This window comes from Kluyvera genomosp. 2, from assembly GCF_036759865.1.
Taxonomy (GTDB): Bacteria; Pseudomonadota; Gammaproteobacteria; order Enterobacterales; family Enterobacteriaceae; genus Kluyvera; species Kluyvera ascorbata_B.
The window spans coordinates 55,670-113,340 of sequence record NZ_JAPKIA010000011.1; the positions used below are offsets into that span (position 1 = coordinate 55,670).

General features: G+C 55.0%; 52 protein-coding genes, 5 tRNA genes and 1 other annotated feature (2 of these 58 running past the window's edge). Of the genes, 25 read left to right on the top strand and 32 right to left on the bottom strand.

The window, feature by feature from the left end:
* The 3 genes in view from V6942_RS13465 to drpB are tightly spaced (at most 55 nt apart) and all read right to left on the bottom strand, a layout consistent with a single transcriptional unit that may run on beyond the window.
* On the bottom strand, positions 1–1,329 hold the 5' portion of the coding sequence (locus V6942_RS13465; protein WP_333501342.1) for a DNA cytosine methyltransferase. Its footprint begins 93 nt before the window's first position; 1,329 of the gene's 1,422 nt are visible here — the first part of the coding sequence; its start codon is at positions 1,327–1,329; its stop codon lies beyond the left edge, outside the window.
* A 55-nt stretch (positions 1,330–1,384) separates the two neighbouring features.
* Positions 1,385–2,092: a phosphohydrolase gene (locus tag V6942_RS13470; protein ID WP_182930383.1), complete on the bottom strand. Its 708-nt coding sequence runs from the start codon at positions 2,090–2,092 to the stop codon at positions 1,385–1,387.
* A 44-nt stretch (positions 2,093–2,136) separates the two neighbouring features.
* A complete protein-coding gene (gene drpB, locus V6942_RS13475) occupies positions 2,137–2,418 on the bottom strand; it encodes a cell division protein DrpB (protein WP_333501343.1) in 282 nt (93 codons plus the stop codon).
* Between the two features lie 714 nt (positions 2,419–3,132).
* On the opposite strand from drpB, the gene ompC reads away from it, so the two are divergent.
* Entirely contained in the window at positions 3,133–4,320 is a 1,188-nt protein-coding gene (ompC, locus tag V6942_RS13480) for a porin OmpC (RefSeq protein WP_182930382.1), read from the top strand.
* Positions 4,321–4,370: 50 nt separating this feature from the next.
* Here the strand turns inward: ompC and V6942_RS13485 are convergent, their stop codons facing one another.
* Positions 4,371–5,267: an N-acetylmuramic acid 6-phosphate etherase gene (locus V6942_RS13485; protein ID WP_106929983.1), complete on the bottom strand. Its 897-nt coding sequence runs from the start codon at positions 5,265–5,267 to the stop codon at positions 4,371–4,373.
* A 168-nt stretch (positions 5,268–5,435) separates the two neighbouring features.
* Between V6942_RS13485 and V6942_RS13490 the strand changes: the two genes are divergently transcribed.
* Together V6942_RS13490 and dcuR are read left to right on the top strand one after the other, a co-directional pair.
* Positions 5,436–7,055: a sensor histidine kinase gene (locus V6942_RS13490; protein WP_106929985.1), complete on the top strand. Its 1,620-nt coding sequence runs from the start codon at positions 5,436–5,438 to the stop codon at positions 7,053–7,055.
* Positions 7,052–7,771, top strand: coding sequence for a two-component system response regulator DcuR (gene dcuR, locus V6942_RS13495; RefSeq protein WP_106929987.1), 720 nt, complete (start codon positions 7,052–7,054; stop codon positions 7,769–7,771). The genes V6942_RS13490 and dcuR overlap by 4 nt, the downstream gene beginning before the upstream one ends.
* Here the strand turns inward: dcuR and V6942_RS13500 are convergent.
* On the bottom strand, positions 7,752–8,717 hold the full coding sequence (locus V6942_RS13500; protein ID WP_106929989.1) for an FAD:protein FMN transferase: 966 nt from the start codon (positions 8,715–8,717) through the stop codon (positions 7,752–7,754). The genes dcuR and V6942_RS13500 overlap by 20 nt on opposite strands.
* A gap of 79 nt (positions 8,718–8,796) precedes the next feature.
* Complete coding sequence (locus V6942_RS13505; protein ID WP_333501344.1) at positions 8,797–11,601, bottom strand: flavocytochrome c; 2,805 nt, start codon at positions 11,599–11,601, stop codon at positions 8,797–8,799.
* Between the two features lie 628 nt (positions 11,602–12,229).
* On the opposite strand from V6942_RS13505, the gene V6942_RS13510 reads away from it, so the two are divergent.
* The 4 genes from V6942_RS13510 to V6942_RS13525 all read left to right on the top strand — a co-directional run bounded on the left by V6942_RS13510 (position 12,230) and on the right by V6942_RS13525 (position 17,628).
* On the top strand, positions 12,230–13,744 hold the full coding sequence (locus V6942_RS13510; protein WP_187143850.1) for an anion permease: 1,515 nt from the start codon (positions 12,230–12,232) through the stop codon (positions 13,742–13,744).
* A 56-nt stretch (positions 13,745–13,800) separates the two neighbouring features.
* Entirely contained in the window at positions 13,801–15,450 is a 1,650-nt protein-coding gene (gene fumA, locus V6942_RS13515; RefSeq protein WP_333501345.1) for a class I fumarate hydratase FumA, read from the top strand.
* 268 nt (positions 15,451–15,718) lie between these two features.
* Positions 15,719–16,621: an ROK family protein gene (locus V6942_RS13520; protein ID WP_106929995.1), complete on the top strand. Its 903-nt coding sequence runs from the start codon at positions 15,719–15,721 to the stop codon at positions 16,619–16,621.
* A 17-nt stretch (positions 16,622–16,638) separates the two neighbouring features.
* Positions 16,639–17,628, top strand: a complete 990-nt coding sequence (locus tag V6942_RS13525; protein WP_333501346.1) for a LacI family DNA-binding transcriptional regulator — start codon at positions 16,639–16,641, stop codon at positions 17,626–17,628.
* On the opposite strand, the gene lpxO is transcribed toward V6942_RS13525, so the two are convergent.
* Both lpxO and V6942_RS13535 read right to left on the bottom strand, forming a co-directional pair.
* On the bottom strand, positions 17,625–18,527 hold the full coding sequence (lpxO, locus tag V6942_RS13530) for a lipid A hydroxylase LpxO (protein ID WP_106929999.1): 903 nt from the start codon (positions 18,525–18,527) through the stop codon (positions 17,625–17,627). The two genes, V6942_RS13525 and lpxO, sit on opposite strands and share 4 nt — an antisense overlap.
* Before the next feature lie 282 nt (positions 18,528–18,809).
* Positions 18,810–18,899 (bottom strand) — tRNA-Ser (locus tag V6942_RS13535).
* Between the two features lie 92 nt (positions 18,900–18,991).
* Here V6942_RS13535 and mtfA point away from each other — a divergent pair.
* The 3 genes from mtfA to V6942_RS13550 all read left to right on the top strand — a co-directional run bounded on the left by mtfA (position 18,992) and on the right by V6942_RS13550 (position 21,214).
* Positions 18,992–19,786, top strand: coding sequence for a DgsA anti-repressor MtfA (mtfA, locus tag V6942_RS13540; RefSeq protein WP_333501347.1), 795 nt, complete (start codon positions 18,992–18,994; stop codon positions 19,784–19,786).
* A 100-nt stretch (positions 19,787–19,886) separates the two neighbouring features.
* Positions 19,887–19,962: transfer RNA gene (locus tag V6942_RS13545), tRNA-Asn, on the top strand.
* A gap of 139 nt (positions 19,963–20,101) precedes the next feature.
* On the top strand, positions 20,102–21,214 hold the full coding sequence (locus V6942_RS13550) for a PD-(D/E)XK nuclease family protein (protein WP_106930003.1): 1,113 nt from the start codon (positions 20,102–20,104) through the stop codon (positions 21,212–21,214).
* Between the two features lie 15 nt (positions 21,215–21,229).
* Here the strand turns inward: V6942_RS13550 and cbl are convergent, their stop codons facing one another.
* Complete coding sequence (cbl, locus tag V6942_RS13555; protein ID WP_333501348.1) at positions 21,230–22,180, bottom strand: HTH-type transcriptional regulator Cbl; 951 nt, start codon at positions 22,178–22,180, stop codon at positions 21,230–21,232.
* A 102-nt stretch (positions 22,181–22,282) separates the two neighbouring features.
* Positions 22,283–23,200 carry a nitrogen assimilation transcriptional regulator NAC gene (nac, locus tag V6942_RS13560; RefSeq protein ID WP_106930007.1) on the bottom strand — a complete coding sequence of 306 codons (918 nt, stop codon included), beginning with the start codon at positions 23,198–23,200 and terminating at the stop codon, positions 22,283–22,285.
* A gap of 307 nt (positions 23,201–23,507) precedes the next feature.
* On the opposite strand from nac, the gene V6942_RS13565 reads away from it, so the two are divergent.
* Positions 23,508–23,583: transfer RNA gene (locus V6942_RS13565), tRNA-Asn, on the top strand.
* Between the two features lie 50 nt (positions 23,584–23,633).
* Here V6942_RS13565 and V6942_RS13570 read toward each other — a convergent pair.
* Positions 23,634–24,968 carry a PLP-dependent aminotransferase family protein gene (locus V6942_RS13570; protein WP_333501349.1) on the bottom strand — a complete coding sequence of 445 codons (1,335 nt, stop codon included), beginning with the start codon at positions 24,966–24,968 and terminating at the stop codon, positions 23,634–23,636.
* A gap of 87 nt (positions 24,969–25,055) precedes the next feature.
* Between V6942_RS13570 and V6942_RS13575 the strand changes: the two genes are divergently transcribed.
* Complete coding sequence (locus V6942_RS13575; protein WP_333501350.1) at positions 25,056–25,937, top strand: DMT family transporter; 882 nt, start codon at positions 25,056–25,058, stop codon at positions 25,935–25,937.
* A 22-nt stretch (positions 25,938–25,959) separates the two neighbouring features.
* On the opposite strand, the gene V6942_RS13580 is transcribed toward V6942_RS13575, so the two are convergent.
* The 3 genes from V6942_RS13580 to ldtA all read right to left on the bottom strand — a co-directional run bounded on the left by V6942_RS13580 (position 25,960) and on the right by ldtA (position 28,909).
* On the bottom strand, positions 25,960–26,901 hold the full coding sequence (locus tag V6942_RS13580) for a Gfo/Idh/MocA family protein (protein ID WP_106930014.1): 942 nt from the start codon (positions 26,899–26,901) through the stop codon (positions 25,960–25,962).
* On the bottom strand, positions 26,898–27,878 hold the full coding sequence (locus tag V6942_RS13585; protein WP_333501351.1) for a Gfo/Idh/MocA family oxidoreductase: 981 nt from the start codon (positions 27,876–27,878) through the stop codon (positions 26,898–26,900). The genes V6942_RS13580 and V6942_RS13585 overlap by 4 nt, the downstream gene beginning before the upstream one ends.
* Before the next feature lie 98 nt (positions 27,879–27,976).
* Positions 27,977–28,909 carry a L,D-transpeptidase gene (gene ldtA / locus V6942_RS13590; RefSeq protein WP_106930010.1) on the bottom strand — a complete coding sequence of 311 codons (933 nt, stop codon included), beginning with the start codon at positions 28,907–28,909 and terminating at the stop codon, positions 27,977–27,979.
* 194 nt (positions 28,910–29,103) lie between these two features.
* Here ldtA and V6942_RS13595 point away from each other — a divergent pair, with 194 nt between their 5' ends.
* On the top strand, positions 29,104–30,552 hold the full coding sequence (locus tag V6942_RS13595; RefSeq protein ID WP_106930009.1) for an AMP nucleosidase: 1,449 nt from the start codon (positions 29,104–29,106) through the stop codon (positions 30,550–30,552).
* An 84-nt stretch (positions 30,553–30,636) separates the two neighbouring features.
* Here V6942_RS13595 and V6942_RS13600 read toward each other — a convergent pair.
* The 3 genes from V6942_RS13600 to V6942_RS23455 form a co-directional block, all read right to left on the bottom strand.
* Positions 30,637–30,712, bottom strand: a tRNA-Asn gene (locus V6942_RS13600).
* Positions 30,713–30,853: 141 nt separating this feature from the next.
* Positions 30,854–32,320 carry an EmmdR/YeeO family multidrug/toxin efflux MATE transporter gene (locus tag V6942_RS13605; protein ID WP_333501352.1) on the bottom strand — a complete coding sequence of 489 codons (1,467 nt, stop codon included), beginning with the start codon at positions 32,318–32,320 and terminating at the stop codon, positions 30,854–30,856.
* A complete protein-coding gene (locus V6942_RS23455) occupies positions 32,296–32,475 on the bottom strand; it encodes a DUF5951 family protein (RefSeq protein ID WP_219906275.1) in 180 nt (59 codons plus the stop codon). Before V6942_RS23455 ends, V6942_RS13605 begins: the two co-directional genes overlap by 25 nt.
* A gap of 6 nt (positions 32,476–32,481) precedes the next feature.
* Here V6942_RS23455 and V6942_RS13610 point away from each other — a divergent pair.
* Positions 32,482–32,557, top strand: a tRNA-Asn gene (locus V6942_RS13610).
* 118 nt (positions 32,558–32,675) lie between these two features.
* On the opposite strand, the gene cobT is transcribed toward V6942_RS13610, so the two are convergent.
* The 6 genes from cobT to dacD all read right to left on the bottom strand — a co-directional run bounded on the left by cobT (position 32,676) and on the right by dacD (position 38,079).
* Positions 32,676–33,728, bottom strand: a complete 1,053-nt coding sequence (gene cobT / locus V6942_RS13615) for a nicotinate-nucleotide--dimethylbenzimidazole phosphoribosyltransferase (RefSeq protein ID WP_333501353.1) — start codon at positions 33,726–33,728, stop codon at positions 32,676–32,678.
* Between the two features lie 25 nt (positions 33,729–33,753).
* On the bottom strand, positions 33,754–34,494 hold the full coding sequence (gene cobS, locus V6942_RS13620) for an adenosylcobinamide-GDP ribazoletransferase (RefSeq protein ID WP_333501354.1): 741 nt from the start codon (positions 34,492–34,494) through the stop codon (positions 33,754–33,756).
* Entirely contained in the window at positions 34,491–35,036 is a 546-nt protein-coding gene (gene cobU, locus V6942_RS13625; protein ID WP_106930067.1) for a bifunctional adenosylcobinamide kinase/adenosylcobinamide-phosphate guanylyltransferase, read from the bottom strand. The genes cobS and cobU overlap by 4 nt, the downstream gene beginning before the upstream one ends.
* 198 nt (positions 35,037–35,234) lie before the next feature.
* Positions 35,235–35,555 carry a DUF496 family protein gene (locus tag V6942_RS13630; RefSeq protein WP_106930025.1) on the bottom strand — a complete coding sequence of 107 codons (321 nt, stop codon included), beginning with the start codon at positions 35,553–35,555 and terminating at the stop codon, positions 35,235–35,237.
* 200 nt (positions 35,556–35,755) lie between these two features.
* The gene (locus V6942_RS13635) at positions 35,756–36,814 is read right to left on the bottom strand and encodes an FUSC family protein (RefSeq protein WP_106930069.1); all 1,059 of its coding nucleotides are present in this window, start codon (positions 36,812–36,814) and stop codon (positions 35,756–35,758) included.
* 98 nt (positions 36,815–36,912) lie between these two features.
* Positions 36,913–38,079, bottom strand: a complete 1,167-nt coding sequence (dacD, locus tag V6942_RS13640; protein ID WP_333501355.1) for a serine-type D-Ala-D-Ala carboxypeptidase DacD — start codon at positions 38,077–38,079, stop codon at positions 36,913–36,915.
* A 214-nt stretch (positions 38,080–38,293) separates the two neighbouring features.
* Here dacD and sbcB point away from each other — a divergent pair, with 214 nt between their 5' ends.
* A complete protein-coding gene (sbcB, locus tag V6942_RS13645) occupies positions 38,294–39,718 on the top strand; it encodes an exodeoxyribonuclease I (RefSeq protein WP_333501356.1) in 1,425 nt (474 codons plus the stop codon).
* Positions 39,719–39,819: 101 nt separating this feature from the next.
* On the opposite strand, the gene tsuB is transcribed toward sbcB, so the two are convergent.
* The 4 genes from tsuB to V6942_RS13665 all read right to left on the bottom strand — a co-directional run bounded on the left by tsuB (position 39,820) and on the right by V6942_RS13665 (position 43,827).
* The gene (gene tsuB, locus V6942_RS13650) at positions 39,820–40,044 is read right to left on the bottom strand and encodes a thiosulfate utilization sulfurtransferase TsuB/YeeD (RefSeq protein ID WP_106930031.1); all 225 of its coding nucleotides are present in this window, start codon (positions 40,042–40,044) and stop codon (positions 39,820–39,822) included.
* Positions 40,045–40,054: 10 nt separating this feature from the next.
* Positions 40,055–41,110 (bottom strand): thiosulfate utilization transporter TsuA/YeeE, encoded by a 1,056-nt coding sequence (gene tsuA / locus V6942_RS13655; RefSeq protein ID WP_333501357.1) that lies wholly within the window; start codon positions 41,108–41,110, stop codon positions 40,055–40,057.
* A gap of 189 nt (positions 41,111–41,299) precedes the next feature.
* Positions 41,300–42,658 (bottom strand): putrescine/proton symporter PlaP, encoded by a 1,359-nt coding sequence (gene plaP / locus V6942_RS13660; RefSeq protein WP_106930033.1) that lies wholly within the window; start codon positions 42,656–42,658, stop codon positions 41,300–41,302.
* Positions 42,659–43,005: 347 nt separating this feature from the next.
* Entirely contained in the window at positions 43,006–43,827 is an 822-nt protein-coding gene (locus tag V6942_RS13665) for an SDR family oxidoreductase (RefSeq protein ID WP_182930368.1), read from the bottom strand.
* A gap of 178 nt (positions 43,828–44,005) precedes the next feature.
* On the opposite strand from V6942_RS13665, the gene hisL reads away from it, so the two are divergent.
* From hisL to V6942_RS13715, 10 genes are all read left to right on the top strand, one after another.
* Positions 44,006–44,056: a his operon leader peptide gene (gene hisL / locus V6942_RS13670; protein WP_071594744.1), complete on the top strand. Its 51-nt coding sequence runs from the start codon at positions 44,006–44,008 to the stop codon at positions 44,054–44,056.
* Positions 44,032–44,153: a sequence feature (His leader region), on the top strand. It overlaps the preceding gene by 25 nt.
* A gap of 34 nt (positions 44,154–44,187) precedes the next feature.
* The gene (hisG, locus tag V6942_RS13675; RefSeq protein WP_106930037.1) at positions 44,188–45,087 is read left to right on the top strand and encodes an ATP phosphoribosyltransferase; all 900 of its coding nucleotides are present in this window, start codon (positions 44,188–44,190) and stop codon (positions 45,085–45,087) included.
* 127 nt (positions 45,088–45,214) lie between these two features.
* Positions 45,215–46,519, top strand: a complete 1,305-nt coding sequence (gene hisD, locus V6942_RS13680) for a histidinol dehydrogenase (protein ID WP_333501358.1) — start codon at positions 45,215–45,217, stop codon at positions 46,517–46,519.
* The gene (gene hisC, locus V6942_RS13685; RefSeq protein WP_333501359.1) at positions 46,516–47,577 is read left to right on the top strand and encodes a histidinol-phosphate transaminase; all 1,062 of its coding nucleotides are present in this window, start codon (positions 46,516–46,518) and stop codon (positions 47,575–47,577) included. Before hisD ends, hisC begins: the two co-directional genes overlap by 4 nt.
* On the top strand, positions 47,574–48,641 hold the full coding sequence (gene hisB / locus V6942_RS13690) for a bifunctional histidinol-phosphatase/imidazoleglycerol-phosphate dehydratase HisB (protein WP_106930043.1): 1,068 nt from the start codon (positions 47,574–47,576) through the stop codon (positions 48,639–48,641). Before hisC ends, hisB begins: the two co-directional genes overlap by 4 nt.
* Positions 48,641–49,231, top strand: coding sequence for an imidazole glycerol phosphate synthase subunit HisH (gene hisH / locus V6942_RS13695; protein ID WP_182930364.1), 591 nt, complete (start codon positions 48,641–48,643; stop codon positions 49,229–49,231). Before hisB ends, hisH begins: the two co-directional genes overlap by 1 nt.
* Entirely contained in the window at positions 49,231–49,968 is a 738-nt protein-coding gene (gene hisA / locus V6942_RS13700) for a 1-(5-phosphoribosyl)-5-[(5-phosphoribosylamino)methylideneamino]imidazole-4-carboxamide isomerase (protein WP_182967542.1), read from the top strand. Before hisH ends, hisA begins: the two co-directional genes overlap by 1 nt.
* Positions 49,950–50,726 carry an imidazole glycerol phosphate synthase subunit HisF gene (gene hisF / locus V6942_RS13705; RefSeq protein ID WP_106930049.1) on the top strand — a complete coding sequence of 259 codons (777 nt, stop codon included), beginning with the start codon at positions 49,950–49,952 and terminating at the stop codon, positions 50,724–50,726. Before hisA ends, hisF begins: the two co-directional genes overlap by 19 nt.
* Positions 50,720–51,319 (top strand): bifunctional phosphoribosyl-AMP cyclohydrolase/phosphoribosyl-ATP diphosphatase HisIE, encoded by a 600-nt coding sequence (hisIE, locus tag V6942_RS13710; RefSeq protein WP_106930051.1) that lies wholly within the window; start codon positions 50,720–50,722, stop codon positions 51,317–51,319. The genes hisF and hisIE overlap by 7 nt, the downstream gene beginning before the upstream one ends.
* 154 nt (positions 51,320–51,473) lie before the next feature.
* Entirely contained in the window at positions 51,474–52,478 is a 1,005-nt protein-coding gene (locus V6942_RS13715; RefSeq protein WP_333501360.1) for an NAD-dependent epimerase, read from the top strand.
* 81 nt (positions 52,479–52,559) lie between these two features.
* Here V6942_RS13715 and ugd read toward each other — a convergent pair whose 3' ends face one another.
* The 5 genes from ugd to V6942_RS13740 all read right to left on the bottom strand — a co-directional run.
* The gene (gene ugd / locus V6942_RS13720; RefSeq protein WP_182930361.1) at positions 52,560–53,726 is read right to left on the bottom strand and encodes a UDP-glucose 6-dehydrogenase; all 1,167 of its coding nucleotides are present in this window, start codon (positions 53,724–53,726) and stop codon (positions 52,560–52,562) included.
* Between the two features lie 208 nt (positions 53,727–53,934).
* A complete protein-coding gene (gndA, locus tag V6942_RS13725) occupies positions 53,935–55,341 on the bottom strand; it encodes an NADP-dependent phosphogluconate dehydrogenase (protein ID WP_333501361.1) in 1,407 nt (468 codons plus the stop codon).
* 110 nt (positions 55,342–55,451) lie between these two features.
* Positions 55,452–55,865, bottom strand: coding sequence for a divergent PAP2 family protein (locus tag V6942_RS13730; RefSeq protein ID WP_333501362.1), 414 nt, complete (start codon positions 55,863–55,865; stop codon positions 55,452–55,454).
* Positions 55,866–55,896: 31 nt separating this feature from the next.
* Positions 55,897–56,748, bottom strand: a complete 852-nt coding sequence (locus V6942_RS13735) for a decaprenyl-phosphate phosphoribosyltransferase (RefSeq protein WP_333501363.1) — start codon at positions 56,746–56,748, stop codon at positions 55,897–55,899.
* Positions 56,748–57,671 carry the 3' portion of a glycosyltransferase family 4 protein gene (locus V6942_RS13740; RefSeq protein WP_106929577.1) on the bottom strand. It continues 198 nt past the right edge of the window, so 924 of the gene's 1,122 nt are visible here — the last part of the coding sequence; its start codon lies beyond the right edge, outside the window; it ends in the stop codon at positions 56,748–56,750. Before V6942_RS13740 ends, V6942_RS13735 begins: the two co-directional genes overlap by 1 nt.

Sequence of the window (57,671 nt, forward strand, 5' to 3'; positions counted from 1 at the left end):
AACGGGAACAATGACCGAATTGCCAAACTGACGGTAGGCCTGAGTGTCCGACACCGGAATACGGAAACGGTAACCCTGCGGCGATTCAAAGCCCATCAACCGAGCGCATTCACGCGGCGTCAGGCGTCGCGGGCGATGCTGTTGGTTGTGCGGATCGTCAAAGTGTTTCTCGCCCAGCTCGCGGTCCCAGCCACGATCGATAAGGATCTCGGCACCGTCCTTGTAATAGCGCGCCGACAGCGTTCGCGCAACGCTCGTCGCCCGCGTCGGGTCCACCATCCCGTAGCCAAAACCGTTGCCCTTTTCCTGATGTTTGCGGGCATAGCGATAGAGGTATTTCCACAGTACCGGGGTCAAAATAAACTTGGCGTCGACGTTCGGCTCCAGCAGTTCACCAAAGGTGGGGCGTCGCTGCGGGTAGAGCGCCGGAATATCGCGCAGGGTAAATCCGTGATGCAGCGCGGAATCCCGACGGAAACCCACCAGCACAATGCGTTCGCGGTGCTGCGGCAGAAAATGCTGACCGTCGATAATTTTCGGATCGTCAGCTCCCATGTCCGCCGCATCGGCCACTTCATAGCCCAGTTCATCAAGGGTCTGCATAATAATACGGAAGGTTTTGCCGTTGTCGTGGCTTTTCAGGTTCTTGACGTTTTCCAGCACAAAAATAGGCGGCCGACGGGCGTCAATGATCCGCACCACATCGAAAAACAGCGTTCCCTGCGTATCGCAGGCGAACCCGTGCGCGCGCCCCATGGCGTTCTTTTTCGACACGCCAGCGAGTGAAAACGGCTGGCAGGGAAAGCCCGCCAGCAGTACGTCATGCTGCGGGATACAGTCGCGGATATGCGCCTGCGCTTCGGTGTCGCTCACCTCGGCACGCCCGCTGAGGGTGACGTCACGAATGTCAGCGTTAAAACGGTGTGCCTGCGGATCGCAATACCAGTTGGCTTTATAGGTGCGCACCGCGTGCTTATTCCACTCGCTGGTGAAGACGCACTGACCGCCGATGGCTTCAAAGCCGCTGCGGATCCCGCCAATACCGGCAAACAGGTCGACGAAGCGGAAAGCGTAGTGCGGATGATGCGCCGGCGGCTTCGGTAGCAGAGAAGCCAGGTGCGCACGCTCATTTTCACTCAACCGGGTATTGGCCCGCCCGAGCGTGACGACGCGCTTAACAATAGCCGGGCTCCAGTGCTGCTCGCCAACCGCGGCAAGCTCGGCGACAACGGTCTTAAGATCGTAAATCTCCAGAATATGCTGCAGCAGCGCCTGAGCATCCGGCTCATCGAGCGGCGCGGCTTCGTGTGATAAGACTCGTTGTTGCATAAATTTGACCAGATACAGAAAAAGAAAAAGGAAATCGCCAATAAAATCGAGATTATCACAGTTTGGCAGATTCTTGTGGCGCGAATCGCCGCAGTATCTCTGTATCCAGACGCTGCGGTTCCCCCGCCAGCTCGGCGCTTAATTTCGCCATAAAATGCACCAGAAAATCGGCGTTTTGCTGCGCCATTTCGCGCCCTTTCTCTGTCTGCATCGTGGCCGGCAGACGCAGCAGCTTGGTCTGAAAATGATCCAGCGCGAAGGCTTTATCATCCAGCGCGCGGCGGTCGGCAAACGGGTCTGCGGCATCAAACAGCGCAGTATTCATCGCACCGGCAACCGCAAACACCCGCGCTAGCCCAATGGCCCCCAACGCCTCAAGCCGATCGGCATCCTGCACAATACGTGCTTCAAGGGTTTGTGGCGGCACGTTGGCGCTGAAGCTGTGCGCCGCAATCGCGTGGGCTACGGCGGCGTAGCGTTCAGGAGGGAAATGCGGGAAATCGCGCTGAAGGATAGCGATCGTTTGCTGCGCCGCCAGCTGTGAGGCGCGGGCGCGATCCGGATGGTTTTTGGGCAGGCTGACCAGATCGTGAAAATAACTGGCCAGCAGAATGACGAGCAGATCCGCCGGTTGCCCCCGCGCTATCTGCTGCGCGGTGTGCCAGACGCGGCGAACATGGGCAATATCATGCGCGGCATCGCCGCTAAACTCGTGGGTTTCAAACCAGAACTCAACGTCCTGCTGCCATGCGGTTAAATCCATTTTCAATTTGCCTGAGTGAACACGTGCCCCTCAGCATAGCAAGTTTACAGGCCGTCTTCCTGCCCAACCTGGCGCGGACGCGTGTACCACGCAATCCCTCCCAGCAGGCCGCCGACGACACTCAGAACCAAGAATCCCAGCAGTGCGCCAAGCCATTTACCGCTGGTTGAGCCAATTTCACCGTCAATGGTTGCCCCTGGGATGCTCTGTACATCACTGATCACCCAAATGTAGTGGCCCATGGCCCAGACAAAATAGCCGCAAAACGCGTAAAAGACCCACAGCGCCAGTTTGCCTCCTGGACCGCGGTCAATCCGATCTTCCATAAAAACACTCTCATCACGCCAATCATTCAAACAACCGCCACGCCAATGGTGTGACATAAATCACATTATAGCAATTTAAGTGCCGTGAGATAGTCTCCCGTGCGTCGTCCTGGTGACGAAGTGGCGCTGTTTTGATCTCCGTTAAGTTTACTCATGACCTTTCGCCCTATCGGCGAGCGTATTCTCGCAGGCCGCATTATTCGTGCCCTTCGTGAGAAGGGCTATTTTGTAGAAAATTTCAGCGCACGCATCACCGTCTTTATTTATACAAAATAATATTTAATTAAATTTATTTAATTCATTATAGTAATATTAAAAATATCACCAGGGTTCTTTCTTTTTTATTTTTGGCATGTCATTATCCTTCCCGTTATTAGCCTTTTGTTTATGCATCAAGTTTTATATTTATGACCTTCCCGACTGTATGCCAGTGCAGTCGGGATTTTTTTGCCCTAAAAATAATTATAAACCTCATCAATACACACCCCCACAAAGCATATAAAACACAAATAACCAACTGAATAACATGGATATTTTAAATATCAAATGCGGATTAATATAATCAGGTTAATAAAAGAAATATTTTGAAATATTTAATATAACTTTATTACATTTATATCGTGAGATAAATTGAACTCCGCATATAGTATTCAAACTCGTAACGCCGGATGACGTTACTATATTCACATGCGTTATCATGCAAAGGAAAATATAATGAAAATGAAAGCACTGGCACTGCTGGTTCCTGCTTTATTAATGGCGGGCGCCGTAAATGCAGCAGAAATGTATAATAAAGACGGCAACAAAGTTGACCTGTATGGCAAAGTGGATGCGCGCCATACTTTCTCTGACAATGCTGGCGATGACGGCGATGAAACCTACGCACAGATCGGTTTCAAAGGTGAATCCCAGATCACCAACGATCTGATTGGCTACGGCCAGTGGGAATACAAAACCTACGCCAACGACACCGAAGGTGCCGGCGATAAATCCTTCAACCGCCTGGCGTTTGCCGGCCTGAAGTTTGCTAACTTTGGCTCTTTTGATTACGGCCGTAACTACGGCTCCGTATACGATATTGAAGGCTGGACCGACATGCTGCCGGTATTCGGCGGCGATTCCTACACCTGGACCGATAACTTTATGGTTGGCCGTACCAACGGTGTTGCCACCTATCGCAACAGCGACTTCTTCGGTCTGGTTGACGGCTGGAACTTCGCGCTGCAATACCAGGGTGCGAACGAATCGGGCTCCAATCATCAGGAAGGCACCAAAAATGGCCATAATGACGTTCGTTTCCAGAACGGCGACGGCTACAGCATGTCTACCACCTTTGATTTCAGCAACGCCGTCCCGGCGCTGGAAGGCTTAAGCGTTGGCGCAGCCTACGGCGTCTCTGACCGTAGTAACGATCAGGTTGCCTACCGCGGCGTTTACAATCGCTATGGAAATGGCCAAAACGGCAGCGTAACCGCAGGCGGCGATAAAGCTGATGTGTGGACCATCGGTGCAAAATACGATGCCAACAACGTTTACCTGGCGATGATGTACGCAGAAACCCGCAACATGACGCCGTTTGGTGACGACGGTATTGCCAACAAAACGCAGAACTTCGAAGTGACCGCACAGTACCAGTTCGACTTCGGTCTGCGCCCGTCTCTGGCATGGGTCTATTCCAAAGGCGTTGACGTTGGCGTGCACACTAATAGCAATGGTTCTTACCTGACCGATCAGGATCTGGTGAACTACATCGATCTGGGCGCAACCTACTCCTTCAACAAGAACTTCTCCACCTACGTTGATTACAAAATCAACCTGCTGGATGCGGATGCTCAGTTCTATAGCGCGAACGGCATCTCTACCGACGACATCGTCGGCGTAGGCATGACCTACCAGTTCTAATTGAATACCAAAATAAAGCCCGCATTACGCGGGCTTTTCTGCTTTATGGTTTACGGCGCTTCCTGCAGCGCCACGCGCACAAAACCGTTATTTTGCGCCAGCAGCGCATGCGCCTTCCAGGCATCCATTCCCGTCAGCACCATCAGCACCGCCGTCTTGCAGTTGTGGTCGCAGCTTTCCAGCGCCGCTTTTGCCACCGTGCGCGTACAGCCGCCCGCCGCCATCACAATCGCTATCTGTCGTTCCGCCATTTGGGTTGTGTTATTGCGAATATCCACACGCATATTGCTATACACCCGCCCGGTACGCACGGCCAGTCCGGTGGTCAGCATATTGAGCACCATTTTCTGCGCCAAAATGGCTTTCGGATTGCCGTAACCGGCCACCACCTCGGACCCGGTTTGCGGCGCAATCACGATATCCGCCAGCTCCGTGGCCTCACTCTGCGGATTACGGGTGATTGCCGCCCTTGTCGCCCCCAGCGACCAGGCGTGGCGCATCGCCCCCCACAACCATGGCGTTTTGCCGCCAACGGTCAGCGCAATCAGCATATCCTTTTGCGTAAAGCCGATCGCCTGGAGATCCAGCACGCCACGGTTATAGTCCTGTGCGGCATCGCGCATATCGTGAAGCATCGCCAGCGCGCCGCCGGCAATCAGCCCCACCAGCGGGTGTTGCTCATCCGGCGCATATTCGCCAGCGGCCAGCACCGCATTGCGCCCGGAAGCGCCGGCGCCTATCAGCACCACCCGGCCGCCCTGGCCCAGGGTCACCACCGCCCGGTCGACCAGACGAGTAATATCGTCAAGGCAAGGGGTGACGGCCTCAGTAACCAGCTTATCTTCTTGATTGATAAGATTTAGCATATCGCGGGTAGACAGTCGGTCAATCTCAGCCGTTGTTGAACTGCGTCTTTCGATGAGTGAACCGGCAAGCTTCATGCTCATAAATGGGCTCCTTATTATGGGTTCTTCAGCAATACTAAAGTGTTTCGTATGGAAAACGCTGCGAGAGCGGTCACAAAGAAAGGTTTGGAATTGCCAGGACGCGACGGCTTTATGAAATGGTATACATCGGCGATAATAGGTTTTTGCCGTTGATAATTGAAGGTTTTCATGCACGATATGCCGCAACCGCCGCCTCAGGAAAAGCGCCCCATAAAGCTCAGCACGCTGGTGACGCTAATGGTATGCAGCGTTATTGTTTGCGTCCTGCTGGTGGTATACGCCTTCTATTTCGTGCAAATCACTAAAGCAACGCGCACCGGTGTGGAAGATACCGCCTTTGCAATTGCCCGTACGCTTGCCGACTCGCCGGATATCAAGCGCGGGCTTAACGCGCCGCCGGGACAGAATATTATTCAGCCCATCGCTACCGCCGTGCAGCAGCGCAACGGGCTGCTTTACGCGGTGATCACCAATATGGACGCCGTGCGCTACTCGCATCCTAACCCGCAGCTCATTGGTCAGCACTTTATCGGTGCCGATCTGCAGCCCGCGTTAAAAGGCAAAGAAAACCTGTCGATTAACCACGGTGTTCTGGCGGAAGCCATGCGCGTCTTTACGCCCATTTATAACGATCGCCAGCAGCAAATTGGCGTCGCCATCGTCGGTATCTCGCTTAAAAAAGTGGATGAACAGATCGGCGCGGCACGCTGGAACGCCATCTGGTTTGTGCTCTTCAGCGCCGTGGTCGGCACGCTGGGCATCTGGGGACTGGTGCGGGTGCTCAAAAACATCCTGTTTGGTCTGGAACCTCACGAGATTTCGAGCCTCTTCGAACAGCGCCAGGCGATGCTGCAATCGCTGCGCGAAGGGGTTATCGCCGTGGATGCAAAGGGCCGGGTAACAATGATTAACCAGGCCGCGCGGCACATTCTTTTTTCACCGCAGGCCGTCGCGCTGGGCGCTGCTCAGCATGCCCCGCTGCTGGCTCATCTTAAAGACGTTCTCGCTAGCGGTACGGCCATCGCCGACCGTGAGATTGGCTGCAATGGCCGACTGCTGCTGTGCAATACCGTGCCAGTGCGCAATAACAAGCGGGTGATTGGCGCCATCAGTACCTTCCGCGACAAAACCGAAATCAGCCAGCTGATGCAGCGCATGGACGGGCTGGTCAACTACATTGACGCGCTGCGCACCCATTCTCACGAGTTTATGAATAAACTCCACGTGATCCTTGGGCTGCTGCATATGAAGCGCTACGACAAGCTTGAAGGGTATGTTCTGCAAACCGCGCAGAACTACCAGGCGGATATCGGCACGCTGCAGCATAAGATCAAATCACCAATTATTGCCGGTTTCCTGCTGGGGAAAATGAATCGCGCGGGCGATGCAGGCATCACCCTGACGCTCGCCGATGAAAGCCTGGTACCGGATAACCCGAACGAAGAGCAGGTCGCGGTGCTGGTGACGGTACTCGGCAATCTGATAGAGAACGCTCTTGACGCGATGGCAGGCCTGGGCGAAGGCGAAATCAGCCTGCTGCTACACTACCAGAACGGCTGGCTTAGCGGCGAAGTGAGCGATGATGGCCCGGGCATAGAACCCGCGCAGATCGATGCGATATTCAATAAAGGATTTTCAACCAAGGGCGAGAACCGCGGCGTCGGGCTATTTCTGGCCCGCCAGCAGACGGAAAACCTCGGCGGAACGCTTTCCGTCGAATCGGAGCCTGGCGTGTTTACGCAATTTTTTGTACATATTCCGTGGGACAGCGAGAGGAACAGCGCGTGATTAATGTGTTAATAGTCGATGATGATGCCATGGTGGCCGATCTGAACCGTTGCTATATCGAGAGGGTTGACGGCTTTGCCTGCTGCGGTATCGCCTCTACGCTCCAGCAGGCGCGCGAGAAGATCATGGACGCCACGCTCGCCATCGACCTGATTCTGCTGGACGTCTACATGCAGCAGGACAACGGGCTGGATCTGCTGCCGGAAGTGCGCAACGCCGGGCGAGCGATTGACGTTATCATGATCTCCTCCGCCTCCGACGCCGCCACCGTTCAGACGTCGCTGCGCTATGGCGTCGTCGATTATCTGATTAAACCTTTCCAGTTTCCGCGCTTTGAAGAAGCGCTGCTGAGCTGGCGTGAGAAAAAGCAGTTGATGGGGAGCCACGCGTACTATGAGCAGGCCGATGTCGACCGTCTGCTACACGGCGGATCGCCGGAGTTGGCGGACAGCAAGCGGCTGCCGAAAGGGTTAACGCCGCAAACGCTGCGTACCCTGTGCCAGTGGATTGACGCCCACCCTGAGACCGAGTTTTCCACCGACGATCTGGCGCAAGCGGTGAATATCTCACGCGTATCGTGTCGTAAATATCTGATTTGGCTTGCACAAATCAATATTCTCTTCACCAGCATTCACTATGGCGCCACCGGCCGCCCGGTCTACCGCTATCGGTTGCAGCCGGAACAGTCGGCGCTGCTTAAACAGTACTGCCAGTAAGGCGATACTCGCTGTCCAGCAGCGTAAAACGATAGTGGTGGGCTGACGACAGCACCACCTCTTTCGTCCTGGTAACGAAAATGGCTTCAATATCCGGCCTTGCCCGCAGGGCCGCGCAGCCTTTCTCCACCCCCATACCGTACATCAGCGTGGTCCAGATATCGCCGTCGATAGAATCGCTGCTGATGATGGTCACGCTGTCGAGTTCGTTATCCAGCGGATAGCCGGTGCGCGGGTCGAGGATATGATGATAGAGATGGCCATTATGCTCAAAAAAACGTTCATACACGCCGGATGTCACCACTGATTTATTCGCCACCTCGAGTGCACCAATCATCGCGCCAGCAGTGGAGAACGGTTTTTTTAGGCCGATGGACCAACCGCCTTCCGGTGAACCCAGCGTCTGTACGTTGCCGCCAAGGTTGATTAACCCCTGCGCGATGCCTTCTTTATGCAGATAGTCGCGCACGCGGTCGGCGATGTAGCCTTTAGCGATTGCGCCAAGGTCAATCTCCATGCCCGGCTGCGTCAGATAGACGCTCTCATCCGCATCGTTAAGGACAACTTGCCTGGGGTCGGTTAGCGTCAGCAAACGCGCGATTTCGTCCGCCGGTGGCACGCTATCCCCACGAAACCCGATACGCCAGCGTTTGACCAGCGGCCCAATGGCCAGATTAAACGCGCTCTGCGGCAGCAGACTGGCGGCTTTGGCGCATTTGATCAGGGCGTAGACCGGGCTGCTGACGGCCACCGCATGTTGGCCGGCGGCGTGGTTAATGTCCATCACCTGCGACTGGGCGCGGTTTACGGTAAGTAAATCTTCGTATTGTTTGATCAGGCGAAAAACGCGGGAGGCCAGCGCCTCGTCGTGGGCGAAGAGTTTTAGCAGAATGGGCGAGCCCATCAGAACGGCGGAATAGCTGTAAACCCGGGTACTGTCTGACATCCCAATCCCCCTTCATGTAAGTTGAAATAGCCCGGCGTCGCTGTGCTCGGCCGGGCTACGGGACTCTGCCATCCGTTAATTATGCGGATTCAAGCATCGCCCAAGGCTGCTGCTGCGCACGCATCGCGGCCTGATGGCCGGCGAGTGTGCCAAAAATAATAATATCAGCGACGGCGTTTCCGCCAATGCGGTTACCACCGTGAATACCGCCAACCACTTCACCCGCCGCGAACGCGCCAGGAATCACCTGTTTGTTCACGTTCAATACGCTGGTTTCAGTGTTGATGGTGACGCCGCCCATCGTGTGGTGAACGCCCGGTGCAATCTGAATGGCGTGGAACGGCCCTTCATTGATTGGCGCACGCAGCGCAGTTTTACGGCCAAACTCTTCGTCATCCTGTTTTTCTACCGCTGCGTTATAGCGGGTCAGCGTGTCGAGGAACGTCGCCTCGTCTAATCCCAGCTTCGCGGCAAGCTCGGCAGCGGTACTGGCGCTGGTGACCAGGCCTTTGGCGATGTATTCGTCTGCCGCTTTGTTTTTGGTGCGGACGTGTTCATCAAAGACGATATACGCGTAGTGCTCCGGCAGCGCGATAATGGCCGCCGAGACTTTATCGCGTGTTTCCATCTCATTAAAGAAACGGCTCCCTTTCTGATTGACCAGGATAGCGCCGCCGCCGCGGATGGATTCAGACACCAGGTAAGACGTTTTTTGCTCTACCGTCGGGTGAATCTGGATTTCACCCATATCCACCGTACCCGCGCCGATGCGTTCCAGCAGCGCAATACCTCCGCCGGTCGCGCCTTTGTGGTTGGTGGTCACGAAGCCCGCCAGATCCGGACGGTATTTCACTACCATCTCGCTATTGGCGCTGAAGCCGCCGGTCGCCACGATAATGCTGCGCGTTGCAATGGTGATGTTTTCCTGTTCATCGGTCAGCAGACGCACCGCTGAAACTTCACCGCCGTCCATCACAATATCGACCACCGAAGTGTCGAGCATGACGTCAATCTGGCGTTTTGTGACGTTACGCACAAGACCGCTGATGAGATAGCCGCCAACGGCTGAACCGTCTTTCGGACGGTGAGTACGGTCAATGCTCATACCGCCGGTGGTGGTAATATCGTTCAGCATGATGCCACGGTCGGCCAGCCACTCGATCGCCTGCGGCGCGTTTTCGACAAAGCGGTGCAGCAGCGCTGGGTTGTTTTTGTTTTTGCCGCCTTTCAGCGTTTCTGCGTAGAACAGCGCCTTGCTGTCCTGAATGCCTTTCACGCGCTGGAAGCGGGTTTCCGCCGCGTTCATCCCGGCAGACGCTTTGATGGTATTCCCGCCAATAGTCGGCATTTTTTCGACAATCAACACGCTTGCGCCGTCGTCATGCGCCTGAATTGCCGCCGCGAGGCCCGCGCCGCCGCTGCCAACCACCACAACGTCATAGGCTTTCGGCGTTGCGTTGTCGCCCCCCTCTTCCGCCATCAGCGCTTTGCTGGATTTCACCATCGCTTTCGAGACGGCTTTTTTCACCGCTTCGCTCTGGCTGGTCGCGCCCGAAATAGCGTCGACGTGCGGGGTATTGGCATCAAGAATACGCGAACGGATCTCTTCAAAGCTGGTCACGAATTCAACGTCCTGATCGACACCGCCGGTCAGTTCGATATCGGCAATACGGTCGGTTTCCAGACTAACGTTAATCACCAGTTCGCCGGCTTCATCCTGTACTTTTTCCACGAATACGCCCGGTTTAAATTTGGAAACCGTCATACTCATATCACGGATCATCGCTTCAACCAGCGAGAAGCGCCACAGCGGTTCCGGGATATTCAGCGCTTCGCGCTGGGTGCTATCAATAAACAGATCCAGCGTCTGGTCATCGGCAATACGGTCGGCCCAGTCTGGATAGGCAATGCAGGCGCGGCCGACGGCAACGAGGTCGTAACCGTGGTCCATGGCGCTATCAACGTCACTCGCATTCACCACGCCGCCTACGCCCATCACCGGCACCTGCGCCAGCGTTTCTGAACGCATCGCAACATATTTTTCAATCAGCGGGGTGGGGTCGTTGGTTTCAACAATCGACGGGCGCAGGGTGGCGCCGACGGAGAAGTGCAGGTAGTCCAGACCACGGGCGGCCAGTTTTTCCAGCAGATACAGCGTATCTTCAAAGCGGATCCCCGGCACTTCCATTTCTTCCGGCGAGAAACGATAGCCAATGATAAAGGCATCGTCGGCGTACTGACGGACCATTTTGTGGGTGATGTCGAGCACCGCCAGCGGGAACTTCGCGCGATTGTCGCGGCTACCGCCCCATTCATCATCGCGCTGGTTGGAGTTCGGCGAGTAAAACTGTTGGATCAAATAGGTATTGGCACCGTGCAATTCTACGCCGTCGAAACCGGCCTGAATGGCGCGGCGAACGGCGTCGCCAAATTTACCGATCATGCTTTCCACTTCTTGCGCCGTCAGCGCGACCGGCGTGGCGGCCCCCTCACGCGGCGCGGCCACGGCGCTAGGGCCCACCGGCGTACGACCGCCGATCAGTTTCGGATCGACCATGCGACCGCCGTGGTAGATTTGCAGCAGCGCTTTCGAACCTTTGGATTTGATCGCTTCAGCAATCTTTGCCAGCCCGGCAATTTTGTCGTCGCTGTCGATGCCGAGCGCACCCGGGAACGCCAGCCCCAAATCGTCCACAAAGCAGCACTCGACGATGATGGTACCGATACGTCCGGCGCGGGCGCGGTAGTACTCAATCAGTTCGCTGCTGACAGAACCGTCGTAATAACCCGAGCAAGTCGTCATGGGTGCCATAAACAGGCGGTTTTTCAGCTCGGTGCCGTTCGGCAAGGTAAAAGCGCTAAGTACGCGATGATCGTTGTTCATACGAGTAAACTCCAAACTTTAAAATTAAAATCTCAGAATTCGGGATCGGGCTGTATTTGAGTTATTTGTTATGCCGATATCATGCTATTAATATAGCGATAATTTTAGTTACTAAAGCTATTACGTTAGTTATAAAACTATTTAATCCCACCAATAACACCAATACCCCCATAGTGTTACTAATTAAATTATATTTTATTCACAATTTTTTAATAAATATCAATGAACACATAACTTAAAAACCAGTGGACAAACCAGTAATGAGAAAGAATAAAAACACATAAAATCAATAAGTTAAATTACAAAAACATCGTTAACCCACCTCAAAAATAAACCATTAAATATGTTTTATCCGCTAAATAACCTATAATTCAACAGGGTTATTTTGATTCGCATAAAAATAACACCATGATTGTCTTTTTTTGATCGCGATCAATTGTAATGGCCTTCAAAAGCGCATTATATGAATATAAGAATTTTTCACGTTGGCGCTAAATAAAATAGCGCTAACGATCTATACTCAAAATTGCCTGCAGTACTTTTGAAATCTAAATAAAGTAAAAAAACTAAAAAAAGCAGAGCGGCAGTTTTTGCGAATCGAATTATTAACTACTTATAGAAGCGTAATATGAACGAGAAATCTGCGACATCGCCCTCGCCAACACCGGTGAGTAAACCGAAAGACGGGAAGAAAAACCGTCTCGTGATGATGGCACTGCCAATTATCGTGGCCGTGCTGTTGCTCTTTGTCCCCGTGCCTGATGGTCTGCCGCCTTACGCCTGGCACTATTTCGCTATCTTCGTCGGCGTCATCGTCGGCCTGATCTTCGAACCGCTGCCGGGTGCAGTGATTGGTTTGACCGGCGTGGTCGCCATCGCACTGTGCAGCCAGTGGGTGCTTTTCAGCCCGGACCAGCTGGCCGATCCGAAATTCAAGCTTGCCGGTGCCTCCTTTAAATGGGCGGTCAGCGGTTTCGGGAACTCCACCGTATGGCTGATTTTCGGCGCCTTCATGTTCGCCGCAGGCTATGATAAAACCCGCTTCGGCCGCCGCCTGGCGCTGATTCTGGTCAAATATCTTGGCCGTCGCAGCCTGACGCTTGGTTACGCCATCACCCTGGCAGACCTGCTGCTGGCACCGTTCACGCCGTCCAATACCGCGCGCAGCGGCGGGACCATCTATCCGATTATCGCCAACCTGCCGCCGCTGTACGGTTCAAAACCCAACGATCCCAGCGCACGTAAAATTGGTTCTTATCTGATGTGGGTGGCGATTACCGCAGCCTGTATCACCAGCTCAATGTTTTTGTCCGCTCTGGCACCTAACCTGCTGGCGCTGGCGCTGGTGAAAAGTATCGTCGGCATTAACATTTCCTGGGGCACCTGGTTCATCGCCTTCCTGCCGCTGGGCGTGCTGCTGATCCTCACCATGCCGCTGCTGGCCTACTGGTTCTACCCACCGGAAGTGAAGGTTAACGATGAAGTGCCGCTGTGGGCCTCTCGTGAACTGGAAAAACTGGGCAAACTGTCACGCAATGAAATTCTGCTGCTGGTCTTCGTATGCTGTGCGCTGATGATGTGGATCTTCGCCGCCGCGTGGATTGAGCCGGCCATGGCCGCTCTGCTGATTATCGGCCTGATGCTGTGGACAGGCGTACTGGAGTGGAACGACATTACCGGCAACAAAGCCGCCTGGAACACCTTTGTCTGGTTTGCCACCCTCGTCGCGCTGGCCGACGGTCTCTCCTCTACCGGCTTTATCGGCTGGCTGGGTAAAGAAGGCGGCATGCTGATGAGCGGCATCTCGCCGGGTGTCGCGACCATCGTCCTGCTGCTGGCGTTCTACCTGCTGCATTACCTGTTTGCCAGCACCACCGCGCACACCACCGCGCTGCTGCCTGCGATGCTGACCATCGCCTCCACGATCCCTGGCATGAATATGGAAGTCTTCGTGCTGCTGATGGTGACCTCGCTGGGTATCATGGGGATCATCACCCCGTACGGTACCGGCCCCAGCCCGATTTATTACGGCAGCGGCTACCTGCCAACCAAAGATTACTGGCGCCTCGGCACCATCTTTGGCGGCATCTTCCTGGCGGCCCTGCTGCTTATCGGCTACCCGTGGATGTCTATGATGTTCTGATTCATAACCGTCGGTGGGCAACCTCCGGCGGTTTTATTTTTATGGAGTGAAGAGCTATGTCAAACAAACCTTTTGTCTACCAGGACCCCTTCCCGCTGTCGCACGACGATACCGAATACTACCTGCTGAGCCGTGAACACGTTTCCGTGGCCGAATTTGACGGCCAGGAAGTGCTGAAAGTTGCCCCCGAAGCGCTGACCCTGCTGGCTCAACAGGCGTTCCACGACGCGGCGTTTCTGCTGCGCCCGTCGCACCAGAAACAGGTCGCCGCCATTCTTAACGACCCGGAAGCCAGCGAGAACGATAAATACGTCGCGCTGCAGTTCCTGCGCAACTCCGAAATCGCCGCAAAAGGTATTCTGCCAACCTGTCAGGACACCGGCACCGCGATCATCATGGGCAAAAAAGGCCAGCGCGTCTGGACCGGCGGCGGCGACGAAGCTGCGCTGTCCCAGGGCGTGTACAACACCTATATCTCAGACAACCTGCGCTATTCACAGAATGCCGCGCTGGATATGTATAAAGAAGTCAACACCGGCACCAACCTGCCGGCGCAGATCGACCTCTACAGCGTTGACGGCGACGAGTACAAATTCCTGTGCATCGCCAAAGGCGGCGGCTCAGCCAACAAAACCTATCTGTATCAGGAAACCAAAGCGCTGATCACCCCGGCGAAGCTGAAAAACTACCTCGTCGAGAAAATGCGCACCCTCGGCACGGCAGCCTGCCCGCCCTACCACATTGCGTTTGTCATCGGCGGCACGTCCGCAGAATCCACGCTGAAAACCGTCAAGCTGGCCTCCACCCGCTACTACGACGGTTTACCAACCGAAGGTAACGAGCACGGTCAGGCGTTTCGCGACGTGAAGCTGGAACAAGAGCTGATGGAAGAAGCCCGTAACCTCGGCCTCGGCGCGCAGTTTGGCGGCAAATACTTTGCCCACGACATTCGCGTGATTCGTCTGCCGCGTCACGGCGCGTCCTGCCCAATCGGCATGGGCGTCTCCTGCTCTGCCGACCGTAATATCAAAGCGAAAATCAACCGCGACGGCATCTGGATTGAAAAAATGGAGCACAATCCGGGGCAGTACATCCCGGAAGCGCTGCGCCAGCAAGGTGAAGGCAATCCGGTCAGCATTAACCTCAACCAGCCGATGAGCGACATTTTAGCCCAGCTTTCTGCACATCCTGTGTCTACCCGCCTGTCGCTTAACGGCACCATCATTGTTGCCCGCGATATCGCACACGCGAAGCTTAAAGAACTGCTCGATAACGGCGAAGACCTGCCGCAGTACGTGAAAGACCATCCGATCTACTATGCGGGTCCGGCGAAAACACCGGAAGGCTATGCCTCTGGCTCCCTGGGCCCAACCACCGCGGGCCGTATGGACTCCTATGTCGATCTGCTTCAGTCTCACGGCGCAAGCATGGTGATGCTGGCCAAAGGCAACCGCAGCCAGCAGGTGACCGACGCCTGCCACAAACACGGCGGTTTCTACCTGGGCAGCATCGGCGGCCCGGCAGCGGTACTGGCGCAAACCAGCATTAAGAGTCTGGAATGCGTGGCCTATCCTGAGCTGGGCATGGAAGCTATCTGGAAAATTGAAGTCGAAAACTTCCCGGCCTTTATCCTGGTGGATGATAAAGGCAACGACTTCTTCCAGCAGATTCAGAATAAACAGTGCGCAGGTTGCGCTCAGCGATAAGCAACACAGCCTCGATTAAGGGGCTGTCGTGTTCTGCTCAACAATCACAGCCCGCCGACGACACATCATGTACGTCGGCGGGCTGTTTCGAATACAAAGCTAGCCATAAGCCACTCAGCACGCATTACCCTCCTCTAGCCTCGATAATGCCTCCGTTCGGGAATATTTCCCCCTCAGGGTGAAAAATGCGATCTCATCACTTTTGTATAGTAAACAAAATATCTACACTGTGCCCCATATTCATTTCAACCGATGACGGGGAATCAACATGAGACTAGGGCTGGATATTGGCGGTACAAAAATTGAGGCGGTGATACTGGACGAGCACGGCGAAGCCATATACCGCCAGCGTTACGCGACGCCAAAGCAGCATTACGAGGAATTCTTACAGGCGGTAATAACCGCCGTTCACGATGCGCAGGCCAACGCACGGCAACCGCTTACCGTCGGGCTGGGAATACCTGGCGCAGCAGGCCGCGATGGGCTTATCAAAAACTCAAATATTCTGGTGCTCAACCAGCAGCCGTTTGTGCAGCACCTGACGCAGCGTCTTGAGATGCCGGTCGCCGTCACCAATGACGCCAACTGCTTTACCCTCTCTGAAGCAATCGACGGCGCGGGCAAAGGCTATGGCGTGGTCTTCGGCGTGATCTTAGGCACCGGCTGCGGCGGCGGGCTGTGCGTTGACGGCCGCCTTATTAGCGGGCCAAACGCCTGCGCGGGCGAATGGGGGCACAACGTCCTGCCACACTACCAGCCGCAAAAAGACGGTGCCAGCGACGTTTGCTACTGCGGGCAAACCAACTGTATCGAGAGTTTCATTTCCGGTAGCGGCCTGCAGCGACAGTATTTTCAGAAATTTAGTAAACATGATAAAGTGCCGGATATTATTTCTCAGATGAATGCTGGAAATACGGCGATTGGTCAGCTGTGGGATCGCTATCAGGATCAGGTGGCGCGCTCGCTGGCGGGGATCGTGAACACGCTTGACCCGGATGCCATTGTCCTTGGCGGTGGAGTGTCCAATATTCCGCAGCTGTATACGGGCTTGCAGGAACGCATTGCGCAATACGTATTTGGCAAACAGTGCTGTACCCCTGTCGTTCAGGCGCGCCACGGCGACAGCAGCGGCGTACGCGGTGCAGCCTGGCTCGGAGCGCAGCCGCACTAAATAACGTTGGGAGACAGATGGCTAAAGCAGTCAGAATTCGCGATATCGCCGCCGCGTGCGGCGTTTCCCCCGGGGCGGTGTCCCGGGCGTTGAAAGGTCAGCCAGGCCTGCGGGAAGAGACCCGGCAGCGGATCATCGCCGCTGCCGAGCAGCACGGGTATGATTTCTCGCGTTTACGCAGCGACAAAATCAAACGTGTGCTGTTTTTACTGCACCGTCAGCACAACATCAGCCGCGCTCTGCCGTTCTACTCGCCGCTGTTTCTGAGCCTTGAAGCGCAATGCCGCGAACAGGACATTGCCCTCAGCTTCCTCGCCACCGGCCCCGGCGACCCGCTGGCCGAGCAGGTTCTGCGCCATCAGCCCGACGCGATGATCTGCGCCGGTTTTTTTGAGCCTGAGCTGCTGGCGATGCTGGAACAGCTGAAACTGCCGCTGGTATTGGTCGATCTGTGGTCTCCAGGCCTCCCCTGCATCAATCCGGACAATGTACAGGGCGGCTATCTCGCTACTCGTCATCTGTTGGCTCAAGGGCGTCAGCGCATTGCATTCCTTGCCAGCACGCTCGCCCACTACAGCATTCGCCAGCGCGAGCAAGGCTATCTCCAGGCGCTGTACGAAGCCCGTCGTCTCATGCCGCCGGAGTACGAAGCCATCGCCCTTCCGCAGCTTGATACCGAGCAGGCACTGGTATGCGCCATAAACGGACTGTTCGATCTTGCCGAGCCGCCGGATGCCATTTTCGCCTACAACGATGCCACTGCGCTGCTGGTCCTTCGGGTTTGCGCCGAACGCGGTCTGCGGGTGCCGGAAGACGTCGCGCTGGTGGGGTTTGATGATATTGAACCTGCCGCCTGGTCGCAGCCGCCGCTCACCACGGTGGCCGTCGACAAGCAGCAGCTCGGCCGCGAAGCGCTTAACGTGCTGCTGGCCGAGCGCAAGGAGGCAAGCGTGCTGCTGCCGGTGTCGCTGATGATACGCGCCAGTTCAGGCGCGCGAAATGCTTAAAGCGCGCGCCAGATAAGTAACGCAATGCCGCCGAACAGCAGCCATTTCACGATATAGTAGACCGTTTTATTCCATTTTTTCAGCCGTTTACCAACAATTCGGATCTGGTAAATATAGCGAAAACTGCGGTTAATACCGCCTATACGGTCGCCGGTGTCATTCGGCGCGGCGGCCGCGCTCATCAGGTTGCGCCCCAGCCAGTGGTTCACCTTCTGCGCCCACCCGTAGCGCATCGGCCGCTCGATATCGCAAAACAGGATCAGGCGATTCTCACCACTGGTATTTTCCGCATAGTGAATATAGGTTTCATCAAACAGCACACCCTCTCCATCTCGCCAGCTGTAACGTTCCCCATCAACCTCAATAAAGCAGCGATCATCGTTAGGCGTTAACAGCCCAAGATGGAAACGCAACGATCCGGCATACGGGTCACGGTGGCGCGGCAGCCGGCTGCCATCAGGTAGCGTGGCGAACATCGCCGCCTTCACGGAAGGAATACCGCGCAGCAGTTCGGTCGTTTTCGGGCACAGGGCGCTGGCCGAGGGATGCGCCTCTTCATACCACTTCAGGTAAAAACGCTTCCAGCCGGTTTTAAAAAACGAATTAAAGCCCGCGTCATTGTATTTTTCCGCCGCTTTAATCTGCTCAAGATTTTGCAGGTGCAGCCCTTCATCACGAATGACCTGCCAGTGCTGTTTCAGCACCGCGAGCTCGGGAAAGGCATCGGGGCGCAGATACGGCTGGTTAGGCACACGGGAAAAAAGATACATAAAACCGTTCAACGGCGCGGTGAACGTGGAGTGATCGGAAAGCTGACGCCAGAAACGAAAACGAACCTTCCCTCTGAGATGCACGTACAGTACAGAAACTATAATTATCAGCAGAATGACGTACTTCATGTTGCCTCACCCGACCATTGGTTGTTTTTTACACATTTCGTATGATGGCCTCTGTATCACGGAAAGCAGCGGCTAAAAAATCTTAGCAAAGAAACACCGCGCTGCACGCGATGCCAGCATAATCGACGAGCGGGTTAAACGCATCTTGAGGCAAAGGGATGACGCGACGATTGGCAGGATTCAGAGTAGATTGATAGTGAAAAAAGGGGTAAGCATCCAGACCCACTCTATGCCAAGTGTGATGCTGGTCGTTGAAACAGAATGGTGTAAGTGCTTGAATAGTGGCGGAGAGAGGGGGATTTGAACCCCCGGTAGAGTTGCCCCTACTCTAGTTTTCGAGACTAGTCCGTTCAGCCGCTCCGGCATCTCTCCGTTTTGTGGTTGCCATCATGCCAGGTATTTTGGCATTTTAACAGACCCAGTCTCTTCAATTGCGTTCAAGTGACGAGTTTACGAGCAAAACGATGATTAAATGGCCCTGGAAAGCGAGTGACACAGCCGAAAAAGCAGACATGCCGTGGGCGCAGGCCCTGGCGATTCCTCTGTTAGCCAATCTGTCCGTCGACGAACAGGTGAAGCTGGTTCAGCTTGCCGATCGCTTTTTACAGCAAAAGCGGATGGTCTTTTTACAGGGCCTCAGCGTAGAGCCCGTTACCGAAGCGCGCATCGCGCTGCTGTTCTGTCTGCCCGTTATGGAGCTTGGGCTGGAGTGGCTCGACGGCTTCCATGAAATTCTTATCTACCCTGCCCCATTCGTGGTTGACGACGAATGGGAAGACGATATTGGCCTGGTCCATAGTCAAAGGGTGGTGCAATCTGGCCAGAGCTGGCAGCAGGGGCCAATTGTGCTCAACTGGCTTGATATTCAGGACTCATTTGACGCTTCCGGCTTTAACCTGATCGTTCACGAAGTGGCGCATAAGCTCGATACCCGCAACGGCGATCGCGCCAGCGGCGTGCCGTTTATACCACTGCGCGAAGTGGCCGGCTGGGAGCACGACCTGCACGCCGCGATGAACAACATCCAGGATGAGATCGATCTGGTCGGGGAAAACGCGGCCAGCATCGATGCCTACGCCGCCACCGACCCGGCGGAATGCTTCGCGGTGCTGTCTGAATACTTTTTCAGCGCCCCTGAACTTTTCGCCCCACGCTTTCCGGCGCTATGGCAGCGTTTCTGCACGTTCTACCGTCAGGACCCCCTGCAGCGGTTGCGCGATAACGGCCAGCAGGATGAAAATCAGCCCGTAGTACACTAAAACGACAGTCTGCGCTAAATTCAGCCAATTGAATCAGCGAGTTAAATTTAGTGTTGACACAATTATCCGTGCCCAGTACTATGCGCCTCGTTCACACGATTCCTCTGTAGTTCAGTCGGTAGAACGGCGGACTGTTAATCCGTATGTCACTGGTTCGAGTCCAGTCAGAGGAGCCAAATTTAAAAAAGCCTGCTTTCGAGCAGGCTTTTTGCTTTTCATCTTTCTGCATCAATATTTATCTTTCCGCACTTTCCCCACACGCGTAACATCACATTCTGGCTTACCAGAAAATCTGTCCAATCAGGATGTTATTGCATGGATATTTTAACCGATGCTTTCTTTCAACAGCTCGATGCGCTCAAGCCCGAAGAGGCCAAAGAGCACAATTTTTTCAGCATCGGCGGCGCGGGTTATTTCGAGAACCCCACTTCCAGCCTGCTGGCACTGTTTATGGGAATGCATGAAGATATTCCGCCCTGGCTTCTCAAGGCGCTGATGGTCTGCCTGAAGGTGGAGGCGGATATTGACCAGCTGGACGTCACCTCACTGACGGTAAGCCGTGAAGCGCGCACAACCGAAGGTAATTTTCTTGATATCGTGGTCTATCATCAGGATTTTATTATCGGTATCGAGCACAAAACTATCTCCGCGATTAATAACCCCTTCTGTAGCTACGAGCGTCATCTGCAGAATCTGGCAGACAATAGCCAGACAATCTATCGCTGTATCCTTGCCCCAGACGCCCTACCCTGTAAGCCGGTTGAGCGCTGGCCTCTGCTGCGCTATTCGCAACTGCTGTCATCCGCCAGAAACCGGCTCGGTCATGAACTTGCCGGGCTTCCCTTGAGTAAATGGCACATTTTCTACACTGAGTTTCTCAACCACCTTCATACCCTCAGCGGGGCCGATAGCACCATGACGATGAACCATGAAAATCAGACCTTCGTAGACGAGCATTTCGTCCAACTTCTGAGAGCCAAAAACCTGCTCAATGACTTCGAGTCGGCGATGGTAGAAGAGGCAAAGAATACGCTGTTGACGCTGCTGCCAGACACGCACATCGCGCACAGCATTAACAATTGGCGCTATGACTATAAAGCGATTCACCTCTACCCTGAATGCTGGGGCTCAACCTATCTTTCGCTGGTCTATTACCCTGATAAACGTACGGGCCGTATTCGCTACTATCTCAATGGCAGAATCAACGTGCGTGACCACGCCGATTTGCCTTGCGTACATCAATGGCTGATCGACAATGCCCTTCAGCCCGCTTTTCTCCCCTCGGCAAATAAAGCGGACCGGGAGATCAAGCTCAACGGTAAAGAACTGCTTATCTCATTTGGCACGCCGGACGGCACGCTGGACTCTGCAAAGCGCCTGATGGCAGAAATAGTCGACTTTATCAGCACGACGCTCAAGCAGAAATAACGCGTCGCCGTGGCGCTAAATCTGGTAATCCAGCACCGTTTCTTCCAGCTCCATGGCCTGGCGCTTAATCTCTTCCAGCGATAGCCCGGCGTTGCACAGCTCAATAAACCGCCAGACATAATTGCGCTGCAGCTGCCCGCGTTTGAGCCCCAGCCAGACCGTATTGGCATCGAAGAGATGGTGCGTATCCAGCCTCACGAGGTTGGCCGATTCCTGCCTATCGCCCGATTGCTCGGCCACAAGACCGATCCCCAGCCCCAGCTCGACGTATGTTTTAATGACGTCAGAGTCCTGCGCGCTCAGCACGATATCGGGAGCCAGACCTTTACGATTAAACGCCTCATCAATACGCGAACGCCCGGTGATACCCTGCCGGTAGGTAATCAGCGGCCAGCGGGCGATGGCCTCAAGCGTCAGCGGCGTGGTCTGCGCCAGCGGATGATCGGTCGGAACCAGCAGGCTGTGATGCCAGCGGAACCACGGGAAGGCCACCAGCGTGGCGTCGTTGCTGAGCCGCTCGCTGGCGATGCCGATATCGGCACCGCCGCTGTGCAGCAGCGCATCGATCTCCTGCGGCGTGCCCTGAATAAGCTCCAGGCGCACGTCGGGGAAAATTTCGCGGAAGGCTTTAATGACCGGCGGCAGACTATAACGTGCCTGGGTATGGGTGGTGGCGATGGTCAACACGCCGGAAGCATCATTGGTAAAGAGATCGGCCAGACGGCGCACGTTGCTGGCCTCATTCAGAATACGTTCAGCAATCACCAGCAGGGCTTTGCCTGGTTCGGTCATGCCTAATAAACGCTTGCCGCGACGAATGAAGATTTCAATGCCTAACTCTTCTTCAAGCTCGCGAATATGACGGCTTACGCCAGACTGCGATGTATAAAGCATATTGGCAACTTCGGTCAGGTTGTAATCCTGCCGTGCCGCTTCGCGAATAATTTTAAGTTGCTGGAAGTTCACGCGTCACCCCGATTCAGTCAGATATGACGCTATTGTTAAAGTCTGTTGAACCGACAAACAAATAATAAAAACCAGCAACATATACCTGAATGGAATATAAGCTTAGCTAACGAGCTGCAATTCACGGTTATCCAGCATCGGACGACTCACCAGCGACATCAGAATTTCCTTCACCGCCTGCGCCTGCGGAGACAGCTGCCCACGAGCCGATACGTTCAGCGACAGAGGCAGGCTCATCGACGGCGTGGTGATCCGCGCCATCCAGCCATTTGCCGCGCTGCACAGTGAACGCGCCGCTGACTCCGGCAGCACGGTAACGCCCATACCGCTGGCAATCGCCGCAGTCAGCGTTGAAATCGACTCAATCTCACCAATGATTTTCGCCGTCAGTCGGCGCAGGGAAAATGCTTCATCGACGCGAGCGCGCACGGCGCTATAGTCGCGGGGTAAAAACAGATTCATTTCCGCAACGGCGGTCAGGTCTACGCTCTGCCCCGGACAGTCGCGCGTACCGACCAGATAAAGATCCTCTTTGAGCAGCGGCTGGCTCACGATCCCGGCCAGCGGTGCCCGATCGTACAGCACCGCCATATCGAGCTGGCTATTGAGCAGCTTGTCGTTTAGCACGGTGCCGCTATTTTCATGCAGATACACCAGCACCTCCGGCAGTTCGTTACGCACCGCCTGCAGCAACGGCATGGTGATTGACGAAGCCGCCGTGCCCGGCGCAAGGCCGATAGACACGGTGCCGCTCAGAGTCTGCCCGACATTATTCACCGCCAGCTGCGCCTGCTCACACTGGCGCAGAATGGTACGGGCATGGGTATACAGCACCTTCCCGGCCTCCGTCGGCGTTACGCCGCGCTTGGTACGAATCAACAGCTGCTGATCGAGTTCACCCTCCAGGGTCGCGACCTGCTGGCTCAGCGCAGGCTGCGCGATATGCAACACTTCAGCCGCCTGGGTCAGGCTGCCGATATCGACGATTTTCACGAAGTATTTCAGTCGTCTTAAGTTCATTTTTGCCTCCGGTACGAGATCCACTGCCACGCTGGCGTTAAGTAATCGGAGGAGTTGCAAGATGCTTGCCAGTTTTTAAAAACGTGTTAAACCCAGTGAAACCTATTGCTGAAGCCCTTTTTTCGCCCAGTCAGAAGATTGCCGTATGCCCCATAAGGGGTAAATCTGCACTTTCACGGTGCAAAGCGCGGCGAAAATAAGCAATTGGCGCACAATTGCTGAAATTGTCAGCAAACGAACAGATTTACGCTTTTCCCCCTTTGACAAGCCGGTAGGACATCGATAATATGCGCCCCGTTCACACGATTCCTCTGTAGTTCAGTCGGTAGAACGGCGGACTGTTAATCCGTATGTCACTGGTTCGAGTCCAGTCAGAGGAGCCAAATTTAAAAAGCCTGCTTTCGAGCAGGCTTTTTGCTTTTCGACTTTCCCTTCACCGACTCTGTTCATATTCAATGGTTTCACGCACCGCGATCATCGCGGCACGCAGCTGCGCTATCGATACCGAGCCTAACGCCACGCGAATTGCCTGCGGGATAGCCGTTGAAACGCAAAACGGTTCGGCGGTTGAAACTGAAATTTGCTTGTCCATCAGCATCCTGGCCACCCGGTCCGCCCGCCCCTCTTCTGCCAGTGGGATCCAGATATACCAGGAATTCGGGTGACTCACCGACGGTAACGCCCCCAGGCACTCGCGAGCAATACGCTGGCGCAGTCGCGCATCCCGCCGCTTCTGCGTTGCCAGGCGCGCAACGGTACCGTTCTCGATCCACCGACAGATCAGCGCCGTTATGAGCGAAGGCGTGTTCCATACGGTGGCACGAATGGCGCGTTCCAGCCCCTGCCGATAGCCGGCGGGGCATACCACTACCCCAACCCGCAGCCCGGTCGCAACATCTTTTGAAAAGCCGCTGACGTAGACCGTGCGTTCCGGCGCATAACAGGCCAGCGGTCGCGGCGGTTGGGACACCAGATAGGCGTAGGCAGCATCTTCAATGATCAGCAAATCGTGCGCGCGGGCAATAGACGCCAGACGCTGCCGCTGGCGAGCGCTCAGCACCCACCCTAACGGATTGTGCAACGTCGGCATCGCATAAATAGCGCGAATATGACGACGCTGGCACAGGCTGGCCAGTGCGTCAAAATCAGGCCCCTCGTCCAGCGTCGGGATAGCGAGCAACTCAAGCTGGTACAGCGCGGCCAACGCCTTGACGCCGGGATAGGTCAACGCGTCTACCGCCACCACGTCGCCAGGGCGCAACAGCCCCATCACCGCCACGGCCAGCCCGTGCTGAGCGCCGTTGACGATCAGCACATTTTCCGGCTGCGTTGCCAGACCGCTGACGCGTAAATGCCGGGCGATAATCTCCCGCTCTGCCGCTCTACCCGCATGCGGCTGGTAGCGCAGATGTGATTCAATATCCCCCTCGGCGGCAAGCTGCCGTAGCCCTTCACGCAGCTGCTCGCCCTGGCCGGGGAGCGATGGATAGTTAAAGTTAAGATCGAGCACGTCGGCCGCGATCGCCTGCTGATCGATGCCGTGCCCAGCCGCCAACGCAATCTCACGCACAAAGGTACCGCGCCCGGTCTCACCGCTGACCAGCCCCATCCCCTCCAGCTCGGCATAAACCCGGGTTGCCGTCGCCAGCGAAATACGGTGTTCAGCGGCCAGCCGCCGATGCGTGGGGAGTCGGGTTCCCGCCGTCAGTTGACCGCTGCGGATCGCTCGCGCGTAATCGTCAACAAGGGTTTTATAGCGCGCCTTCATGCAATGTATCCATGACAATAATTTGATTGTATCAGATAGGAAAAACTACCATCGCCGCCACAATGACACAACGCTAAGGGGCGTGAGATGGAGACTGAAAAGCGAAATACACCTATCACCACCGGGTGGTTCAACGGCCTACTCGGGGTTATGATTTTTAGCGGCTCACTGCCGGCAACGCGGGTGGCTGTGCTGGAAATGGATCCGTTCTTTCTCACCTTTTTACGCGCCTCTATCGCCGGACTACTGGCCGTGACGCTGCTTCAGAGCTTTCGCCAGCCGCGCCCGAACGCCGGGCACATTATGCCCCTGCTGACGGTATCATTTGGGGTGATCATCGGATTTCCGCTGCTTACCGCGCTCGCGCTACGCTACATCACCGCCGCCCACTCGATTGTCTTCATCGGGCTGCTGCCGCTGGCTACGGCAATTTTTGGCGTACTGCGCGGCGGCGAGCGACCTCGCGCGGCGTTCTGGATATTTTCGCTGTTCGGCAGCCTGTTGGTCGCCGGTTTTGCCCTGTCACAAAGCGCTTCGCTGTCATTCACAGGAGATATGTTGATGCTTGCCGCTGTTGCGGTCTGTGGGCTTGGCTACGCGGAAGGGGCAACCTTAACCCGCGAACTGGGTGGCTGGCAGGCGATCAGCTGGTCGCTGACGCTATCGCTGCCGTTCATGCTGGTTGCTACCTTTATTTACTGGCCCACCACCTTTGCAGCCTACACCCTGCCCACCTGGCTGGCGCTGGGCTACGTGTCGCTATTCAGCATGTTGATAGGTTTTATTTTCTGGTACAAGGGGCTGGCGGCCGGGGGCATCGCCGCCGTGGGGCAGCTACAGCTACTGCAACCCTTTTTTGGCCTCGCGCTTTCCGCCGGGCTGATTCATGAGACGGTCAATCCGCAAATGTTTTGGGTCACCCTCGGCGTCATTTTGTGCGTTGTGTGTTCACGGCGGTTTGCCCGATAAAACCATACCGGGCAACCCTCGGCTACAGCGCGGCGCGAATCTGATCCAGCACCTGCATATTGCGCACCGTTTCCGTCAGCGGAATCAACCGCGATGGCTGATTGAGCACTGCGCTGGAGAAATGGCGAATCTCTGCCTGATAGCGATCGGACTCGCTAACCGGCAGCTCGCGTACGCCTTCGGCGGTATGCAGATGCAGCGCGCCGGCGTCATCAAGGAACGGTTTATCGATGATCAGCATCCCTTTACTGCCGATGATTTCCGCATAATTGCGACCAAAAGCGTTGAATCCGCAATGAATATTGGCAATCAGGCCGTCATCATACTGCAAAAGTGCCGAAAGATTGGTGTCCACCCCCTGCTCGGTTTCGCACAGCGCCCGCACCTGCGTCGGCAAGCGCCCGGTCACCATGCCGACAAAGTTCACCGGGTAGCAGCCCACATCGTACAGCGCGCCGCCGCCGAGCGTTGGCTGCATCTTAATGGTGTTAGGACGATCGAGCAGGAAACGGAACGACACGTTAATATGGCGAAGCTCGCCCAGTACCCCGCTCTCCAGCACCTGTTTGATCACCCGCACGCGGTCGGTGTACTGATACATAAAGGCTTCCATCAGCAAACGATTATGCTGTATCGCCGCCTGCTGCATCTCCTGCGCTTCCGCCGCATTCAGCCCAATCGGTTTTTCGCACAGCACGTGCTTACCTGCCGCCAGCGCGCGAATAACCCACTCCTTATGCAGCGAATTGGGCAGAGGAATATAGACGGCCTGAATGGCCGGGTCCGCCAACAGCGCGGCATAGTCGCCGTAGTTCTGCGCCCACTCACCGGTCGGAAGTTCCGCCTGGTTACGCGAGGCGACGCCATACAGCCGCGCGTTCTCCGCGCGGGTAATCGCCGGAATAATCGAATTTTTGGCAATACGGGCGTAGCCCAGTACCCCCCAGTTCACCACGTCACTCATTCCACTCTCCTTTTATAAATCTGCAACACCAGCTCGGTTGCCCGACGCGCGTCGCGGCCGCTGCACAGCGGAGCCGCGCCGCTGACCACCGCGTTGGCGAAATCGCGCAGGATAGCCTGGTGACCGAAGGTATCGGTGACCACCGCGCTGTGCGCCCCTTCGCTACGGGTTTCCGGCAAGCCCTCACCCGGGTTATCAATGCCGTCAATATACCATTGGGTGATGCGGTCATCTGTGACGGTGAAGGAACCCTTTTCACAGGAAAACTCCAGGCGCGCAGAAAAGCCGGGACGTGCACAGGTGGAGGCGACGAATGTCCCGATCATGCCATCGGCGTGGCGAAATATCGCCGCGCCGTGATCCTCGGCTTCCATCTGATGCGCGAAGGTCGCCAGTTCGCTGGTGACGCTTACAGGCATGCCGAAGAGCCAGAGATAGTTATCGATATGGTGTGCGCCCTGCTGAATAAACACGCCCCCGCCATCGATCGCGTATCCCCCGCGATAGTCAGCGCTGTCGTAATAGGCCTGATCGCGCCAGAAGCGGCACGAGACATCCACCGAATAACGTTTTCCCAACGCCCCGCTTTCCAGTAGCGCCTTGAGGGCCATGTTATCGGGCCGCGTCCGCCGTTGATACGCAACGGCCAGCACCACGCCCGCTGCTTCGGCGCTGGCAATCATACGATCGGCGGCGGACAAGGTTATCTCGAGAGGCTTCTCCACCAGCACGTGTTTTCCCGCCTCAGCCGCCTGGATTGCGCTCTGATGATGCAGGCCATTAGGCGTCGCCACGATGACCGCGTCATAGTCACGATCAACGGCGGACAGATCGGGCCAACACGGTAGATCGCCCGCGGCCTGCGGCGTTCTGCCGCGGCGAGAGATACAGCCGACAATGGTGGAGCCCTCAATATGCTCCACGGCACGCAGGTAGGTATTGCTGATATTTCCGCTACCAACGATGACGTATTTCATGGCGTTCCTCATAATAAAAAAACCCGCAGTGCAGCAATGCGGGTCAGTGAAGGGCTTTGGCGAGCAACAGGCGGGCTTTTTCGTTTCATCAAAACGGGTTACAGCGTGGCGTGCGAAGCGCTGATATTCACCGGCATCCCGGAGCGTCGATCCAGAACCGCCTGTGCCCGGCTCACGTCCACGCCTGCCTGTTGGGTAAAACTACGCAATGCAGGCGTCATCGGCAACGGAACTTTGTTATCGGATTCAAATTCTGTGCGGTTGCGCGACAATGGCTCGTGCGCCTCCACCCAGCGGCTACCGTCCGGCTCGGTGGTATATTTCACCGGCTGATCGATAATTTGCACCCGCGTCCCCACCGGCACATTGTCAAACAGGTATTTAATATCGTCGTTGCGCAGGCGAATACAGCCCTGACTGACGCGCAGTCCGATCCCGAAATTCGCGTTAGTGCCATGAATGGCATAAAGCCGCCCAATATAAATCGCGTACAGCCCCATCGGGTTATCGGGCCCGGCGGGAACGAACGCGGGCAGACTTTCACCGCGTTTAGCATATTCACGGCGGGTGTTGGCGGTCGGAGTCCAGCTTGGGGCTTCCTGCTTACGCTCAACGGCGGTGACCCAGTTACGCGGCGTCTCTCGCCCGGCCTGGCCAATCCCAATCGGTAGCACCTCCACGGTATGACTACCCGGCGGGTAGTAATAGAGACGCATTTCAGCAACGTTAACCACGATCCCCTGGCGCACGGTATCAGGTAAAATGAGCTGCTGTGGGATCGTCAGCGTCGAGCCTGATTTCGGCAGGAATACGTCCACGCCGGGATTGGCCTCCAGCATATTACTCAGCCCCTGCCCATACTGCGCAGCAAAGGATTCCAGCGGCAGGCGGTTATCCGCCGGTACCGTGATGTGCAGCGTGCTGCCCACTAAGCGACTCCCTTCCGGAGGCAATGGATAAGTCACAGCCAGTACGCTTTGGCTAGCCATCAGCAGCATCAGCGCGCATAAACGTTTTCTACGAGGTCCCATGTCCCTTTCCTCATTCACGGCAGATATCGGTTAATTATAGCTTTTTTCCCCCGCCGCGCCGCAAAAGCCTTCTCACGGCAGGAATATGGTTAAAGGTTAATCAGTTGTTATAAGTGAGCGGCCTGGCGCTTTTGTTTCATCAGCCGCTGACATACTATCGGGAAAAGCCGCAGACCTGACACAAGGAGCGAACGATGAGTAACACGGGCGTGAGTCTGACCCCAGAGCAGGCGCTGGAAAAACTCCAGTCGCTGTACGATCAATCGGTAAGTGCATTACGTGACGCGATTCGTCTGTTTATTGACCATCGCTCGCTGCCCAGCGCCGAGGCGCGGGCCAACGGACTTTTTGTCTATCCTCAGCTTTCCGTCTCCTGGAGCGGCTGCGCGCACAAGGCGCAGAAAACGCGCGCCTTCGGCCGATTTACCCACTCAGGCTGCTACACCACAACCATCACTCATCCAGCGCTGTTCCGCGGCTATCTGCTGGAGCAATTATCATTACTGTATGAAGACTACGACGCGCACATCGAAGTAGGCCTGTCGCAGCATGAGATCCCCTACCCTTACGTTATTGACGGCCTGAATCTCGATCGCTCCATGAGCGCCGATCTGACCCGCGTTTTCCCGACGACTGAACTCTCGCAGATTGGCGATGAAACGGCGGACGGCTTAACCCACGCCACCGAGTTTTACCCGCTGTCGCACTTCGATGCCCGCCGCGTAGACTTCTCGCTGGCGCGTCTGCGCCACTACACCGGGACGCCGGTCGAGCACTTCCAGCCGTTTGTGCTGTTTACCAACTATACCCGCTACGTCGATGAATTTGTGCGCTGGGGCTGTAGCCAGATCCTCGACCCGGACAGCCCATATGTCTCCCTTTCCTGCGCCGGGGGGATCTGGATCACCGCCGATACCGAAGCGCCAGAAGAGGCGATCTCCGACCTGGCGTGGAAGAAACATCAGATGCCGGCCTGGCACCTGATGACCAAAGAGGGTCAGGGGATTACGCTTATCAATATTGGCGTAGGCCCTTCTAATGCCAAAAACATCTGCGATCACCTGGCAGTGCTGCGCCCGGATGTCTGGCTGATGATTGGTCACTGTGGCGGTCTGCGTGAAAGCCAGTCTATCGGCGATTATGTGCTGGCGCACGCCTATCTGCGTGATGACCATGTCCTTAATGCCGTGCTGCCGCCGGATATCCCGATCCCCAGCATTGCAGAAGTACAGCGCGCGCTGTACGACGCCACCAAGCAGGTCAGCGGGATGCCGGGAGAAGAAGTCAAACAGCGTCTGCGTACCGGTACGGTCGTGACGACCGACGACCGCAACTGGGAGCTGCGCTACTCGGCTTCCGCGCTGCGCTTCAACCTCAGCCGCGCGGTGGCTATTGATATGGAGAGTGCAACCATTGCCGCACAGGGTTATCGCTTCCGCGTACCCTACGGCACGCTGCTGTGCGTGTCAGATAAGCCGCTGCACGGCGAGATCAAGCTGCCCGGTCAGGCCAACCGTTTCTATGAGGGTGCAATTTCCGAACACCTGCAAATTGGCATTCGCGCCATTGATCTGCTGCGCGCAGAGGGCGATCGCCTGCATTCACGTAAGCTGCGGACCTTTAACGAACCGCCTTTCCGCTAAATACTGCCCCCGGCCACGCGACGCCGGGGATTTTCCTGAACGCAGAAAAGCAAAAAGCCTGCTCGAAAGCAGGCTTTTTAAATTTGGCTCCTCTGACTGGACTCGAACCAGTGACATACGGATTAACAGTCCGCCGTTCTACCGACTGAACTACAGAGGAATCGTGTGAACGAGGCGCATATTATCGGGGTGCCCCGTGGTTGTCAAAGCCTGATTTGCAGAAAATTACGCGTTTGCTGATTTAATCTGCAATCAGGTTGAAAACTGACTTTTTTTGCCGATTTTCACCGCAATCAGGCGGTTATGCGGCATCCTCTTTCTTCGCTGGCGCATATTTCCACGCCCAGCGCCCGGTAATCAGACGGCGATAGAACAGCGCGGCGCGGGTGGCCCAGTCGAGGAACATCCCCATCCAGACGCCGACGACACCCCATCCCAGCACGATACCCAACACGTAGCCCACCACCACGCGACAGCCCCACATGCTCAGCATAGACACCCACATCGCAAAGCGTACGTCCCGAGCACCTTTAAAACCGGCTGGCAGCACCCACGAAGCAGCCCAGATAGGCATAAAAGCAGCGTTCATCCACAGCAGGATTTTCACCACGTCTTTAACATCCTGCTCATGGGTATAGAACGAGGCAAACAGTCCGGCAAACGGTGCGGTTCCCCATGCAATCACCGTGAGCACAATCGTCGACATCCAGAATACATGGCGCAGCTGCCGCTCCGCTTTCGCCAGTTGGCCGGTACCAAGACGTTTACCGGTAATAATGGTCGACGCTGAGCCCAGCGCGTTACCCGGCAGGTTAATCAATGCCGCCACCGAGAAAGCGATAAAGTTACCGGCGATAACGTCAGTCCCCATCCCGGCGACGAACATTTGCGTCAGCAGCTTGCCGCTGTTAAACAGCACCGACTCTACGCTCGCCGGAATGCCAATGCCCATGACCTCCCAGATGATGGCGAAGTTCAGGGGTTTGAAGTAGCTTTTAAGCGGAATGCGCAACGCCGGATTAAAGCCGACCATCAGCACGTAGATAGTCACCACCGCGCCGATATAGCGCGAAATCGTCAGCCCCAGCCCGGCTCCGGCGAACCCCAGGCCATCCCAGCCAAAGGCCCCGTAAATCAGCACGCTGCTGATCATAATGTTCAGGATATTCATGCCGCCGTTTATCATCAGCGGGATCTTGGTGTTTCCCGCACCACGCAGCGCACCGCTGCCAATCAAGGCAATCGCCGCCGCCGGGTAGCTCAACACGGTCAGTTCAAGGTAGGTTAACGCCAGCGCTTTCACTTCCGGCGTGGCGTCTCCGGCCACAATATTGATAATTTCCGCGCCGAAATAGTGAATCACCGCCGCCAGTACGATGGCGAACAAGGTCATGATGACCAGCGACTGACGCGCCGCCGCCCGCGCCTTGCGCCGGTCGCGTCGGCCCAGGCTGAAGGCCACCACCACCGTGGTCCCAAGGTCAATCGCGGCGAAGAACGCCATGATCACCATATTGAAGCTGTCGGCCAGGCCCACGCCTGCCATCGCTTCTTTGCCTAACCAACTGACGAGGAATGTACTCAGTACACCCATCAGTAAAACGCAGGTATTTTCCAGAAAGATGGGCACAGCAAGGGGGGTGATTTCACGCCAGAAGAGAACTCGATAACTTTTGCGTTTTTTATACCAGGGCGTGCGTGAGACGGCCTGGCGAAGCACGGCGGTGACGTTCAAAATGGGCCTTAGTTCTGAAAGTTGAAACTCCATTTCAAATGATGAGGGAGAAACCGCGTTCCTGCAAAACATTTTTCCTTAATTTTTGTCTGCAATGGCGACAAATTGTTGATGGAATAGGCAACTGCACCACAAAGCGTGAATTGGGGTTTGACAAAAGTTTTTTCGCCGCTAAGATACGACTCCACAACGATTCCTCTGTAGTTCAGTCGGTAGAACGGCGGACTGTTAATCCGTATGTCACTGGTTCGAGTCCAGTCAGAGGAGCCAAATCTGAAGATCCCGCTTAAGGAAACTTAAGCGGGATTTTTGTTTTTGTGGTTCAGACGCCCGAAAATGAGCAACGGCCAGAATAGCTGCGCCGACAGGCGTCGGCGCAATGACGTTCTTAAACCGGCAGGACGATATTACTGCCCGCCAGCGTGCCCATGCGGTTATACATCGTGCAGGCTGACTCAACAATATGCATCGCCATCGCCGCGCCGCTGCCTTCCCCCAAGCGCATATCCATATGTAAATACGGCTCCAGCGCCAGATGCGTCAGCGCAATGCGCGCCCCTTTCTCGGCGGAGAAGTGCGAAGGAATCAAATACGGCTTCACGCCCGGCGCAATCCGGCAGGCTGCCAGCGCCGATGCGTAAGAAAGGAAACCGTCCAGCACGACCGGTAGGCCACAGGAGGCCGCGCCGAGCATCACGCCGGTCATACCCAGCAGATCGTAGCCGCCCACTTTCGCCAGCACGTCGAGACCGTCATCGGCATCCGGTTGGTTTACAGCGATAGCGCGGCGCACCACGTCAACTTTATTCGCCAACTGCGCCTGCGGCAGGTTCGCGCCGACGCCAACCACCGCCTCTGGTTCACTGCCGGTCAGTACGCTGACCACGGCCGCCGCTGGCGTTGTATTTGCCATCCCCAGTTCACCCACGCCGAACAAAGTAACGCCCTGCTCCGCCAGATTGCGGGTATAGTCAATCGCAGCCATCAGGACGGTCTGTGCCTGTTCTGCGCTCATGGCTGGCCCGCGGGCAATATTGCCGCTGCTGCGCGCCACCTTCATCTCCACCAGGCCTGGGATAGGGTCAGCATCAATGCCCACGTCAATCACGTGCACCTCAGCCCCCGCCTGAGCGGCCAGCACGCAGACGCCGGTATTGTGTCGGGTCATATTAACCGCCTGAATCGCCGTAACCACCTGAGGCGAAACGGCAACCCCCTCATGCCAGACGCCGTGATCGGCACACATAACAAGCATGGCTTTCCTGGCGACATGTGGCGTACCGCGCAGACCCGGCATCCCCGCCAGCTGTACCGCCAGCGCTTCCAGCCGCCCCAGGCTGCCCGTTGGTTTTAAGAGCCCATCAATATGCTGCTGCGCATGCGCCATGGCGGCGCTGTCGACGTCAGGAATAGCCGCCAGTCGTGAAGTCAGTGTTTGCATTATCTCTTTCCGGTTAATCGCTGGCTTACAGGAGCGCCAGCAAGAAAATCACTTCGCCCAGTTCAATTGCCGCGCCCAGGGTGTCTCCGGTCTGCCCTCCCAGCGTGCGCTTGAGCAGCAGCCCCAGGATAAAGACGCCGATAAACGCCACCAGCAACGCAAGCAGACCGTGCATGCCTAACAGGGCAGCTACCAGCGCAGCGCCGATCACCAGGGTAACCCAGGTCTGACGGAAGGTGATTTTACCGATGAACAGGTTACCCAGCCCCTCTTCACGCGCGTAGCGATGACGGTACATCATCAACACCGAAGCAGAACGGCCGGCAATACAGGCACCGGCCATCGCCGCCAGCATCGGCGTGTCGCGCAGGGCCAGTTCGCTCACCGCCAGCACTTTCGCCAGCAGCACAAAAATCAGCGCCAGGCCACCGTGGGTGCCCAGGCGGCTGTCGCGCATGATTTCTAACATCTTTTCGCGGCGACGGGCGGAGAAAACACCGTCACAGGTATCGGCCAGACCATCGAGATGAAAGCCTCCGGTCAGCAGGGCCAGCGTCAACACGGCAAAGAAAGCCGCCAGCGGAATCCCGCACCAGGCCTGTACAATCACAAAGACCAGGCCGCTCAGCGCGCCGAGCAGCAACCCGATAACGGGAAAGGTCAGCACGCCACTGACATAGCGATCCAGAGCCAGCCCCTGCGACCAGCGCTGTGGCACCGGCAGACGGCTCATAAAAGAGAGTGTGGCGAAAAACAGTCGGCTCATTTTATTTTGACTCCAATCCCTGATACCACCAGCCAGACGTCGTCCGCCGCCTGTGCCAGCTTTTGATTCACGCGCCCAGCAATATCGCGAAAATGCCGGGCAAGACGATTCTCGGGCACAATGCCCATCCCCACTTCATTAGTGACCAGCACCACCGGCGACGGACAGCGTTCGCAGGCAGCAATCAGCGCGTCAATTTCAGCGCTGACCTCAGCCTCAAGGGCGGCAAAATCCCAACGTTCGATAGCTTGTGCATCACCAGAGGCAAATAAAATATTGGTGATAAGCGTCGTGATGCATTCCAGCAAAATGGCTTCGTTGGGATCGTTGTGCGGGGTAATGATGTCGGCAAGGTGCTGCCAGCGTTCTTCCGTACGCCAGTGCGCGGGGCGACTGTCCCGGTGGTGCTGAATACGCTCGGCCATCTCGGCGTCAAAAATTTGCGAGGTGGCGATATAACAAACCTGAGGATACTGGCTGAGTAACGATTCAGCGTGACGGCTCTTGCCGCTGCGCGCGCCGCCGGTCACCAGCATCATGATTGCGCTTCCTGATGTTGCTGCATTGTTCGCGAGTTCCTTTGATATCAATACGTTCCCACATAACTGTGGCTTATATATCAAACAGAGAGCTTTATACTCCGCATTGCTCGCAATGTCACTGAGGTTGTATCGGCGGGAAGAGGAAGGACGGTATTCAGGGGGCCAGGTGACGGCAGCGCCGCCACCTGAGAACGACGGTTACTCGCTTTTCTGCTCGCCCATCACTTTCAGTTTTTTAGAGATGTCGCGGCGTTCTTTGGACAGCTCGGCATTTTTGATGATGTAGTCATCAACGCGATCTTCGTAGTCGCCCTTCATGCTGGCAATGATGCCCTGAATAGCTTCAACGCTCATGCCCGGTTTGATGTAGTCGCTGAGGTTGTCCAGCAGCAGGACGCGCTTCTGGTTGTCACGGATCTTTTTCTCTACGTCCTGGATTTCGCGCTGCAGCTTGTTCTTACGACGGAACAAACGCACAAACTCCAGTACGTCCTGAAACGAAGGTTTCGTGGTTTCCATTTTTATACCCCTGATAGTTGAGAGTCGGATTCGTTAAAACAACGGCTACACGATAAGGTACACATTACTGATATGCCCTTCAACCGGTAAGATTTATACGCCGCCGTTGTCGCAAACATTCTTTTTTGCTTTGGCTTCATCATAACCCTAAAGCGTGCTGAATCGAAACAACCAGACGCAAAACCGCGCGCATCTGTCTTTTATTTACGCAAAGCGCGGCACATCAGACTCGACAGCAGCTCCAACTGGCGGGCAAGCTCCATGCTCAGCCAGACGTAGCCGTGAATCGGCGTTTCCGCCAGATTCTCGCCCGGGTGCTCCTTCACCAGTTGGCGCAGCTCCGCCACAATGTCGTTCAGCTTTTCGCTATTGGCTTTGATTGGCCGCGGGTTACCCTCATACAGCGCATGGGCAATCGCCAGCAGCGTTTGCTGGGTCATCATCTGCGTTTCCCGCAGCGTATGAGCGTTCAGCATCAGCAAATGGCTTGGGCGGGTCGCCCAGTGGGCGTTGATTTGCAGCTCCAGCATGCAGACAAGGTTACGGCTGACGGTCTGGATGGCTTCGAAGATACCTTTATGAATATGCGTTTCTTTGCTGGCAGGCGTAATCAGCCCGCGCATTTTCACCACATCGTTAAGCACCGTTTGCAGATGTTTTTCCAGCCGCGGCCGCTCTATCAGGTTCGGCGACAAACCCGCTTGGTAGATCCGATTAAACTGCGTCACAAACGTCGCCATCTGGATGCGCCAGTGAATAAACGCCCGCTGCGGATAAATACCGGTAAACAGCATAGCCAGCAGACAGCCGAAAATGACGTCGCCGCTTCGCCAGAGCGCGGTAGTAATGTCGCCAGGCGGAGCCCCAACCACCACGCCCAGGGTGATACCAATCAGCAGAGCCTGATAGGGCTTTTTGCCTAGCGCCAGCCAGCCGCACAGGAACATCGCGGCCGCACACCAGATAATCATCAGCGGCAGCGAGATAAGCTCCAGCTTGAGCGCCACCAGCCCCAGCGCCGAGCCAAGAATGGTGCCGCCAATACGCTGAAACGCGCGCGGTACCACGTTGCCCCAGAAGGAGATAGGCCCCATCACGACGACCAGGGTAATCAGCGGCCAGGAGCCTTCGGGGATCCCCGCCAGGCGGACGATGATAAACGCCAGCGCGAATGCCAGCGCAATGCGCGCGCCGTGCACGGTACGATAGTGGCGATAGAGACGAATTTCAAAAGGGCTGAGTGACTTATCCGGGCGCACACCCATTCTCCAACAAAATGAAAGGCTGAATTGTAACGATTCTGCCCTTAGGCGACTACAGCGAGATAAAAACGCCCCACTTTGTGGGGCGATCGTCATTACACTTTATGGTGCAGATAGTCACTCAGACGGGAGAAGATTCCGCCTTTATCGACGCTTTCCAGCGTCACCAACGGCCACTGCGCGACCACTTTATCGCGGTCGAGCAGTTGAATTTCCCCCACCCGCTGATGCGCAGCAATAGGCGCTTCGAGCTCTTTTTTATCCAGCACGTATTTGGCTTTGATATTGGGTACTTCGGCCTTAGGCAGCGCGAGCCAGAAGTCCTGATCCGTACCCAAATCGATCTTCTCTTTGTCGCCGTACCAGATACGCTCGGTACCGACTTTTTTACCGCTGTGCAGAATCTGCACGGTGTCAAAATTCTGTTGTCCCCAGCGCAACAGCGTGCGCGCCTGGTCTTCGCGGCCTTTTGGGCTATCGGCGCCCATCACTACGGCAATCAGGCGACGTTGGCCATCGACCGCAGAAGCGATCAGATTGAACCCGGCGCCGGAGGTGTGGCCGGTTTTCAGGCCGTCGATATGCATGTTTTTTTCCCACAGCAGGCCGTTACGGTTCTGCTGGGTAATGCCGTTCCACGTCAGGCTCTTTTCGCTGTACATGTGGTAGAACTCGGGCTCGCCGTGAATGATGGCGCGTGAGAGAACGGCCAGATCGTAAGCCGAACTGTGCTGGCCCGGCGCATCCAGGCCGTGAACAGTTTCAAAATGAGTGTCGCGCAGGTTTAGCTTTTGCACATAATCATTCATCATTTTGACAAACTGCGGCTGGCCTCCGGCCACGTAGTCCGCCAGCGCCACGCAGGCGTCGTTGCCGGAATCGACGATCAGGCCGCGGCTCAGATCGCGCACCGACACGCGATCGCCGGCTTTCAGAAACATCAGCGAGGAGCCATCAAACACCGGGTTTCCGGCCGCCCACGCATCGCGACCGACGGTGACGATATCATCAGGCGTAATACGATGGCTATCGATCGCGCGATCGACCACGTAGCCGGTCATCAGCTTGGTCAGGCTGGCGGGATTGCGCTGCTGATGCTCATTACCTGCGGTTAAAATTTGCCCGGTTGTGTAATCCATAAGAACCCAAGCGCCGGCTTTAATGGCTGGTGGGGTGACGGAAGGCATTGCGACATTGTCGGCAAACGCACAAGAAACGCTCGAAGCGAGCAAAGATACGGCAACAAGAAAACGGGCTTTCAACGGTACATCCTCAACTTATACAAATTCGTCGTCCTTTTTACGGAACTTCGCGCTTCCTGGCTGGTATAAATTGCAAGAAAATATGACATAACGCTATTTACGCATTAAAAAATACGCTGCGCGGCCGGTTCCAGAATTCGCCGCCGCCCTTCTGATGCTCGGCGAAATCGTTTACCATGAGCATTCAATGCCACACACGGACACAGTAAACGCTATGCAAGAGACCTCCAGCGCGCCGGGATTCCTGTTTCACGACTACGAAACCTTTGGAACCAGCCCTTCCCTCGACAGACCCGCGCAGTTCGCCGCTATCCGTACCGATAAAGACTTTACTATCATCGGTGAGCCAGAGGTCTTTTACTGTAAACCTGCGGACGATTATCTGCCGCAGCCAGAAGCGGTGCTGATTACCGGCATTACGCCGCAGGAGGCGCGTGCGAAAGGGGAAAATGAGGCCGCATTTGCCAAACGCATCCACGACATTTTCACCGTGCCGGATACCTGCGTGGTGGGCTACAACAACGTCCGCTTCGATGATGAAGTGACGCGCAATATCTTCTATCGTAACTTTTACGACCCCTATGCCTGGAGCTGGCAGAATCGCAACTCGCGCTGGGACCTTCTTGATGTGATGCGCGCCTGCTACGCCCTCCGCCCGGACGGCATCAACTGGCCGGAAAACGAGGACGGCCTCCCGAGTTTTCGTCTGGAGCACCTGACCAAAGCCAACGGTATTGAGCACAGTAACGCCCACGATGCGATGGCGGATGTTTATGCCACTATCGCCATAGCAAAGCTGGTAAAAACGCAGCAGCCGAAGCTGTTCGACTACCTGTATGCCTACCGCGGCAAGAACAAGCTGATCACGCTGATTGACGTGCCGCAAATGAAGCCGCTGGTTCATGTTTCTGGCATGTTCGGCGCATGGCGTGGCAATACCAGTTGGGTCGCGCCGCTGGCCTGGCATCCGGATAACCGTAATGCGGTGATTATGGTCGATCTGGCAGGCGACATAAGCCCGCTGCTGACGCTGGACGCCGATGCGCTACGCGAACGGTTATATACCGCCAAAGCCGATCTCGGCGACAATGTGCCGGTGCCGATTAAACTGGTGCACCTGAACAAATGTCCGATACTGGCGCAGGCGAATACTCTGCGACCGGAAGACGCCGATCGCCTGGGCATCAACCGCCAGCACTGCCTGGATAACCTCAAGCTGCTGCGCGACAACCCGCTGGTACGTGAGAAAGTGGTCGCCATTTTTGCCGAGGCAGAGCCATTTGTTCCGTCGGACAACGTCGATGCGCAGCTCTACAACGGTTTCTTTAGCGATGCCGACCGCGCAGCGATGAAAATTGTACTGGAAACCGAGCCGCGTAACATGCCGGCGCTGGATATCACTTTCGCCGACAAACGAATTGAAAAACTGCTCTTTAACTTCCGGGCGCGCAACTTCCCCGGCACGCTTGATGAGACCGAGCAGCAGCGTTGGCTGGAGCACCGCCGACAGATTTTTACGCCGGAATTTTTACACGCCTATGCTCAGGAGCTGGAGACGCTGTACGGTCAGTATGAAGGAAATAACGAGAAGCTGACTTTGTTGAAGGCGCTGTATCAATACGCGCAGGAGATAGTGTAAGCACTGACTGATAGGCGTAGCGCCATCAGGCGCTACAGCGCCGCTTGCCGGATAAGAGCGTTGGCATATTCGACAAGCGGCATCACGTTATGCTGATAGCATTATTTCTGTACGGTAATCGTCCACGCCGCATCGCCGGACTGCTGATAGTCGGTCACCGTAAACCCCTCTTCTGCCGCCCACTGTGGGATGGCCTCCGTCGCCTGAGTACAGTCAAATTCAATGACCAGTTGGTCGCCGCGGGACAGCTCCGCCATCGCCGCTTTCGCTTCAATTAACGGGAACGGGCAAACCTGCGTGACAACATCCAGTTTCTTAATAACCATTTTCTACTCCTTAAGCCGCTGCGGTTTTCAGCTTAGCTTTCCGCTGCGGGCGAACATACAACATCCACGACGCAGACCACACGCCGAGGATCATAAATACCAGGCCAATCCAGCCCTGCCAGGTCATCATCGCGGTCATCACCAGACCATTACCGATGGAACAACCGCCAGCAATGCTTGCGCCAAAGCCCATCAGGACACCGCCACCGGCGCTATGCAGCGTGGTGCTGGCGTCCGCGGCGCGAACGCGAAACTCACGGCTGGCTTTTGCGGCAATAAACGAACCGATAAAGATACCCAGCACCAGGAAGACGCCCCAGTTGAGGAACTTCGCATTGCCGCCGACCAGAAACTGCAGAATATTGGCCGTCGGTGAGGTGATCCCCAGGCCAAACATACGGCCGGTGGCTTCGCTCAACGGCCAGGCCAGCAGCGCAATCAGGCCAATCAGCACGGCCGTTACGAACGGATGCCAGCGTTTTTCAAACAGAATATGCGCCAGCCCGCGGCGACGCGGCGGCAGCGAGGCCACCTTCAGCTTCGGCTTACGCAATTCTTTACGTACCAGCCACAGCGTCACCACCACCAGCAGCGCAATCATCGGCCACACGGAAATATTGAGGGTTTCGGCAATACCGTTGTGGGCCGTCGTGTGCTGGCCAAGAAAGGCGTTCAGCCCCGCCGCATGTGGAGAACGCATGACCGCACTCATAACCATATAGGTCACCAGAGCAATCCAACTGCCGATCAGCCCTTCCCCGGCGCGATACCAGGTGCCGGTAGCGCAGCCGCCCGCATAGACGATACCCATACCGAAAACAAAGCCGCCAACTACCGTGCCCAGCCACGGGAATGCTCCGGCATCGTACTGCACCAGCCCAAGCTGAATGAGCGAGAAAACGCCGATACTCTGGATACAGATAGCAATCAGCAGCGCATAAAACATACGGTTATTTTTGGCGATATACATGTCGCGAAAGCCGCCCGTCAGACAGAAACGACCGCGCTGCATAACGAATCCCAGTAAGGCCCCGCAAATTATTCCGCTTATTATCATGTGCAACATAAGAATCAATTAACCCAATATAATCAGGTCTGAAATTATTCCTGACCGAGCCTGACCGCACCAATAACCAAAAGCTCTATATTATTACCGGTGGTTATTAATGAAGTTTTTTTTAGTCGCTCATGACATGAAAGCAAAAAAAAACCGGAGGCCCAGGCCTCCGGTTTTGCAACCATCGTTTTAATTCAGTTATGCAACATCTTCGTACTGCGGAACCGGGTTACGGAAGCTTTTGGTCACGCAGGCCAGGTAAATCAGGCCGATACCGGCCCAGATCAGGCCCAGAACCATTGAGCTCTCTTCCAGGTTCACCCACAGTGCGCCAACGGTCAGCGCGCCGCAGATCGGCAGGAACAGGTACTGGAAGTGATCTTTCAGCGTCTTGTTACGCTTCTCACGGATCCAGAACTGAGAAATCACGGACAGGTTGACGAAGGTGAACGCCACCAGTGCACCGAAGTTAATCAGCGCGGTTGCCATCACCAGGTCGAAGTTAATCGCCAGCAGCGCAATCGCCCCCACCAGGATGATGTTCATCGCCGGCGTACGCCAGGTCGGATGCACGTAACCGAAGAAGCTTTTCGGGAACACGCCGTCACGGCCCATCACGTACATCAGGCGCGCCACGCCAGCGTGCGCCGCCATACCGGAAGCCAGCACGGTGATGGTCGAGAAGATCAGCGCGCCAACCTGGAAGGCTTTACCCGCCACGTACAGCATGATTTCTGGCTGTGAGGCGTCCGGATCTTTAAAACGAGAGATATCCGGGAAGTACAGCTGCAGGAAATAGGTGGAGAAGATGAAGATCATGCCACCAATCAGCGCCGTCAGGAAGATAGCACGCGGAATCACACGCTCAGCGTCTTTGGTTTCTTCAGACAGGTTGCTGATACCGTCAAAGCCGGTAAACGAGAAGCACAGAATCGTTGCCCCGGTAATCATCGGGATCACGTGTGCGTCACCCGACCAGAATGGACGGTTGCTTGCCAGCGTACCGGCACCTTCGCCGTGCGCCACGCCATAGATAACCATGCCCAGAATGACGGCAATCAGCACCACCTGGAACAACACGATAACGGTGTTGAAGTTGGCGACAGATTTAATGCTGCGCAGGTTAAACGCGGTCATAAAGGCCACCAGTGCAATGACGAATACCCATGACGGAATCGACGGCACCAGCGCTTCAAAATAGATTTTTGCCAGCAGGATGTTGATCATCGGCGCGAACAGATAGTCGAGCAGAGAAGACCAACCCACCATAAAACCAACGGTCGGGCTAATGGATTTCTGGGCATAAGTGTAGGCAGAGCCCGCCGACGGATAGCGGCGTACCAGCTTACCATAGCTCAGGGCAGTGAACAGAATCGCCACCAGAGCGAAAGCATAAGCTGTTGGCACATGACCATCGGTCATGCCAGATACGATACCGAACGTATCAAACAGCGTCATCGGCTGCATATAGGCAAGGCCCATCATAACAACCGGAATAAGCGTAAGCGTTTTACGTAATTCCACGCGAGAGGTGTTTGGAGTAATGTTATGCGACACGGTTAGTCCCCTTGACGGCGATAGCCGGTGCAAAATTGAAAAATTGCCCCATTTTTTTTCTGTTTCCTCAGCGACAACGACTGTCGTTTTTTAAGTAAGTATCTATCCGGTACGAAGCCCGGCCTCTTTTATTTGATGGTTGTTTTGATGTAAAAAAAATAACCGACGCGGCAAGCACGTCGGTTAATCTCAATTTTTTACATTCGGCACATTTTGCCCCAATCGGTAGCAAAAATACAAGCCGCTGAAAGCAAGATCGCAGCACTAACTCATCTAAATGTCTGATAATTCAGCAACTGCTGAATTATAAATCTCATCTATAGCACTATTTGCTAAAACAACGGCGATTATTCCATCGGCATACGCAGCGGGTCCGGATACTGATACTCAAACCCCAGCTCACGGCAGATAAGATTACCGTCGATAATTTTGCCTTTTCCTTTGCCGCTATCGCTAAAGACCGGTACCGCCAGCCCCAGTTCACGCGCCATTTGCGGATAGAAAATACCGCGCGCCGGATGTAAAGGAGCACAAATGTTATAAATGTGTCCCCCCTTCGGCGCCTGTAATAAAAGCGTAATAGCAGAGATCACATCTTCCAGATGCACCAGATTGACGCCCTGTAGGCCGTCCGGCGCCGACTTCCCGGCAAAGAACCGTCCCGGATGTCGACCCGGTCCCACCAGCCCAGCCAGACGCAGAATATCAACGGACGTCCCTGGAAGTTGATGCAGCCAGTCTTCCAGCTCTTTCAGCACGCTGCCGCTGGCGGTGACCGGTTCACGCGGCGTGCTCTCTTTCACCATGCCTTCTTCTTTACCGTACACGGACGTCGAACTGGTAAAGATGATACGCGGAATATGATACGCCAGCGCGGAATCCACAATCTCCTGCACCGCCTGATGATAGAAATCTTCACCCGGCCCGCTACGGCGCGCCGGTAGCGTAATCACCAGCGCATCCACGTTCATTAACGCGTCGAGATCGTCCGCCTCGCACACCAGCTGCGGATCAAGCCGCAGCGGATAGCTATCAATGCCGCACATACGGGCCGCCTCAACGCCATCGGCGGTTGTTTTGCTACCGGTTACCTGCCAGCCGCGCGCCATCAACGACAGCGCCAGCGGCATACCCAGCCACCCTAAACCGACAATTGCCACCTTCTTCATTGCGCTATCTCCTGATTCCTACTGCACTCCTCTATTAAGGCTACGCCACCGGGCGAAAACTGACAATTTATAGTGGCAACATGAATTGATTTAATGAATGAAAAAAGCGCTTGCACTCAACGACAAAAGTGGTTTAGGTTAAAAGACATCAAGTGAATAGTCATTCAACGAGAAATTTATGAGCCGCGTTCAATTTAAACACCACCATCATCACCATCACCCTGACTAGTCTTTCAGGCGATGTGTGCTGGGAGACATTCAGATCTTCCAGTGGTGCATGAACGCAAGAGAGCCCCCGGAAGATCATCTTCCGGGGGCTTTTTTTTGAACCAAATTCAGCAGGGTAATGAGGAATACAGAATGTTAGATAACAGCCGTTTACGCATAGCTATTCAGAAATCAGGCCGTCTTAGCGACGATTCACGCGAATTACTGGCCCGTTGTGGCATTAAAATTAATCTCCACACCCAGCGCCTGATTGCGATGGCGGAAAATATGCCTATCGATATTCTGCGCGTCCGTGACGACGATATCCCGGGTCTGATTATGGATGGCGTGGTCGACCTCGGCATCATCGGCGAAAACGTGCTGGAAGAAGAACTGCTGAGCCGCCGCGCGCAGGGCGAAGACCCGCGCTACTTTACCCTGCGTCGTCTTGACTTCGGCGGCTGCCGTCTGTCGCTGGCTACCCCAGCAGATGAAGCATGGGACGGCCCGGCAGCGCTCGACGGCAAACGTATCGCCACCTCTTACCCACACCTGCTCAAGCGTTACCTCGATCAGAAAGGCATTAGTTTTAAATCCTGTCTGCTGAATGGTTCTGTCGAAGTGGCTCCGCGCGCGGGCCTGGCCGACGCCATTTGTGACCTGGTCTCAACCGGTGCGACGCTGGAAGCCAACGGCCTGCGTGAAGTGGAAGTGATGTTCCGCTCCAAGGCCTGCCTGATTCAGCGCGACGGCGAAATGAGCGAGGCGAAACAGCAGCTGATTGACCGCCTGCTGACCCGTATTCAGGGCGTCATTCAGGCCCGTGAATCAAAATACATCATGATGCATGCACCGACCGAACGTCTGGACGAAGTGATTGCACTGCTGCCGGGCGCTGAACGCCCAACGATTCTGCCGCTGGCGGGCGATCAGCAGCGCGTCGCCATGCACATGGTGAGCAGCGAAACCCTGTTCTGGGAAACCATGGAAAAACTCAAATCCCTGGGGGCCAGCTCAATTCTGGTGCTGCCGATTGAGAAAATGATGGAGTGATCGGCTGCCTGATGGCGCTGCGCTTATCAGGCCTACAAGAATTGTCACACGCATTAATATTACGGCCCCTGTAGGCCGGATAAGGCACCGCCGCCATCCGGCATGGCCCCATGATGGAGTAACGACTTTGAGCTTCAATACCCTGATTGACTGGAATAGCTATAGCCCCGAAGAACAGCAGACGCTGCTGATGCGCCCGGCCATCTCCGCCTCTGACAGCATCACGCGTACGGTGGCCGAGATCCTTGAGAACGTCAAAAGCAACGGCGACAAGGCCCTGCGTGAATACAGCGCAAAATTTGATAAAACGGAAGTCGCCGCACTGCGCGTCTCCGAGGATGAAATTCAGCAGGCAGGCGCGCGTCTGAGCGACGAGCTGAAGCAAGCCATGCAGGCGGCGGTGCGCAATATTGATACCTTCCACAACGCGCAGATTCTGCCGCCGGTGGATATCGAAACCCAGCCGGGCGTGCGCTGCCAGCAGGTTACCCGCCCAATCGCGTCCGTGGGTCTCTATATTCCTGGCGGTTCAGCCCCGCTGTTTTCAACGGTGTTAATGCTGGCTACCCCGGCACGTATTGCCGGCTGTAAAAAGGTGGTGCTCTGCTCACCGCCGCCAATTGCCGATGAAATTCTCTATGCGGCGCAGCTGTGCGGCGTTAAAGAGGTGTTCAACGTCGGCGGCGCGCAGGCGATTGCCGCGCTGGCGCTGGGCACCGAGTCCATCGCTAAAGTGGACAAAATCTTCGGTCCAGGCAACGCCTACGTCACCGAAGCAAAACGCCAGGTGAGTCAGCGTCTCGACGGCGCGGCGATTGATATGCCCGCGGGCCCGTCGGAAGTGCTGGTTATCGCCGACAGCGGCGCGACCCCGGACTTTGTCGCCTCGGACCTGCTTTCACAGGCCGAACACGGCCCGGATTCACAGGTTATTCTGTTAACCCCGGATGCAAAACTTGCCGCCGACGTGGCCGACGCGGTAGAACGCCAGCTCGCCGAGCTGTCCCGCGCCGATACCGCGCGCCAGGCGCTCTCCGCCAGCCGTTTGATCGTCGCCCGCGATCTGGCGCAGTGTGTGGAAATTTCGAATGCCTACGGCCCGGAGCACCTGATTATTCAGACCCGCAACGCCCGTGACCTGGTTGATGAAATCACCAGCGCCGGTTCGGTGTTCCTCGGCGACTGGTCGCCAGAATCCGCCGGTGACTACGCCTCGGGGACCAACCACGTTCTGCCGACCTATGGCTACACCGCAACCTGCTCCAGCCTGGGGCTGGCCGATTTCCAGAAACGGATGACCGTGCAGGAACTGTCGCGCGAAGGTTTTAGCGCCCTCGCCGCCACCATTGAAACGCTGGCCGCCGCCGAACGGCTGACCGCCCACAAAAACGCCGTCACCCTACGCGTCAACGCCCTGAAGGAGCAAGCATGAGCATCGAACAGTTAGCCCGCGACAACGTTCGCGCCCTGACCCCCTATCAGTCGGCCCGCCGTCTGGGCGGTAAAGGCGACGTGTGGCTGAATGCCAACGAATTCCCGACAGCAGTACCGTTTGAGCTCAGCCAGCAGACGCTGAACCGCTACCCGGAATGCCAGCCCAAAGCGGTCATTGAGAACTACGCCGCCTACGCAGGCGTGAAGCCGCAGCAGGTGCTGGTTAGCCGCGGTGCCGATGAAGGCATCGAGCTGCTGGTGCGCGCTTTTTGCGAACCGGGCCGCGACGCGGTGCTGTTTTGCCCCCCCACCTACGGCATGTACAGCGTCAGCGCGGAAACCATCGGCGTTGAGTGCCGCACCGTACCAGCGAAAGCCGATTGGCAGTTGGATCTTCCGGCCATTGCCGACAGCCTGAACAACGTCAAAGTGGTCTACGTGTGCAGCCCGAACAACCCAACCGGGCAGATTATCAACCCGCAGGACTTTCGTACGCTGCTGGAGATGACCCGCGATAAAGCGCTGGTCGTCGCCGACGAGGCCTATATTGAGTTTTGCCCGCAGGCCACGCTCGCTGGCTGGCTGGCGGAGTATCCAAATCTGGTTATTCTGCGCACGCTGTCGAAAGCCTTTGCGCTGGCAGGGCTGCGCTGCGGCTTCACGTTGGCGAATGAAGACGTGATTGCGCTGCTGCTGAAAGTGATTGCCCCCTACCCGCTTTCTACCCCGGTTGCCGATATCGCGGCCCAGGCGCTTAGCGCGCAGGGCATCGCCGCGATGCGCCAGCGAGTGGCGCAGATCCTTGAGGAGCGCGAATATCTGGTCACCGCCCTGCGCACCATTGATTGCGTCGAGCAGGTATTCGATTCCGAGACCAATTACGTACTGGTACGGATGAAAGCCTCAACCAGCGTATTTAAATCTTTATGGGATCAAGGCATTATCTTACGTGACCAGAATAAACAACCTTCTTTAAGCGGCTGTTTGCGCATCACTATCGGCACTCGAGCAGAGAGCCTGCGCGTGATTGACGCTTTGAAAGCGGAGACCGTATGACCCAGAAGTTTCTCTTTATCGATCGCGATGGCACCCTGATTTCCGAGCCGCCGAGCGACTATCAGGTAGACCGTTTTGATAAACTGGCCTTCGAGCCGGACGTGATTCCCGAGCTGTTGAAGCTGCAAAAGGCGGGCTACAAGCTGGTGATGATTACCAATCAGGACGGGCTGGGCACCGCCAGTTTCCCGCAGGACGATTTTGACGGCCCGCATAACCTGATGATGCAGATATTTACGTCACAGGGCGTCGCGTTCGACGATGTCCTGATCTGCCCGCATCTGCCGGCCGATAACTGCGCGTGCCGTAAGCCGAAAACGCAGTTGGTCACCGCCTGGCTGGCCGATGGCGTGATGGACACCGCCAACAGCTATGTTATCGGCGACCGCGCCACCGACGTCGAGCTGGCCAATAACATGGGTATCACCGGCCTGCGCTACCACCGTGACACCCTGAACTGGGCGGCCATTGGCGAGCAGTTGACCCGCCGCGATCGCTACGCGCGCATCGAACGTAATACCCGCGAGACCCAGATTGACGTGGAAGTCTGGCTGGACCGCGAAGGCGGCAGCAAGATCAACACCGGCGTTGGTTTCTTCGATCATATGCTCGATCAGATTGCCACCCACGGCGGCTTCCGCATGAACATTACCGTGAAAGGCGATCTGTATATCGACGATCACCACACGGTTGAAGATACCGGCCTGGCGCTGGGCGAAGCGCTGAAGGCGGCGCTGGGCGACAAGCGGGGAATCAACCGTTTCGGTTTTGTGCTGCCGATGGACGAATGCCTGGCGCGCTGCGCGCTGGATATCTCCGGTCGGCCACACCTTGAATATAAAGCCGAATTTACCTATCAGCGCGTAGGCGATCTGAGCACCGAAATGATCGAGCACTTCTTCCGCTCGCTCTCCTATGCGATGGGCATCACCCTGCACCTGAAAACCAAAGGCAAAAACGATCACCACCGCGTGGAAAGCCTGTTTAAAGTCTTTGGCCGCACGCTGCGCCAGGCCATTCGCGTGGACGGCAATACCCTTCCCTCCTCGAAAGGAGTGCTGTGATGAACGTGGTTGTGCTTGATACCGGCTGTGCCAACCTTCACTCGGTGAAGGCGGCAATTGCCCGCCACGGCTACGAGCCGGTGGTAAGCCGCGATCCGGACGTCGTCCTGCGCGCGGACAAACTGTTCCTGCCGGGCGTTGGCACCGCGCAGGCCGCCATGGATCAGATTCGTGAACGCGACCTGGCGGATTTGATCAAAGCCTGCACTCAGCCGGTGCTCGGCATTTGCCTTGGAATGCAGCTACTGGGCCGCCGCAGCGAAGAAACCCACGGCGTCGACATGCTGGGGATTATTGACCAGGACGTGCCGAAAATGACCGATTTCGGCCTGCCGCTGCCGCACATGGGCTGGAACCGCGTTTATCCGAAGGCGGGCGATCGCCTGTTCCGCGGCATTGAGGACGGCGCGTATTTCTACTTCGTGCACAGCTACGCGATGCCGGTCAATGAAAATACCATCGCCCAGTGCCATTACGGTGAACCGTTCACCGCGGCGGTACAAAAAGATAACTTTTACGGCGTCCAGTTCCACCCGGAACGTTCAGGCGCCGCGGGCGCACAGCTGCTGAAAAATTTCCTGGAGATGTGATGATCATTCCGGCTTTAGATTTGATTAACGGCACCGTAGTACGCCTGCACCAGGGCGATTACAGTCAGCAGCGCGACTACGGTACCGATCCGCTGCCGCGTCTTCAGGACTATGCGGCCCAGGGCGCAGAAGTGCTGCATCTGGTCGATTTAACCGGCGCCAAAGACCCGGCGCAGCGGCAGATTCCGCTGCTGAAAACGCTGGTTGCTGGCGTGAACGTGCCGGTGCAGGTAGGCGGCGGCGTACGTACAGAAGAAGACGTCGCCGCGCTGCTTGATGCCGGCGTCGCGCGCGTGGTGGTAGGTTCGACGGCGGTGAAATCGCCGGAGATCGTGAAGGGCTGGTTTAAGCGCTTTGGCGCGGAACATCTGGTGCTGGCGCTGGACGTGCGAATTGATGAAAACGGCGCAAAACAGGTGGCGGTAAGCGGCTGGCAGGAAAATTCCGGTGTGACGCTGGAGGAGCTGGTGGAAACCTATCTGCCGGTAGGTTTACAGCACGTGCTGTGCACCGATATTTCGCGCGACGGTACGCTGGCGGGCTCTAACGTCTCGCTGTATGAAGAAGTCTGCGCTCGCTACCCGCAGGTGGCGTTTCAGTCCTCCGGCGGCATTGGCGATCTCAACGATATCGCCGCCCTGCGCGGTACCGGCGTGCGCGGCGTGATCGTCGGTCGCGCGCTGTTGGAAGGTAAATTCAACGTAACGGAGGCCATCCAATGCTGGCAAAACGGATAATTCCTTGTCTCGACGTACGTGATGGCCAGGTGGTTAAAGGCGTGCAGTTCCGCAATCACGAAATCATTGGCGATATCGTGCCGCTGGCCAAACGCTACGCCGATGAAGGCGCGGATGAGCTGGTGTTTTACGATATTACCGCTTCCAGCGACGGCCGCGTGGTGGATAAAAGCTGGGTTTCTCGCGTCGCCGAAGTCATTGATATTCCGTTCTGCGTCGCTGGCGGCATTAAGTCCATCGACGATGCGGCGCGCATTCTCTCCTTTGGTGCGGATAAAATTTCCATCAACTCCCCGGCACTGGCCGACCCGGAGCTGATTACGCGCCTGGCAGATCGCTTTGGCGTGCAGTGCATCGTGGTGGGTATTGATACCTGGTATGACGCCGACAGCGGAAAATATCACGTCAATCAGTACACCGGCGATGAGAGCCGCACGCGCGTCACCCAGTGGGAAACGCTGGACTGGGTACAGGAAGTGCAGAAACGCGGCGCAGGTGAAATCGTCCTCAATATGATGAACCAGGACGGCGTGCGCAACGGCTACGATCTGGAACAGTTGAAAAAAGTGCGCGAGGTTTGTCGCGTGCCGCTTATCGCCTCCGGCGGCGCGGGCACCATGGAGCACTTCCTGGAAGCCTTCCGTGATGCCGATGTTGATGGTGCGTTGGCGGCTTCGGTATTCCACAAACAGATTATTAATATTGGTGAACTAAAAGCGTACCTGGCAGCTCAGGGCGTGGAGATTCGGGTATGTTAACTGAGCAATTAGACTGGCAAAAAACCGACGGACTGATGCCCGCCATTATCCAACACGCGGTATCCGGCGAAGTGCTGATGCTGGGCTATATGAATCAAGAAGCGCTGGCTAAAACGCAGGAAACGGGCAAAGTCACCTTTTTCTCGCGCACCAAGCAGCGCCTGTGGACCAAAGGTGAAACGTCCGGCCACTTCCTGAACGTGGTCAGCATGGCGCCAGACTGTGACAACGATACCCTGTTGATTCTGGTCAACCCAATTGGCCCGACCTGCCATAAAGGCACGTCCAGCTGCTTCGGCGACACCAGCCACCAATGGCTGTTCCTGTACCAGTTGGAACAGCTGCTGGCCGAGCGGAAAACCGCTGACCCGGCCAGTTCCTATACGGCAAAACTGTATGCCAGCGGAACAAAACGTATCGCGCAGAAAGTCGGTGAAGAAGGCGTCGAGACCGCGCTCGCTGCGACGGTACACGATAAGTTTGAGCTGAAAAATGAAGCGTCGGATTTAATGTATCACCTGCTGGTGCTGCTGCAGGATCAGGAACTGGATTTGACGACGGTGATTGAGAATTTGCGCGAACGCCATCAGTAACCCCTCCCCCCGAACCCGGCTATCGCGCCGGGTTTTATCTTTAGTCTTCCTTCCGATAACCTTAATGACAGATAACGATTATATTTTTCAGCGCGCAGACGGTATGATCGCGCCAGAAAAAGACGTTCGCACTGAATGAGTTTTAAGGAATGCTATGAAATATTTGGTCACCGGTGCCGCTGGGTTCATCGGTTTTCACGTCTCCAGACGCCTGCTTGCCGCGGGCCATCAGGTTGTTGGTATTGATAACCTGAACGATTACTACGACGTTAGCCTGAAGCAGGCGCGTCTGGATCTGCTGCAATCCGCAGATTTTCGTTTTGTGAAGCTGGATCTCGATGATAACGCCGGCATGGCCGCGCTGTTTGCCGATGCCCGATTCGATCGTGTGATTCATCTGGCCGCTCAGGCGGGCGTTCGCTATTCGCTGGAAAACCCACACGCCTATGCGCAGGCTAACCTCATAGGCCACCTCAACGTACTGGAAGGTTGTCGGCACAACAAGGTGCAGCATCTGCTGTACGCCTCCTCCAGCTCGGTGTATGGGCTGAACCGCAAAATGCCGTTCTCTACCGATGACAGCGTCGATCACCCGGTTTCCCTGTATGCCGCCACCAAAAAGGCCAACGAGCTGATGGCGCACACATACTCCCATCTCTACGGTTTGCCGACCACCGGGCTGCGTTTCTTCACCGTGTATGGCCCGTGGGGGCGCCCGGATATGGCGCTATTCAAATTTACCAAAGCGATGCTCGAAGGGAAAAGCATCGACGTCTACAACTACGGCAAGATGAAGCGTGACTTTACCTACATTGACGACATCGCCGAAGCGATTATCCGTCTGCAGGATGTGATCCCAGAAGCTAACGATCAATGGAGTGTGGAAACCGGCTCTCCGGCGACCAGCTCAGCGCCGTATCGCATCTATAACATTGGCAACAGCTCGCCGGTGGAACTGATGGACTACATCACGGCGCTGGAAGACGCGCTGGGAATTGAAGCACAGAAAAACATGATGCCGATGCAGGCAGGAGACGTGCTGGAAACCAGTGCAGAGACGCAGCCGCTGTACGATCTGGTGGGCTTCCGCCCGCAGACGTCGGTGAAAGACGGCGTGAAGCAATTCGTGGATTGGTATCGTCAATTTTATAACGTATAAAGAAAAGCCCTCACAATGAGGGCTTTTTCTCTTATCGCCCGGCAGGTAAAGCGCCACCGGGAACCGCACGGTAACTCACGTTTAATCGTTACCAAACAAATCGCGGGTATACACCTTCTCTTCCACGTCCGCCAGCTCTTGCGCCATACGGTTGGAAATAATCACATCGGCTTCCTGCTTAAAGGCGTCAAGGTCGCGCACCACGCGGGAGTTAAAGAACTCGTCTTCTTTCATCACCGGTTCATAAATGATTACCGGGATCCCTTTCGCCTTAATACGCTTCATGATCCCCTGAATCGAGGACGCGCGGAAGTTGTCTGAACCGGACTTCATGATCAGACGATACACGCCCACCACCTTCGGCTTACGCGCGAGGATGGAATCGGCGATAAAGTCTTTACGCGTGCGGTTGGCATCAACGATGGCACCAATGATGTTATTCGGCACCGATTCATAGTTAGCCAGAAGCTGCTTGGTATCCTTCGGCAAGCAATAGCCGCCGTAGCCAAATGACGGGTTGTTGTAGTGGTTGCCGATGCGTGGATCCAGGCATACCCCTTCAATTATCTGCCGTGAGTTAAGCCCCAGGCTTTCGGCATAGCTGTCGAGTTCGTTAAAGTAAGCGACGCGCAGTGCCAGGTAAGTATTGGCGAACAGCTTGATGGCTTCCGCTTCGGTAGAGTCAGTAAACAGCGTTGGGATATCTTTCTTCACCGCCCCTTCCTGCAGCAGTGCAGCAAACCGCTCCGCGCGTTCGGAACGCTCGCCAATTACGATGCGCGACGGATGCAGGTTGTCGTACAGCGCGCGGCCTTCTCGCAGGAACTCCGGCGAAAAGAAGATATTGTCGATCCCCAGCTGTTCTTTAATCGTATTTGTAAATCCCACCGGAATGGTGGATTTAATGACCATCACCGCATTCGGGTTGATTGCAACCACGTCGCGGATAACAGACTCAACGCTTGAGGTGTTGAAATAGTTGGTCTTCGGATCGTAATCGGTAGGCGTGGCGATGATAACAAAGTCGGCATCGCGGTAGGCGTCATGCTTGTCAGTCGTTGCGCGGAAATTCAGCGGTCGGGTCGCCAGATATTCTTCGATCTCTTTATCGACAATCGGCGATTTCTTTTGATTCAGCATGTCGACCTTTTCCTGAACGATATCCAGGGCTACCACTTCATGGTGCTGGGCGATCAGAATGCCGTTCGACAGGCCTACGTAACCTGTTCCTGAGATAGTTATCTTCATTCTTTCTGTAACTTCTTCCGGTTAAACATTTGAAGGTGAACGCATCACCACCGTAAGACCCAACGTTTTCGTTTCGGATCGGCGTGAGCTCAGTATATCGTGAATTACTGCAACAACGCCTATCAGACCTGACTGAATGCTGTTTTCAGACAATAAAAAAGCCCGGAGGTGCGCTCCGGGCCTGAGTTTAGCGGTTGGCTATTTCAGATTAATCCAGCCATTCGGTGTGGAACACACCTTCTTTATCAGTACGTTTATAGGTATGCGCACCGAAGTAATCACGCTGAGCCTGAATCAGGTTGGCTGGCAGTACCGCAGAGCGGTAGCTGTCGTAGTAGGCCACGGCCGCAGAGAACGTTGGTACCGGAATACCGTTCTGAACCGCGTAAGCCACGACATCACGCAGCGCCTGCTGGTATTCGTCGGCGATATTCTTGAAGTAAGGCGCCAGCAGCAGGTTAGCGATGCCTTTGTTTTCTGCATAGGCGTCGGTGATTTTCTGCAGGAACTGTGCACGAATAATGCAACCCGCGCGGAAGATCTTCGCGATTTCGCCGTAGTTCAGATCCCAGTTGTATTCGTCAGACGCTGCGCGCAGCTGTGAGAAGCCCTGCGCATAGGAGACGATTTTGCCAAGGTACAGCGCGCGACGCACTTTCTCAACGAACTCAGCTTTATCGCCAGCCAGTTTTGCCTGCGGGCCGGACAGCACTTTAGATGCTGCAACGCGCTGGTCTTTCAGGGAGGAGATATAGCGCGCGAAGACGGATTCGGTGATCAGGGACAGCGGTTCGCCCAGGTCCAGAGAGCTCTGGCTGGTCCATTTACCGGTACCTTTGTTTGCGGCTTCGTCCAGGATCACATCGACAAGGTATTTACCCTCTTCATCTTTTTTGGTGAAGATGTCTTTGGTGATGTCGATCAGGTAGCTGCTCAGCTCACCTTCGTTCCATTCGGTGAAGGTGGTTGCCAGCTCTTCGTTAGACAGGTTCAGACCGCCTTTCAGCAGAGAATAGGCTTCAGCAATCAGCTGCATATCGCCATACTCAATACCGTTGTGAACCATTTTCACGTAATGACCCGCGCCGTCAGCGCCGATGTAAGTCACGCACGGTTCGCCATCTTCCGCTACCGCAGCGATTTTGGTCAGAATCGGCGCAACCAGTTCGTACGCTTCTTTCTGACCGCCAGGCATGATAGACGGGCCCTTCAGCGCGCCCTCTTCACCGCCGGACACGCCCGTACCGATGAAGTTAAAGCCTTCAGCAGACAGCTCACGGTTACGGCGAATGGTGTCCTGGAAGAAGGTGTTACCGCCATCAATAATGATGTCGCCTTTATCCAGATACGGCTTCAGGGAATCGATGGCCGCATCAGTGCCAGCGCCCGCTTTCACCATCAACAGGATACGACGCGGGGTTTCAAGAGATTCTACGAACTCTTTGACCGTGTAGTGAGGAACCAGGTTCTTGCCCGGGTTCTCAGCGACAACTTCTTCGGTTTTTTCACGGGAGCGGTTGAAGATAGAGACGCTATAACCACGGCTTTCGATGTTGAGCGCAAGGTTGCGCCCCATCACTGCCATACCGACAACACCGATTTGTTGCTTGGACATTACATACTCCTGATTAACGGTAATAACCTGACTGTATCATAGCAATTTACACTTACTATACAATTACGGCAATCTAAACGGCACATTAAGACACATGAGGATATTTACATTTAAATATGGTGGTTAACAATTAAGTGCATTATATAGCCGATAAATACGCCAACAAAAATACCACCTACAAGTTCCCACTTTGTATGGCCGATTCTCTCTCGCAATTGCGCGGATTTATCAATATGGTTGATGGCCTGAGCCTGTTTCCCTATTTGACGACGAAGACTATTTGCATCTAGCATAACTATGAATGCGAAAGTAATTGCAAGACCAAAAATAGGGTTATCAATTCCGTTTTGGAACCCTATTAATGAGGCCATACTTGTTACGATAGATGTATGATTACTAGGAAAACCACCATAGCCAACATTTTTAAAAGCAAATTGTTTTTCTCTGATACTATTCGTAATAAACTTTATGATCCCTGTAAAAAACCAGGCAACAAAAGGAGTAATGCAGTAGCCAAATTCCATAGAATCACTCATTGAAGAATTAATAAAACAGTTAATGCGGATATAGAACGTATAGACTCAGAATCAGCCATATAAATACTGTCACCAAAAGCAATTTATCTTCATATAATACATCCGTGGGTGACTCTCCACCTTCTAGCTGCTCAACCACGTACCAATACCGGTATAAACCGAATAGTACTAACGGTATTGAAATTACCAGTTCTTCTTTTGCTGACATAACAAAGAGACTATAGAAAATAACAGTACCAGTTGCCGACATTTCTGCATATTTATCAATTAACGATATGGAGTATTGATCTAAAACATTTCGGCTTTCACTTCCCGCTTGAGATAATTCTTGCCTACGTTTAATAGATGCAAGATAGAGAGCAAGACACAGTGTAGTCACGAACATCCATGATGACAATGGAACATTGAGTGCGACTGCACCAGCATAGACACGTAAAACAAACCCTATAGAGATGCAGAATATGTCTATGACAGGTTGATGCTTGAGATAATAGCTGTAGAAAACATTTAATATAATATAAGAAAAAATCACATAGAAAACATGCAAATTAATGAAGGCGCTAGCTATTAAACACATGTAAATAATAACAAGAAGAATAATCGCGCCAGACTTAGAAACATCACCTGCAGCCAATGGCCGTTTTTTTGATTTGATCGGGTGTAGTCTATCCTTTTCTATATCATTAAGGTCATTAAGAATATAAACAGCAGAGGAAGCGATACAAAATAAAAAGAACGCCTGCAATGAACTATTTATTGCTTGAATATGAAGGAAACCACCCGAGAAAATAAGTGGTATCAACACAAAACAGTTTTTTATCCATTGTTTCGGGCGAATCAGTTTAACTAGCCCTATAATTTTCGTGCTCATTACTCAGTCTCACATGAAAGAAATAAATGCTCAAACTTATCTATTGTATTTTGTAGTGAGTAAAGTTCAATTGTTTTTTCTATGCCTTTGTTCTTATCAATATTTGAATTCAATAGAGTATAAAGTGCTTCAGTAATCGAATTTGCATCACGAGGTTCTACAATAGCACCCATTCCGGTCAATATTACAGGTTGACGAACACCAGGCATGTTTGATGCAATAGCGGGAATACCTAACATCATCGCTTCTACCTGAACGATACCAAATGCTTCAAAAGGGTTAACTGATGGTAAAGCAAAGACATCAATCGATGCATAAAAATCGTTCAATTCAGCATCATCTAAGAAACCTAATAATTTTATTCTACTATCATTACCTAGCTTAGATTTAACGCGTTCAATTACTGAACCACCTGCAATGTTTGAAAAATCACCGGCGATCAATAAACGGGCCTCAGGATTGTTAAATCGTCGAAAACCATCAACTAAATATTCAATGCCCTTTTCTTCTACGATCCGGCCAAGGAATCCGACGTGCATTCCATCGCCATCTCTGAAAGTTGGCGAGCCAGATGGGCGTAGATGGCATGTTGGAGGTATTACAACACGCTTATCTTCAATGTAATCTACAATTCGAGATGAATTTATATAGTCATCACTACTAACAGTTATAAATTTGGAGTATTTTATACATTTTTTAGTGGAAAAATCCATGATAAAATTCTGTAATCTCCCCATTAATGTCGGAGGCAGACTAACATCACACTGATAAGTAGTAACAACCGGACATGAAGCAAATTTTGCAATAATACCAGCTTCGAGCATTGGGCTGTGAATATTAATTAGCTTAGATGTTTTTGATACCCGGGCAACTGTAGAAATCAAAGATGGACTAATAACACCTTTACCAATTTTTAAAATAAC

What these genes read in the sequence shown, in the direction of transcription:
- V6942_RS13470 (WP_182930383.1), bottom strand. Translation starts at nt 2,092, where the DNA reads ATGGATTTAACCGCATGGCAGCAGGACGTTGAGTTCTGGTTTGAAACC.
- drpB (WP_333501343.1), bottom strand. Translation starts at nt 2,418, where the DNA reads ATGGAAGATCGGATTGACCGCGGTCCAGGAGGCAAACTGGCGCTGTGG.
- ompC (WP_182930382.1), top strand. Translation starts at nt 3,133, where the DNA reads ATGAAAATGAAAGCACTGGCACTGCTGGTTCCTGCTTTATTAATGGCG.
- V6942_RS13485 (WP_106929983.1), bottom strand. Translation starts at nt 5,267, where the DNA reads ATGAGCATGAAGCTTGCCGGTTCACTCATCGAAAGACGCAGTTCAACA.
- V6942_RS13490 (WP_106929985.1), top strand. Translation starts at nt 5,436, where the DNA reads ATGCACGATATGCCGCAACCGCCGCCTCAGGAAAAGCGCCCCATAAAG.
- V6942_RS13500 (WP_106929989.1), bottom strand. Translation starts at nt 8,717, where the DNA reads ATGTCAGACAGTACCCGGGTTTACAGCTATTCCGCCGTTCTGATGGGC.
- V6942_RS13505 (WP_333501344.1), bottom strand. Translation starts at nt 11,601, where the DNA reads ATGAACAACGATCATCGCGTACTTAGCGCTTTTACCTTGCCGAACGGC.
- V6942_RS13510 (WP_187143850.1), top strand. Translation starts at nt 12,230, where the DNA reads ATGAACGAGAAATCTGCGACATCGCCCTCGCCAACACCGGTGAGTAAA.
- fumA (WP_333501345.1), top strand. Translation starts at nt 13,801, where the DNA reads ATGTCAAACAAACCTTTTGTCTACCAGGACCCCTTCCCGCTGTCGCAC.
- V6942_RS13520 (WP_106929995.1), top strand. Translation starts at nt 15,719, where the DNA reads ATGAGACTAGGGCTGGATATTGGCGGTACAAAAATTGAGGCGGTGATA.
- V6942_RS13525 (WP_333501346.1), top strand. Translation starts at nt 16,639, where the DNA reads ATGGCTAAAGCAGTCAGAATTCGCGATATCGCCGCCGCGTGCGGCGTT.
- lpxO (WP_106929999.1), bottom strand. Translation starts at nt 18,527, where the DNA reads ATGAAGTACGTCATTCTGCTGATAATTATAGTTTCTGTACTGTACGTG.
- mtfA (WP_333501347.1), top strand. Translation starts at nt 18,992, where the DNA reads ATGATTAAATGGCCCTGGAAAGCGAGTGACACAGCCGAAAAAGCAGAC.
- V6942_RS13550 (WP_106930003.1), top strand. Translation starts at nt 20,102, where the DNA reads ATGGATATTTTAACCGATGCTTTCTTTCAACAGCTCGATGCGCTCAAG.
- nac (WP_106930007.1), bottom strand. Translation starts at nt 23,200, where the DNA reads ATGAACTTAAGACGACTGAAATACTTCGTGAAAATCGTCGATATCGGC.
- V6942_RS13570 (WP_333501349.1), bottom strand. Translation starts at nt 24,968, where the DNA reads ATGAAGGCGCGCTATAAAACCCTTGTTGACGATTACGCGCGAGCGATC.
- V6942_RS13575 (WP_333501350.1), top strand. Translation starts at nt 25,056, where the DNA reads ATGGAGACTGAAAAGCGAAATACACCTATCACCACCGGGTGGTTCAAC.
- V6942_RS13580 (WP_106930014.1), bottom strand. Translation starts at nt 26,901, where the DNA reads ATGAGTGACGTGGTGAACTGGGGGGTACTGGGCTACGCCCGTATTGCC.
- V6942_RS13585 (WP_333501351.1), bottom strand. Translation starts at nt 27,878, where the DNA reads ATGAAATACGTCATCGTTGGTAGCGGAAATATCAGCAATACCTACCTG.
- ldtA (WP_106930010.1), bottom strand. Translation starts at nt 28,909, where the DNA reads ATGGGACCTCGTAGAAAACGTTTATGCGCGCTGATGCTGCTGATGGCT.
- V6942_RS13595 (WP_106930009.1), top strand. Translation starts at nt 29,104, where the DNA reads ATGAGTAACACGGGCGTGAGTCTGACCCCAGAGCAGGCGCTGGAAAAA.
- V6942_RS13605 (WP_333501352.1), bottom strand. Translation starts at nt 32,320, where the DNA reads ATGGAGTTTCAACTTTCAGAACTAAGGCCCATTTTGAACGTCACCGCC.
- cobT (WP_333501353.1), bottom strand. Translation starts at nt 33,728, where the DNA reads ATGCAAACACTGACTTCACGACTGGCGGCTATTCCTGACGTCGACAGC.
- cobS (WP_333501354.1), bottom strand. Translation starts at nt 34,494, where the DNA reads ATGAGCCGACTGTTTTTCGCCACACTCTCTTTTATGAGCCGTCTGCCG.
- V6942_RS13630 (WP_106930025.1), bottom strand. Translation starts at nt 35,555, where the DNA reads ATGGAAACCACGAAACCTTCGTTTCAGGACGTACTGGAGTTTGTGCGT.
- sbcB (WP_333501356.1), top strand. Translation starts at nt 38,294, where the DNA reads ATGCAAGAGACCTCCAGCGCGCCGGGATTCCTGTTTCACGACTACGAA.
- tsuB (WP_106930031.1), bottom strand. Translation starts at nt 40,044, where the DNA reads ATGGTTATTAAGAAACTGGATGTTGTCACGCAGGTTTGCCCGTTCCCG.
- tsuA (WP_333501357.1), bottom strand. Translation starts at nt 41,110, where the DNA reads ATGTTGCACATGATAATAAGCGGAATAATTTGCGGGGCCTTACTGGGA.
- V6942_RS13665 (WP_182930368.1), bottom strand. Translation starts at nt 43,827, where the DNA reads ATGAAGAAGGTGGCAATTGTCGGTTTAGGGTGGCTGGGTATGCCGCTG.
- hisG (WP_106930037.1), top strand. Translation starts at nt 44,188, where the DNA reads ATGTTAGATAACAGCCGTTTACGCATAGCTATTCAGAAATCAGGCCGT.
- hisC (WP_333501359.1), top strand. Translation starts at nt 46,516, where the DNA reads ATGAGCATCGAACAGTTAGCCCGCGACAACGTTCGCGCCCTGACCCCC.
- hisB (WP_106930043.1), top strand. Translation starts at nt 47,574, where the DNA reads ATGACCCAGAAGTTTCTCTTTATCGATCGCGATGGCACCCTGATTTCC.
- hisH (WP_182930364.1), top strand. Translation starts at nt 48,641, where the DNA reads ATGAACGTGGTTGTGCTTGATACCGGCTGTGCCAACCTTCACTCGGTG.
- hisA (WP_182967542.1), top strand. Translation starts at nt 49,231, where the DNA reads ATGATCATTCCGGCTTTAGATTTGATTAACGGCACCGTAGTACGCCTG.
- hisF (WP_106930049.1), top strand. Translation starts at nt 49,950, where the DNA reads ATGCTGGCAAAACGGATAATTCCTTGTCTCGACGTACGTGATGGCCAG.
- hisIE (WP_106930051.1), top strand. Translation starts at nt 50,720, where the DNA reads ATGTTAACTGAGCAATTAGACTGGCAAAAAACCGACGGACTGATGCCC.
- V6942_RS13715 (WP_333501360.1), top strand. Translation starts at nt 51,474, where the DNA reads ATGAAATATTTGGTCACCGGTGCCGCTGGGTTCATCGGTTTTCACGTC.
- ugd (WP_182930361.1), bottom strand. Translation starts at nt 53,726, where the DNA reads ATGAAGATAACTATCTCAGGAACAGGTTACGTAGGCCTGTCGAACGGC.
- gndA (WP_333501361.1), bottom strand. Translation starts at nt 55,341, where the DNA reads ATGTCCAAGCAACAAATCGGTGTTGTCGGTATGGCAGTGATGGGGCGC.
- V6942_RS13730 (WP_333501362.1), bottom strand. Translation starts at nt 55,865, where the DNA reads ATGGAATTTGGCTACTGCATTACTCCTTTTGTTGCCTGGTTTTTTACA.
- V6942_RS13735 (WP_333501363.1), bottom strand. Translation starts at nt 56,748, where the DNA reads ATGAGCACGAAAATTATAGGGCTAGTTAAACTGATTCGCCCGAAACAA.